Genomic DNA, 47675 nt, shown 5'->3' with positions numbered 1-47675 from the left:
GTTTAGTACCAACATTCAGATTCAATATCTGATCTGCAGTACAACCGTCGTTATTTACGGTGTATGTTCCCGAAGTGCTATACGTTTGAGAGTTTACAGGCCATACAAAAGAATCCCCAAAACAGATATTTTTTGTTGTGGTTACTGTTGCAGGTTTAGTACCAACATTCAGATTCAATATCTGATCTGCAGTACAACCGTCGTTATTTACGGTGTATGTTCCCGAAGTGTTATAAGCCTGTCCGTTTACAGTCCATATAAAAGATTCACCAAAACAGATGTTTACTGTTGTGGTTATTGTTGCAGGTTTTGTGCCTACCGTCAGATTCAACACCTGATCAGCGGTACAACCGTCATTATTTACGGTGTAAGTTCCGGATGCAGTATAAGTCTGTCTGTTTACAGGCCATACAAAAGAATCCCCAAAACAGATATTTTTAGTTGTGGTTACTGTTGCAGGTTTTGCAGCTACCGTCAGGTTCAATACTTGATCAGCGGTACAACCGTCATTATTTATGGTGTATGTTCCCGAAGTGCTATACGTTTGAGAGTTTACGGGCCATGTAAAAGATTGACCAAAACAGATGTTTTCTGTTGTGGTTATTGTTGCAGGCTTATGATTCAGAGTAACTGTAACAGCCTTTCGATCCTCTGGATTATTTTCGCAGTAATTTGTTCCACTGACCGCAACATAATAGGTTTTAGATGTTGTTAACGTTCCTGTTGAATAAGATGGACTATTACTTAAAAGGGTTGCACTATTTGTTGGGCCATCATACCAATAGAAATTTGTTCCTGCACTAGATGTTGGTGTCAATGTTATTTGAGACCCTTCACAAACTGGATAATTTGATGATAATATTATATCTTCAGCTTTGGCTCGAGGAGTAACTTGCAGTTCGATTTCTTTAATGCCAGAACATCCTAAATTATTATTATTCGTAATGTCAATTCCTATTGGTGCATAGCGTATTCTGTATTTCTTATTTTGTAATAATGATGGAGTTACATATTCTGTTGAAATAGCTCCAGAAATATCACTCCAAATGGTTCCGTTTAGTTCTTGCCACTGATAATGGTAAATTGTTGAGGTTGTATTTTGAAGAGTTGTTCGAATTGTATTATTTTCACCAGCACATATTTTTTCAGTAACAGTTGAAAGTGTTAATACTGGAACGCAAATACTAAATGAAACATCATCAAAAGCTACATCATTACCATTTGTGTTTGTGTCAACCTGAGCATTACTTACTCTTAATATTACTTCATTTATTCCTTGTGGAATTGTAAATAATAAACTAAGTTCGTTCCAGAGAAGCTGGTTTTTTTGACTTAATTGCAATTCGTTAGAAGTCATTGATTTTAAAATTGTACCATTAGTTGGATTGATTAAATCAATTTTAACCATTGGCTTAACAGATGGATAAGCATAAGTTGTTGGTAATAAATTTGCAGCGTAAATTGAGAATTTACACAAACTGCCTGAGCAAAGATTAGTGTATTTTTTCTCGTAAAAAACACTTCCTAAAGTAGTGTTAGCATCAAAAACCAACATGTATCCGTCTCCGCCCTTTCCAGTATTATAATCTCCTCCTGATGACCATTCGCTATTAGCTAGTTGAGGATTTTTTATTAAAGTATATCCATTTGACATAACAGCACCAGATGGTGAAAAACTATAGGTAGTAGTAAAATCTGACGTAGAAGGTCGTGGGCCATAATCTGAAATTCCAGAACCAAAATCATCTTTTACAATTGTATTCATTTCTCCTTCACATATTGGTGCATTGACAGTGAATCTTTGTGTTGTAGAAGTACAGTTGTCTAATTTAGCGCTTATTGTATAGTCTCCTTCTGAAGCGGTTACTCGGTTACCGTTTTGACTAACTCCAGTTGAGGGATTGAACACATAAGCATATCTTGAATCATAATTAAGAATAGTAAAACTTCCTTCTGTTGTTGAAGTTGGTTGTGTAATTGCACTTAAAGTTGGCTGTGCTGGTGTTATAGGCTGTGCATTAATAGAAGTGAATACTGGTGACGATTCGCAATTTCCCAATTTGGCCGTGACAGTATAATTTCCTGCCGGCGCAGTAATTGTTTCTGCGTTTTGAATAACCCCTATTGATGGTGATATCATATAAGTATATCTCTCATCATAATTAGTTATAGTAAAACTTCCATTTGAATTATTACAAGTAGGTTGGTTTACAGTGCTCAAACTAGGAGTAGCAATTGATGTATTTACGACAACCGATACGACATTACTAATCGTACTGCAAGATTCAGAGGTTGCTACTCTTCTGTAGTAGGTAGTAACATTTGTGCTAGGTGGTGAATAGTTTTTACCAGTAGCACCAGATATAGTTTGAAAAGTTATATTGTTTAAACTTCGTTCCCATTTAAAAGTAAAGTCAAGATTTCCTCCAACAGGATTGGTTCCTTCAAGAAGAACATCATTTCCTGTATTTATACAATACTCGGGTGACAATGTTCGAATGATGTTGTTGCTAATTGGAGTGTAAATATTGTACGTTAAAGTGGTAACGTTGGAAGTTTTTCCATAAGAATCATTAAATGTATAATTTATAGAAACAGGACCAATAACGGTATTGTCTATAGGAGTAAATGTAACTTTCCCAGTTAAATAATCATATGCAAAGGTTCCTTTTCCGGCTACTGTTTTAGTAGTTTGAATTCCATCAACAGAAGGGTCAAGATCAATACTCTCTTTATTTATTGTACCTAATCTATTTACTGTACCATTATCATTGGCAGTTATATCTTCTGAAGTAGCAGATAGACCAACACATCCTGAAAATTGATCAGCAACAGCTATTGGAGTAAGTAATGTTGATAAATCGACATTGATTTCTAAATCACGAATTTCATGAAAATTAGTAACACTTCCTGTTGAAGAAGCAATAGCTATTTTTAGATTATCAGGAGATAGAGTTGTATATTCATAATTATTAATTATTAAGGTTTTTGTGCTTCCATGAGTTATATAAACATCAATAAAAAAACCACCGGCAGAACGTGGTTTTAAACTAATATCGATTTTTCTAAATTGAGGATTAGAAGCATTTGTTGCATTTCTGTCATAACCTGAAACATTAAAACCATAAGGTGAGGTTGCTGCTGTAGTCAAGTGATTATACCCACTGTTTTCATCTCCTCTTAAGGTTATATTACTGGGTGTTTGAGAAACGCCACCAGTTTCCAATCATTGTCTGATGCAAAATTACCGTATTCATCAATTCCAATTCCCAAGTACCCTTTGGAAAAACCATTTTCCCACATAGATTGAGCATATCCTAAAGAACCTCCATATGCGCCTGCACTAACAAAAGGAGCTGTAGCATCAAACAAAATGAAAGATATACCGTCTGCACCACTACCCCCAAAATTGTAATATTCAAATGAAATATTCATTCCGTAGGCAGATGGAAACGAATAATTATCCCACCATACCAATCCTTTTTGATTGTTTTGATTATTTGTTAATCGTAAATAGCCATTTCCTTCGGGATCATTATAGCCGTTTTTTTCACCGGCACCTCCAGTAAGAAAGGCTGTTGGAGATCCTCCAAATATCATTCCCGGAGCTGTTGAGTTTTTAAAGCTTTCCGAAAATGGAAATTGTGCTCTAATAGAGATTGAAACAAAGGATAATAAGATGAAAAGAACATACTTAAAAGAATTAAGCTTAATTGTAGTAATGATTTGCATAGACAAAAAAGTAAAGGTTCAGAATATATGTAAGTGCTTATTTATTTGATATTTAAAATGGATATGCGAGAAAGTGAGTGTGTCTTTTTGTTCTCAAAAGCAAAATATATTTTGGTGATATTTTCTTGAAAAAAGTTGCAAAGGTCATGTCTTTATAAGGCAAAAAATACCAGTAAAAGTTAAAAAGGTTACAGAATAAGCCTAAATTTTTAAGGTAAAATAGCAGACTGTTTTTGGACTTATTTTTTAATAAAGTCTTACGAATAATGCTTTAAATACAAACTAAAAAAAATACTATCTTTACCGATCAAACGTTTATGAACTTAAGTTGCTTTTATGCAACACTACATATATAATTATGGCATGTACAAGTTGTTCAACCTCAGATGGTGGCGCACCAAAAGGTTGTAAAAATAATGGGACTTGCGGCACCGATAGCTGCAATAAATTGACGGTTTTTGACTGGCTTTCGAACATGAGCCCGTCTAATGGAGAGGCTATTTTTGATTGCGTTGAGGTTCGTTTTAAAAACGGACGCAAGGAATTTTTTAGAAATACAGAGAAATTAACTTTAAGTATTGGTGATATTGTAGCAACTGTTGCATCGCCAGGACATGATATTGGAATTGTGACTTTGACAGGAGAATTGGTAAAAATTCAAATGAAGAAAAAGGGTGTAAACCACGAAAGCAACGAAGTTCCAAAAATTTACAGAAAAGCATCTCAAAAAGATATTGATATTTGGTCTGTAGCACGTGATCGCGAGGAACCAATGAAGGTTCGTGCGCGTGAATTAGCGATTCAGCATAAATTAGAAATGAAAATTTCTGATATTGAATTTCAAGGTGACGGATCAAAAGCTACGTTTTATTACACTGCAAATGACAGGGTCGATTTTAGACTTTTGATTAAAGATTTTGCTAAAGAATTCAGCACAAGAGTCGAAATGAAACAAGTTGGTTTCCGTCAGGAAGCGGCACGTTTAGGCGGAATCGGTTCTTGTGGACGTGAACTTTGCTGTTCAACTTGGTTGACTGATTTTAGAAGTGTAAATACTTCAGCGGCACGTTACCAACAGCTTTCACTGAATCCTCAAAAATTAGCAGGACAATGCGGAAAACTAAAGTGTTGCTTAAATTACGAGCTTGACACTTATATGGATGCGCTGAAAGACTTCCCTGATTATGACACTAAATTAGTGACTGAAAAAGGAGATGCGGTTTGTCAAAAACAAGATATTTTTAAAGGATTAATGTGGTTTGCTTACACGAATAATTTCGCAAACTGGCATGTTTTAAAAATTGATCAGGTAAAAGAGATTATTGCCGAAAATAAACAGAAAAACAAAGTTTCTTCTTTAGAAGATTTTGCGATCGAAATTCTTTCAGAGCCTGAAAAAGACTTTAATAATGCAATGGGTCAGGAGAGTTTAACTCGTTTTGATCAGCCAAAGAAAAAGAAAAAACCAAATCGCAAACGTAAACCAAATGCGGAAGGTGCGGTTGTAGCGGCTCCGGCACAAAATAAACCTCAACAGGGAAATAATAATAACAATAATAAACCAGCTGGCGGAAATCTGAATAAATCAAATAAACCGCACAACAAGCAAAATCAGTCGAATAAGCCAAATAATTCGAACGATAATAAGCCCGCTGAGCCAAGAAAACCTATAATTATTACTAAAAATGAGAATAAAAAATAGCGGAATTCTTCTTTTGGCAGCAATACTTCTTTTTTCTTGTGATAAAAAAAGAGTGTTTGATGAGTACAAATCTGTTGGAAGTGCCTGGCATAAAGACAGTGTTGTTACTTTTGATTTGCCAGTTTTAGATTCTACCAAAAGATACAATTTATTTGTAAATTTGAGAGACAATAACAATTATCCGTTCAATAATTTGTTTCTAATTGTAGCTCTTGAGATGCCAAATGGTTTCACAAAAGTGGATACATTAGAATATCAAATGGCAAATCCGGACGGAACGCTGTTAGGAAACGGTTTTACAGACATTAAAGAAAGTAAATTGTTTTACAAAGAAAACGTTAAGTTTAGAGGAAAATACAAAGTACATATCAAACAAGCTGTTAGAGAATCTGGAAAAATACCAGGTGTTCAGGAGTTAGAGGGTGTTACAGACATAGGTTTTAGAATAGAACAAAAAGATTAGAAATATAGTTATGGCTGCTAAAAAAAACAATCAATCAAATAGCGTTAAAGATATTAATTACTATAAAAAGAAGTTCTGGCGAGTTTTTGCTTATACTTTACTTGGAATTTTAGCTTTCTTTTTATTTGCCTCTTGGGGATTATTCGGTTCAATGCCGTCTTTTGAAGATTTGGAAAATCCGGATTCTAATTTGGCTACCGAGATCATTTCTTCTGATGGAGTAGTTCTTGGTAAATATTTTAAAACGAACAGATCTCAACTTAAATATTCTGATTTACCAAAGAGCTTAGTTGAAGCTTTAGTAGCTACCGAAGATGCTCGTTTTTACGAACATTCAGGAATTGACGGGCGCGGAACTTTAAGAGCCGTTTTTAGCTTGGGAACAAATGGTGGAGCAAGTACATTGACACAACAATTAGCAAAACAATTGTTCCATGGTGAAGGATCTAAATTTCTTCCTTTCCGAATTGTACAAAAAATAAAAGAATGGATTATTGCCATTCGTTTGGAAAGACAATATACTAAAAACGAGATCTTAGCAATGTATTGTAACGTTTATGATTTCGGAAATTATTCGGTTGGAGTAAGTTCTGCTGCACAGACTTATTTTTCTAAAGATCCAAAAGATTTAACAATGGACGAGTCGGCTATTTTAGTCGGAATGTTCAAGAATTCAGGTTTATACAATCCAGTTCGTAATCCAGAAGGTGTAAAGAATCGTCGAAATGTGGTACTTGGTCAAATGGAAAAAGCAAAAATGATTTCTACTGCTGAAAAGCTGAGATTACAGGCTTTACCAATTACTCTAAAATTCAAACTAGAAAGTCACCGCGAAGGAACTGCAACTTATTTCAGAGAATATCTTCGTGATTATATGAAAAAATGGGTAGCTGAAAATAAAAAACCAGATGGTTCTGACTACGATATCTATAAAGATGGATTGAAAATTTACACAACCATCGATTCAAGAATGCAATCCTATGCAGAAGAAGCGGTTTCTGAACATATGAAAAATCTTCAACAGCAATTTTTTATTGAAATGAAAACCAATAAAAATGCGCCGTTCGTAAATATCACACAAGCAGAAACAGAAAGAATCATGATGCAGGCGATGAAAAATTCTGATCGCTGGGCTCAGATGAAAGAAGCAGATAAAAGAGAGGATGATATTATTGCTTCATTTAAGATAAAAACAAAAATGCGTGTATTTACCTGGAAAGGTGAGCGTGATACGACTATGACTCCATTAGATTCTATTCGTTATTACAAACACTTTTTGCAATCTGGTTTAATGGCAATGGAGCCTCAAACCGGGAATATTAAAGCTTGGGTTGGTGGAATCAATTACAAATATTTTCAATACGATCACGTTGGACAAGGTGCAAGACAAGTAGGTTCTACTTTCAAACCTTTCGTATACGCAACTGCAATCGAACAATTGAACATGTCTCCTTGTGATTCTATTTTGGATGGTCCTTTTATGATTCACAAAGGGCGTCACCACGTTACAGAAGATTGGGAACCAAGAAACTCTGACAACAGATATCGCGGAATGGTTACTTTGAAACAAGGTTTAGCAAACTCTATTAATACGGTTTCGGCTAAATTGATTGACAGAACTGGTCCTGAAGCTGTTGTTGAGCTAACACAAAAATTAGGAGTTAAAACTGAAATTCCAGTACAACCTTCAATCGCTCTTGGAGCTGTTGATATTACGGTTGAAGATATGGTTGCTGCTTACAGTACATTTGCTAATCAGGGAGTGTATGTAAAACCTCAGTTTTTAAGCCGAATCGAAAATAAAAGCGGTGAGGTTATTTATGAGCCGATTCCGGAATCTCATGACGTATTAAATAAAGACATTGCTTTTGCAGTAATCAAATTATTAGAAGGAGTTACTGAAACCGGTTCTGGTGCACGTTTACGCACAGAAGGCGGAGGAAGCGGAGATAACCGTTGGACAGGCTATCCATATATGTTCAGAAACCCAATTGCAGGTAAAACCGGAACAACGCAAAATCAATCTGATGGTTGGTTTATGGGAATGGTTCCGAATTTAGTTACCGGAGTTTGGGTTGGATGTGAAGACCGTTCAGCACGTTTCAAAAGTTTGACTTATGGTCAGGGAGCTACTGCAGCATTGCCAGTTTGGGCTTATTTTATGAAACTATGCTATAAAGATGAAGCACTTCAAATTTCTAAATCAGAATTTGAGCGTCCGGCAAATCTTTCTATAAAAGTAGATTGTTACAGCAGGCCTGCAGTTGTAAAAGATACTACTCAAACAGAACAAAATACAGACGAATTCGAACTGTAGTTTACGTTCTCTTTTAAAATAAAAAACATCCTTTTGTGGCTTCTGAAATTCAGAAGGATACAAAAGGATATTTTTTTGAATTGTGTTGACTTTATTTTTTACGAAATCGTTATAAATTAATCTAAAAATCTTATTTTTATCAAAATTATACGGTAATAAAGACAGTTTGTTATGATAACAAAAAAAGTAAATAATGTTCAGGAAGCAATCGAAGGAATTGAAAGCAGCATGACCATCATGTTTGGAGGTTTCGGATTATGCGGAATTCCTGAAAATACGATTGCAGCTTTAGTAAACACAACAATTTCAGATTTAACTTGTATTTCAAACAATGCAGGAGTTGATGATTTTGGTCTTGGATTGCTTTTGCAGAAGAAACAAATCAAAAAAATGATTTCGTCTTATGTTGGCGAAAATGCTGAGTTCGAACGTCAGATGCTTTCGGGAGAATTAGAAGTAGAATTAACTCCGCAAGGTACATTGGCAGAACGTTGTCGTGCAGCACAAGCCGGGATTCCGGCATTCTTTACACCGGCAGGTTATGGAACCGAAGTTGCCGAAGGAAAAGAAGTTCGTGAATTCAAAGGAAAAATGCATATTATGGAAAAAGCTTTTGAAGCTGATTTTGCGATTGTAAAAGCCTGGAAAGGTGATGAAGCCGGAAATCTTATTTTTAAAGGAACTGCCAGAAACTTCAACGCTTGTATGGCCGGAGCAGGAAAAATTACCATTGCTGAAGTCGAAGAATTAGTACCAGTTGGAACATTAGATCCAAATCAAATTCATATTCCGGGAATTATGGTGCAACGCATCTTTCAGGGAGAAAAATTTGAAAAGAGAATTGAGCAAAGAACCGTAAGACAAAGAACATAATTAGATAATTAAGATAATTTGTCAATTAGATAATTCCCAAATTGGGTAAAGCAACAATTTTCTAATTATCAAATTTTCTAATTGCCAAATTTAAAATAACAATAAAAAATGAATCGAATTGCTGTAATTCTAATTTCCTTTCTCTCGTTTCAGGCTTTTTCGCAGACTACAAATGAACTGCGACAACAATTAAATCAGATTATTGTAACTAAAAATGCAACGGTTGGAATTTCTATTAAAAGCATAGAAGATAAAGATACGTTAAGCATTAATGGAAATTTGAAAGCACCAATGATGAGTGTTTTTAAATTGCATATCGCTTTAACCGTTTTAAATCAGGTTGATGAAGGAAAGCTTTCATTGGACCAAAAAATCTTCATTAAAAAGAATGATTTGCACGAGAATACCTGGAGCCCAATGAAGGAAGATTATCCTGAAGGAAACATGTATTTAACGTTGGACAAATTATTGCGATATACGGTTTCTCATAGTGATAATAATGGATGTGATTTATTGATCAATTTAGTTGGAGGAACAAAAGTCATTCAGAAATTTATAAATAAACAAGGAATTAAGGATTTCGTGATTAAGGTTAATGAAAAGCAGATGGAATCCTGGAAAAAACTTTATGTGAATACAACAACGCCATTGGCAACAACAGAATTATTGGAGAAATTCTATAAAGGAGAAATTCTAAAAGATACTACCACAAAGTATTTATACCAAATAATGGTAGAAACTTCAAGAGGAATTACCTGGATGAAAGCCGGACTTCCTGAGGGAACTGAATTGGCGCACAGAACCGGAATATCCGGAACAAACGATAATAATTTGAGAGTTGCTATGAATGATGTTGGAATTGTAAAACTTCCAAACGGAAAACATTTTATTCTTTCCGTTTATTTAAAAGAGATTACAGAAAGCCAACAAGATACTGAGAAAATAATCGCAGACATTGCAAGAGCAACCTGGGATTATTTTACGAGAAAAAATTAGATAATTGAGAAAATTAGATAATTTGAAAATTAATATAAGCGCCAGAGAGCATTATCTAATTATCAAATTGACTAATTGGCACATTAACGAATTGACACATTGAACCTATGTTAACAAAAGAAGATATTGCAAAACGTATTGCAAAAGAAGTAAAAGACAGATATTTCGTTAATCTTGGAATCGGAATTCCGACTTTGGTAGCGAATTATGTTCGTGAAGATATCGCAGTTGAATTTCAAAGTGAAAACGGAGTTCTGGGAATGGGACCTTTCCCTTTTGCAGGAGAAGAAGATGCAGATATAATTAATGCAGGAAAACAAACAATTACAACACTTCCGGGAGCGAGTTTCTTTGATTCTGCTTTCAGTTTCGGAATGATTCGTAGTCAAAAAGTTGATTTAACTATTTTGGGAGCCATGGAAGTTTCAGAAAATGGAGATATTGCCAACTGGAAAATTCCGGATAAAATGGTAAAAGGAATGGGAGGCGCAATGGATTTAGTGGCTTCCGCCGAAAATATCATCGTTGCCATGATGCACGTGAATAAAGCAGGCGAATCTAAAATACTAAAGAAATGTACTTTGCCATTAACAGGCGTAGGTTGCGTTAAAAAGGTTGTAACAGAACTTGCAGTTCTCGAAGTGACAGAAAAAGGTTTTAAACTCTTAGAACGTGCTCCTGGAGTTTCTGTTGAGCACATTATAGCATCAACCGAAGCAGATTTAATTATTGAAGGAGAAATTCCGGAAATGAGTATTTAGTTATTCTTTTTAATTGAGTAAAAATATAAGGTTAGCTTTTAAAGGCTAGCCTTTTTTTGTTTAATGAATTTGCTGTCAGATGTCGGTTTTTCAATCATAATAGGATTTGTAAGTGGTAAATGTGTGTAAAATGATGTCAATCAGTGTTATAATTACTTTTTGAGTCTGTTTATTGTAGGATTCTTACAAAATGTTAAATAAAAGTGAATTTAGAATAAAAAGTGTTGCATTTTATCGATTAAAGGTAAAATTCATCGACTATATAACAAATTTAAAATACTTTTATTCAAAAATAAAGTATTTACTTACGTTAAATATTTTATTTGTAATCCATTTAACCAAACTTTAACCAATTTATTATGGAAAGAAAATTACCTAAAATTTTAGCATTAACTACTGTTTTTCTTACGTTTTCGCTGACCGTTTCAGCACAGCAAACAGACAAAAGAGTCAGCAAAAAAGATTTATCTGAAAATGGTTTACCCAGTTCCATTACTTTTAGCGATAAATCAACCTATAAAGGATCAGATTCCCAACAGGTTTTTAAAGAACAATTAGGCTTAAAAGACACTCAGTCTTTTTCAAAAATTAGAGTAGAATCTGATAAAGAAGGTTTTACTCATGAAAAATTTCAATTGTACGAGCAAGGAGTTAAAGTAGAGTTTGCTAATTATACTTTACATTCTAAAGGCGGAAAATTAGTTTCGATGAATGGGGAGTATTACGATTTTCAAAATGTAAGCACAACTCCAAAATTATCAAACCAGGAAGCTTTCGAAAAAGCTGTTGCTCACACGGGCGCAAAAGAATATTTATGGGAAAAACCACAAGATGCGGCTGCAATGGATTATGAAAAACCTCAAGGCGAGTTGGTTTTATTGCCGTCTATGGAAGATCAGGGGCAATTGAGGAAAACCGATAAAGTACGATTAGCCTATAAATTTGATATTTATGCAACAAATCCTTTAAGCCGTGGTGATCTTTATATCGATGCTCAGACCGGAAAAGCATTGTTTTATAATGCGACAATTAAACATCTAGGTGAATATAGTCATGGCAGATCAAATGCCTTGGGAACTAAAGATCAGAATAATAAATCTTCAAAAATTGCCGTTGTTGCGGCCAACGCAGCAACTCGCTACAGTGGTACTCAAACTATTCAAACAAGTTTAAGTGGCTCTTCCTATATTTTATCAGATGTTACGCGTGGAAATGGAGTTCAAACGTACAATTCTGCAAGAACAGCTACATATCCAACAACAAATTTTACCGATGCTGATAACAATTGGACAGCCGCTGAATATAATAATACAAATAAAGACAATGGTGCACTTGATGCACATTGGGGTGCAGAAATGACTTATGATTATTGGTCAGCGGTTCATGGCAGAAACAGCTATGATAATGCAGGAGCGAAAATTAAAAGTTATGTGCACTATAATTTAGTTGCAGCCGGATATCCAAATAATAATAATGCATTTTGGAACGGAAGTGTTATGACTTACGGTGACGGAACCGGAACTGGAGGTTTTGACATTTTAACGGCAATGGATGTTGCGGGACATGAAATAGGTCACGCGGTATGTACTTATACAGCAAATTTAGCGTACCAAAAAGAATCAGGAGCGATGAATGAAGCTTTCTCAGATATTTGGGGAGCTTGTATCGAATATCGCGCGGCGCCTACAAAATCAACCTGGTTAGTGGGTGAAGATATTGAAAGAAGAAGTGGTCATCTTGCTTTACGTTCCATGAGTGATCCAAATTCTGAAGGTCAGCCAGATACTTATGGAGGAACGTATTGGGTAAACGTAAATTGTACACCAACAAATAATAATGATCAATGCGGAGTTCACACAAACTCAGGGGTTTTGAATCATTGGTTTTATATTCTTTCGGTTGGTAAATCGGGAACAAACGACATCGGAAGCGTGTATAATGTAACCGGAATTACAATCGATAAAGCAGCAAGAATTGCTTACCGTTTAGAGAGCGTTTATTTAACAGCGAATTCTACTTATGCAAATGCCAGAACTTCGGGCATACAATCGGCAATTGATTTATATGGCGCTGGTTCTGCAGAAGTTATAGCTACAACAAATGCATTTTATGCTGTTGGTGTAGGAGCAGCTTATTCGGGATCTACAGACACAGTTGCGCCATCAGCTCCAACAGCTCTTGCAGCTTCTGGAACGACAGGAACAACGACAAATTTATCATGGACTGCTTCTACAGATAATGTCGCAGTAACTGGCTACGACATTTACCAGGGAACAACTCTAAAAGGTTCGTCTACAACAACGACTTATACAGTTACCGGATTAACTGCTTCAACGGCCTATACTTTTACTGTAAAAGCTAAAGATGCAGCAGGAAATGTTTCAGCAGCGAGTAATGCTGTAAATGTTACAACTACTGCAACTACATTAACATATTGTACGTCTAAAGGAAATAGCTCGGCAGACGAAAGAATTGGTAAAGTAGTTTTTGGTACAATCAATAATACTTCTACAGGAACAACGGGTTATGAAAATTATACTGCTATTGCTACAAATGCAACAAGAGGAACGGCCTATACAATTACAATTACGCCAAGCTGGACTTCTTCTGTTTATAGTGAAGGATATGCTGTTTTCATAGATTATAACCAGGATGGTGATTTTGCAGATTCTGGAGAAACAGCCTGGACAAAAGCGACATCAACAACAACTCCTGTAACGGGTTCAATTACAATTCCGTCAACGGCAACTCTTGGAACAACGAGAGTAAGAGTTTCTATGAAGTATAACGGAATTCCAACATCTTGTGAATCTTTTTCATATGGACAAGTAGAGGATTATTCGATAAACATAACAGCTTCTGGTGCGGTTGCTGTGGAGGAAATTACAGCAGGATTAGTTGAAACTATTGAAACTACAAGTTTTGCCTTTTATCCAAATCCAGTTGAAAATGAATTAAATGTTTCTTTTTCAAACAGCAACGGATATTCTTATAAAATTTCAAATACAATAGGCCAACAAGTTATTTCAGGAGAAATTTCTGGAAATCCTATTGATGTCAGCAAATTAAATACAGGATTGTATATTATAGAATTAAACGGCGGTGACAAAAAAATCGTTAAGAAATTTATTAAGAAGTAAAAATTGTAATTTTAAAAATGAAAAACCCCGCAATTGCGGGGTTTTTTTATGAAAATCTATAAAATTTTATAAATTAAAAGAAGCTCCTAAACTAAAAGTAGCCTGATTGTTTAAATGATCAAAAACATCATTATTATCACTGTATTTTGCAATTGGAAATCCAATTTCTGTGAAAACACCAAATCCTTCAGTAAAGAAATAACGACCACCTACGTGACCTCCAAAATTGTGTAATCCTAAACTTAAACCAGGATAAACGTCTAATTGCTCAACACCAATAACACTACTTAAATTAGCATTAATTCTTGCTTTAGCATCAAAACGATCCTGAAATTCTGGCTTTTTGTCAACGTATGGCTCTGGATGTCCAGGATATGGACCATTAAAATTATTTACTCCTAAAAGGTAAGTTGAAACAAATCCAAAAGAGAAATTTTCTCCTAAACCAAAATCTACCGAACCTTGAATTCCTGAACCGCCATCCTGAAGATTGGCACCAACGTTAACTTTGATGTCGCCTTTTCCTTTGAAAGCCTGTTGCGCTTGCGTTAATCCGAATACTGCTAAAAATAAAAATGTAAAAACTTTTTTCATAAACTTAAATATTAATTATTTTGGGAATGCAAATTTAGTTTTTTACACATCAATTCCTACCTTTTTCATTAAAATACAACTCATTTAATGGATCGCTTTGCCAGAATTCTTTTGTATCGACATTCATAATGGTTAAGGGGCCTTTAAAAGCGGCTCCTGTATCAACATTCCAAACACACGCCTTATTAACCGGAACTGTTTGTCCAATTCGGGTAACAGGTGTATGGCCAATAAATATTTCTTTATATATCGTAAAACGCTTAGGGTAATAGAGATCATCTGGTTTTAGATTCGGATCTAATGAAAGAGCGCTTTCCCAAAGAGTTCTGTCCCAATAAAATAATTTTGGAAAGTATTCCCAGATTACACCATTTAAATTGGTAAAACCTGCATGTACAAATAATCGGTTTTGATCGTCATGATAGTAATCCTGTAAAGATTCTAAAAAAACAATATGTTCTTTTTTTCTTTCTTCCGAAAGCTTGGCGTAGCCTTCAACAGTGGCTTTACCGCCATGTTTGTACCACATTTCTTCATCAAATTCTTCGTGTCTGTTTTCGAGCCAATCTAATGCAAGCTGATCGTGATTTCCTCTAATGCAAATACAGTTTTGTTTGCTTTTCAGGTCAATCAAATATTCAATTACTTCTGCTGACTGACTCCATCCATCAACATAATCACCTAAAAATATCAGAGTATCTTCTGTAGTAACCCCGGCTTTTTTCATCACTTGCTCAAGTGCGAGTAATCCTCCGTGTATGTCGCCTATAACAAATGTTCGCATTTTATTAAATTTCGTGTAGTATACAAAAATAAAGAAAATGATTTGTTTGCGATCATTTAGTTGATAATCTTTAAATGACTTTAATTTTATGCTTTTTTACATCTCATTTTCAAGCATTACTATTTAAATTTGTAACATGTCTGAAACACCTACATATCGTAAAATTATCCATATTGATATGGATGCTTTTTATGCGTCTGTAGAGCAAATGGATAATCCTGCTTTGCGCGGAAAACCTGTTGCTGTTGGTGGTTCAGAGAATAGAGGAGTAGTTTCGGCGGCAAGTTACGAAGCTCGTAAATTTGGTGTACGAAGTGCCATAAGCGGAGTTTTAGCTAAAAAATATTGTCCGGAAATTATCTTTGTTCGCCCGAGATTTGATCGGTACAAAGAAATTTCAGGTAAAATTCATAAAATCTTTCATGAATATACAGATCTGGTAGAGCCGCTTTCACTCGATGAAGCTTATCTTGACGTAACCCAGAATAAAAAAGGAAACCCAAGTGCGAGTTTATTAGCGCAGGAAATTCGACAGAGAATTCTCAATGAAGTTGGATTAACCGCTTCGGCAGGAATTTCAGTTAATAAATTCGTAGCCAAAATTGCCAGCGATATCAATAAACCAAACGGACAGAAAACAGTAAATCCGGATGAAATTTTATCTTTTCTGGAAGAATTACCTATTCGGAAGTTTTATGGTGTCGGAAAAGTGACCACAGAGAAAATGTATCAATTGGGAATTTTTACAGGAGCTGATTTAAAAACAAAATCAGAAGAGTTTTTGGAAAAGCATTTCGGAAAATCAGGCTCTTTCTATTATAAAGTCGTTCGCGGAATCCATAACAGCGAAGTGAAATCATATCGTGTAACAAAATCGGTAGCAGCTGAACATACTTTTGATGTGAATTTATCTTCGGAAATATTTATGTTAGAGCAGCTGGAAAGAATTGCAACTTCATTGGAAAAGCGATTAAAAAAGCACAATATTTCAGGAAAAACGGTTACACTGAAAATCAAATACAGTGATTTTACACAACAAACAAGAAGTAAAACACTGCCTTATTTTATTTCTGATAAAAGTTTAATTCTTGAAACTGTAGAAGAATTATTGTATCAGGAAAAAATGAAAGATTCTGTTCGATTGCTCGGAATTTCTTTGAACAATTTAAATACTGAAGAGAAAAAAGCCGTTGTGGTTCAGTTAAAATTTGCTTTTTAGCAAAAGAGTTCTTCAAACTATAGAAATATATTTTTTATGATGAATTTTCGCTCTATCTTTACTTTACAAAGTTTTTCAATTATCATTTCCGATGAAAAATACCAAAACAGATGAGATTCCATATAATACAGTTCCACTTTTGGCCTGGGATTTTCATTTTGAATATATAAAGGAACTAAAAGCAATTTTTGCTGATTTGAAAAAAGTAAATAAGATTTCAAATCGGTTTAAATGGAATGATAAAAACCTGGAAATTAAAAACCGTATTTTAGACGAAGTAATTCTGGTCACAGACGTAAATTTGAAAATCGTTTTTGCCTCCAATGGAATCAAGAAAATGACGGGCTATACAGAAAGCGAAATCCTTGGGAAAACCCCAAAGATGTTTCAGGGGCCAAAAACCTCTGAAATTGCCTTAAAAGAGATCAGAACCGCTATTCAATCACAAGTTCCGTTTGAAAAAACTCTTGAGAACTATAAAAAAGATGGTAAAATCTATAAATGCAAAATTAATAGCGTGCCCATTTTTAATTTAAAAGGAGAGTTGTCCCATTTTATTGCTTTTGAAAGCGAAGACAAAAGTGCTTGAGAGTATTTGCCACAAAGGCACTAAGACACTAAGAAAATTATTTCCTTATCATAAAGCAAAAACCGCCTTTTGGGCGGTTTTTCAATATAAAAATTTGTGTCTTAGTGTCTTTGTGGCAAATCCTTACAGATTCTCAAAGAAATCATTTCCTTTATCATCCGTAATAATAAAGGCAGGGAAATCTTTAACGGTGATTTTACGAACAGCTTCCATTCCTAACTCTTCAAAGTCAACAATTTCAACTTTTAAAATATTATCCTGAGCCAAAATCGCCGCCGGACCTCCAATAGAACCTAAATAGAATCCGCCGTATTTATGACAGGCATCAGTAACTTGTTTGGTACGGTTTCCTTTTGCCAGCATAATCATACTTCCGCCATGTTTCTGGAATTCATCCACATAAACGTCCATACGTCCTGCCGTTGTTGGTCCAAAACTTCCTGAAGCCATTCCTTCCGGAGTTTTTGCCGGACCGGCGTAATAAACAGGATGATTTTTAAAGTATTCTGGCATTGGTTGACCCGCTTCCAGCATTTCCATAATTTTTGCGTGAGCAATATCACGGGCAACAATTACAGTTCCGTTTAATTTTAAACGCGTTTTGATTGGATATTGAGATAATTTTGCCAGCATATCAGCCATTGGCATATTCAAATCAATTTCAACCGGAGCTTCCAAATGTGGCGCTGTTTCTGGTAAAAATTGTTTTGGATTTACTTCTAATTGTTCAACGTAAATTCCATCTTTTGTGATTTTTCCTTTGATATTTCTATCAGCAGAACAGGAAACTCCCAATCCAACCGGACAAGAAGCAGCATGACGAGGCAAACGAATTACGCGAACATCATGTGTGAAATATTTTCCTCCAAATTGAGCACCAATTGCACTTTCCTGACAAATTTGCTGCACTTTTTGTTCCCACTCATGATCACGAAAAGCCTGACCAGCCATATTTCCTGTAGTTGGCAAATTGTCGTAATAACCAGCTGATGCTTTTTTAACAGCACTTAAGTTTGCTTCAGCAGAAGTTCCGCCAATAACTAAAGCCAAGTGATAAGGAGGACAAGCCGAAGTTCCTAAATCCTTAATTTTGGTACGAATAAAGGCATCTAAAGATTTTTCGTTTAAAAGTGATTTGGTCTGTTGATATAAATACGTTTTATTAGCAGATCCGCCACCTTTTGCCATGAATAAAAATTCGTATGAATTTCCTTTTTTAGCATAAATATCAATTTGCGCCGGAAGATTCGAGCCTGAATTTTTTTCTTCAAACATCGAAATCGGAACAATTTGAGAATAACGTAAGTTACGTTTTTGGTAGGTATTGAAAATTCCACGGCTCAACCATTCTGCATCATCAACACCAGTAAAAATGCTTTCTCCTTTTTTTGCCATTACAATTGCTGTTCCGGTATCCTGACAACTTGGTAATTGCCCTTCGGCAGCAACTGAAGCATTTTGAAGTAAATTGTAAGCTACAAAACGATCATTATCTGTAGCTTCAGGATCGTCAAGAATTTTTCTTAATTTTTGGAGGTGGCTCGTTCTCAACATAAACGAAACATCTGTTAAAGCTTCTTCAGCCAATAATTCTAATCCTTTTGGATCAACAGTTAGAACTTCACGTTCTCCAAATTTTTCAACTTTTACAAAATCAGAAGTAATTTTGCGGTATTGTGTATCATCCTTTAAAATAGGATAAGGGTCCTGGTATATAAAATCAATCATTTCTTTGTTTTTGACAAAGTTAAAAATTATTTACCTAAGAAAGAATTTGAATAAGAACACTTTTTTTGAAATTAATCCTGTTTGTAAAACTCATTAAGACTCATTTTCTTTTCAAAATAAGGTTTGTCTTTTGGCGAAAGCAATTTCTTTTTCCAACGATTTGCTGATAGTGAAAATGAAGTAGAATCAGAATATGTTAAAATTCCGGAATCTTCTGAGTCATCATCTGCGGGTTCAAATGACACGTTTTTGCAATAAAAAATGTTAAGATCATTCTTTGATTCAAGACTTAAAAATTCTGTCCAGTTTCCCCAACCACTGTCCGACATGGACTGCCATTGATGAACAAGCTGTAAATCGTCGTTTTTTAAATAATAAAGATAATTTTCAAATGTATAGCCACAGGCAGGATATCCGAAGTCAATTTTTATAAAAGACGAGTTGTTTTGAGATGAATTTGGAAAACCGTAGGAGCCACTCCATTCTGATCCTTTTTCATATCCCTTAATGACTATTTTTTCAGAGATTATTTTCTTATTATTTTGATAAAAATCAAGTCTGAATTTTGACTCAATTATACTGTCCTTATCTGGTTTTTGTTCTATAAGATGAATGAGAATATGAGTGATTTCTGCATTTTTATCTTTAGAGAGAATAATCGTATCTGTTCGCAAAGCATTTTCTTTTACAGAGACTGTTCCTGTTTTAATTTTTGAGGATATACTTGCGATTTGCGGCGCAGGTTGTGGTTTTTGGCAACTAATTAAAACAAATAAGATAAAAAAGGCAGGTATTTTCATGGCTATAAATTGATATGTCTATTGTACTGATATAACCGATAGTTTGTTTTTCTTATAAAGTTCTGATAATGAGATTTTTTCTCCATTGAAATAAAAAAGCCCATTTTCAAATTTAATTTCTGGGTTAATCAGAAAAAAGTAATTATCACGATCATTTAAAACGCTCAGATTTTCGAAATTTAATTCTATAATTTCAACATATTTTATAATGTTGAGTTTTAAGGCTTCTTCAATGTTTATTGGATTTTCATCGTATCTTAAACAATATTTATCGCCGCCGCCCGGCATTCCAAACCAGGGTATTGCTTTTGCAGAAACTAATTCAATATAATCAGGAAATTGATCAAAAATAAAGTACTTCTTTTCATAACTTTCAAAAAATTCAGGTAAAGATTTCTTTTCAAAAGGCTCGTCGTCCAACCAAAAAAATACGCCTTGATTCTGCCATGAAGGATCATATTGATCTTTTTTTGTATTGATATCTGAATAATGCATGTACAAGTCGCGCGGCAAAAAAGTCAGGATTGAGTCGTTGATGAGCCAATCGATTTTATTCGTATCGAATTCTTTTGCTACAGGTTCTTCCAGCGGCTCCTCAACAAGTTTTTCTTCTTCGACAAGTTGAATTTTATCTTCAGAAACAACCTCTGCTATAATTTCAGTTTCCTTTTTTTTGGTAAAAAATCTTTTGAACATATTATTTTAGTCTGTTTTATGTAATTATAATCTCTCAATTCTTATTTTTAAAAAAACCAGCTAGCTACAAAAATTGCTGTAATTACGCAAATTACATCAACTAAAAGCATAGTTCCTAAAGCATAACGGGTGTTTTTTATATTAACCGAACCAAAGTACACTGCAATTACATAAAAAGTACTTTCCGCACTGCATTGAAAAATACTACTCAATCTTCCGGTTAAAGAATCGGCGCCAAAAGTATTCATCGAATCAATCAAAAATCCTCTTGACCCGGCAGAACTAAATGGTCTAAGCATCGCAACTGGCAACGCGTCTGTGATTTGTTTGTTAACTCCCAAATTCGAGAAAATAAAGGCAATTCCATCACTGATAATTTCAAATAAACCACTGTTTCTAAATAACGATATAGCGACTAACATTCCTAAAACATAAGGAAAAATAGTAACTCCCGTTTTAACGCCATTATTTGCTCCTACTACGAACGATTCAAAAACGGTAGTATTTGCGTCGGTGAACTTCTTTTCATTTATGAAGGAGAAAATCAAAGTAGCAAGAACTATCACCATTAAAATCAATGCAGACAGATTCGTTGTAAAATAATTTTTCCCTATCAAATCTAAATGGTTTACATACATCAATAAGCCAACAATAGCAGCTATTAATACCATCAAACCAATAACAAGAGAAGCACTTTTGAAATTGATTTTTTGTTTGATTCCGACAATTAAGAAAGCGGCAATTGTACCAATAAACGAAGTAATAATACAAGGAAGCATAACATCTGCAGGATTGCTTGCACCTGCAGCCGCTCGATAACCAATAATAGAAGTTGCTATTAAAGTCAAGCCTGAAGCATGCAGACACATAAACATGATCTGAGCATCACTCGCTCTGTCCTTGTCTGGATTTATTTCTTGTAAACTTTCCATTGCTTTAAGACCAAACGGAGTCGCAGCCGAATCTAATCCTAAGAAATTGGCAGCAAAATTTAAAGTCATATAAGAAATCGAAGGGTGATTTTTTGGAATACTCGGAAACACTTTTACAAAAACCGGGCTCAATACTTTAGCTAATTTTCCGGATACTCCTGAAATGATTAAAAGCTCCATCAATCCGCAGAAAAATGCCAAATAGGCCATTAATGGCAAAATTAAATCAAGCAAAGTAGTTTTACAGGTTGGTAATAAGCCATCAGATTTTTGAACACCGCTGAAAATTTTTACCGTTTTATTTTTATAAACGTAAGTTGTGTCAGCATTAAGTGTGTCACGATTGATGATCATAGTTTGATCCGGCGCTTTTTTGATACTGTCTTTGATAAAGGCAGGAAGTTGTTCAGCGTATTTTTCTGATATAAGAATAGGGTCGTCTTTTTTACCATTCAATACGTAATCAATGGTATAAGTGTTTGCAGTAAACAAACTGAATATAACAAAGATAATCGACGAAATAAAAATAGTTAACCAAAATCTACTTAATACCATAGCGCTGTTTTTTTTGTAAATGTAATTATTTAGCAATAAAACGCACAAAGATTTTAGTATTGAAATGGGAAGAATTTATTGGAAATGATATTCTTTTAGTGAAAATTCAATTTATTCAATAACAATTTTCGTCTGCAGATAATTTTCAAAAGCCTTAATACCTTCAAACAGAATGCCTTTTTTATGACTTTCGGTTTCATTAAAAAATTGCGTTTCTATTTTGGCGTGATCTTTTGCAAAGGTTCTTTTCCAGGTTCCAATGACTTTACTGTTCTCAAGAATAATGGGTTTAAAAATTCCGTTGTTAGTAAAAGTTTTGGATTGATGTTCTGGCAAAATAGAAGCTTCTCTTGTTTTATATGAAATTAAAATTTCATCAAAAGCCGGAAGAAAATGTACGCTTTCGCGGAAGTTGTTTCCATCAGAAGTATCAGTTTTAAACCAATATATTTGATCATTAATTTCAACAGAATTTAATTGCAACTTAATTGCATTAAATGCATTTTTACAAATTGTTGGCGGAAAACCAGACCACCACGAAAAGTCAATAAGTGTAGCAGGGCCGTGACTTTCCAGATATCTGAGAGCTAATTTAGCAAGCGCTTCTTCTTTGGTAAATTTTGATTTTGGTTTGGTAACGCGCTCTTGGAGTAAAGCATAAGTGATTTGTTTTCCTTTCATTCTTCCATTGCAAACCAAACCATCCAATTCGGCATTCATCATAATCGCCGCACTTAAAAAATCATCAGAAGAAGTCTTTTTGATGTCGAGTTCGCGCATAATTTCTTCACGCGTTAAATGATTATTTCCCGCTAATAATTTTTCGATTTTGGAATTGGTCTGATCCAATTTTTTCGCATCATACCCATATTTTTTGCCAGCCGATGCTGTAAATCTTTTTACTTGCGGAGCTGAAACATCCAACATCCAATAAATATCATCTGGGGAAACAAAATGCCAGGTTGGTCGAAGAATATGAGTTCGGATGATTTGTGCCGAATTTATAGCTTCTTCTATTTCTTTTTCGGTAGCATCACATCGGGAACCAATCGCCCATTTAGCCATTGAATAATCCTGAGCCTGCATGGCGCCTAAATGTTTTACAATTTCCTGAGGAGTAATTTGACTTGTTTTGTATAACTTTTGTGAAACAAGACGATGATGTGAAATTTCCTGATATGTCATTTTTCTAAACCATTTAAATTCGAAGAGATGAAAACTTTGAACCTTTGAGCCTTTGCCACTTTGTACCTCGATTAAACATGAATAATTTCATCATCAATCAACAAATCTTCCCTACGCAAGCGAAGGAAAATCTGTGCAACCGCAATCGTATCTTTTTCGCAATACGTTATAATTCGGTCAATATCTTTCTCGACATAAAAAACGTGGGCAACCTGACTTCCGTCGATATCGCCTTTTGGAGAAGGAACTCCCAGGATTTTAGTCAATAATTTTAAAGACGTGAAATGTTTATAATCGCCAAACTTCCATAATTCTAAAGTATCTAAATGCGGAATTTCCCAAGGCTTTTTTCCGAAAAGATTCAGTTTATCCGGAATGGCAATTTGATTGATTATCATTCGTCTGGCAATAAACGGAATATCGAATTCCTTAGCATTATGTCCGCATAAAAGATGATAGGGCTGATTAAAATGATTGTTCAACAGATTATTGAAATCCTTCAAAATCTTCTTTTCATCTCCAAAAAAAGAAGTAACCCTAAAATTCCGAACATCGCCTTTGATCGTAAAGTATCCAACCGAAATACAGATGATTTTTCCGAATTCTGCCCAAATTCCGGCGCGATCGTAAAATTCTTCCGGAGTAAAATCGTCTTTACGCTGATATTGTGTTTTATGATCCCAAAGCGATTGCATTTCCGCATCGAGCGAATTGAAATTCTCTTCTTCCGGAACAGTTTCTATATCGAGAAATAAAATGTTGTTGAGGTTTATTTTTTCAATCATTATTTTGGGACTACTTAGATATTAGATTATAAGACTTCTTAGATTTATAAAAGTACAAAAATCGACATATACATAAGAATTAACTTATGTTTTTAAAACAAACTCTGCTGTGTACTTGGATTTTCATGTTCCAAAAGCCACTTTTTTCGTGACAAACCTCCGGCGTAACCCGTTAAAGATCCATTTGTGCCAATAACGCGATGACAGGGAACTACAATCCAAAGCGGATTTTTGCCATTGGCCGATGCAACCGCACGAATTGCTTTTATATCGCCCAATTTTTTGGTTTGATCCATGTAACTTATGGTTTTTCCGTACGGAATTTCTAATAAAGCTTTCCAAACTTTTTGCTGAAACTCGGTTCCTTTCGGATTTAGTTTCAAATCAAAATCAGTTCTTTTTCCTTCGAAATATTCTCCAAGTTGTAAAACAGCCTCTTTTAAAACCTCCGGAATTTCTTTTGAAACTTCGTTTGTGCCAACATCCGAAACGGAGATTACAGCAATACCGTTTTCATCTCCAATGATTTTGGTGATTCCTAAAGGCGAATTGATATAAGCTGTTTCCATAATTTTTTTTAACCGCAAAGACGCTAGGGTTTACGCAAAGTTCGCAATTTTTTATGATTATGTCGCAAAGCTTCATGAAGTTGATTAAATGAACTTATATCATTTAATATTCGTCCAATTTGAATTGGTATTTTAAAATTCTTTCAATTTTTTCGCTTGAAATAATCTTTTTAATATTCGATTTTTCTGAGCTGAATTTAGGTAAAATCAGGTTTTGCTCTTCTGCTTTTTGAGTGTAGTAATTTTCTCTTGATGGATGAAAGGGCGCTACGGCATTGAAAACTTCATTCCATTTTGATTGAAGAATTATTTCTTCGATGATTTCGATACAATCCTTTTGATGAATTACATTCACGGGCGCGTCCGGGTTTTCGAGATTTTCTTTTCCGGCTAAAAATTTAACGGGATGACGATCTTCACCAATTAATCCGCCAAAACGTAGAATTGTAGTTTCGAAATTTTGGTTTTTTTGGAGAATTGCTTCGGCTAAAAGCAATTGTTTGCCACTTTCCGTTTCCGGATTTGGTTTCGTTTCTTCTGTAATCAAATCATTTTGATCTCCATAAACAGAAGTTGAACTCACAAAAAGTACTTTTTTGATCGTTGATTGCGCTATAAACGGAATTAAGGTCTCGATTTTATTGACAAAAATTTTGCGTGAAGAATCCGTATTTGCTCGTAATTTGGGTGGAATATCAATAATAAGAATTTCGCTTTCGGCTAAAAAATCAATTATAGCTTCTGAAACACTTTCGCTTTCAAGCGTAACTAAAAACGGATTTACTCCGGCGTCCTTCAGAATAGAAAGTTTGTTTTCAGAAGTTGTAGATCCGTTGACCGAATTCCCTTTTTCGATTAATTTTTTCGCCAAAGGCAAACCCAGCCAGCCACAGCCTAGAATACTTATTTTTTGCATTGTTTTTTATAGGTTCAGAGTTTCAGAGAGGCAAAGGTACAAAGGTTAAAAGAAAACTTATGAAATCTTTTTCTTTGCGACTCTGCGACTTTGCGCGATTAAATCCAACGTATTACAAATCCAGAAAAAAGCAAATTTTGTCTTTTCCTTTTGCGCCCATCCGATGGTAGAATTTTATAGCTCTTTCATTGAATTGAGGCGTTCGCCATTGCATGTTAACGCAGTTTTTAGCTTTTCCTATCTCTTTTAATTTATTAATTAGCACTTCTCCGATACCGAAATTTCTGGCTTCTTCTTCTAAAAACAGACAATCCATATAAATGAAATCTCCGGCACTCCAGGTGGAATAAGTGAAATTATAAGAGGCATAACCTACAATGTCATTATTAGTTGCAACAACTAAGCAAAATAATTTAGGGTTTTCACTAAATAAAGCTTCTTTTAAACCTTCTTGTTTTCCTTTCGGATCATAATCGGCTTTTTCAAATTCAGTATGTTTTTGACATAAAATGACCAATTTTGGCAAATCGGCTATTTCGCAATTTCTTATTGTATATTCCATTGCAGGTTGATTTCGGTTTGTAAAAAGGTTATAAAATGATGAAAATAGGCTGGATATTCCTGATTGTCCCGAATGGCTATAAAATGCTTTCTTTTTAAGCCATTTTTTCCAATTTTGATAGCTTTTATCGGATTGTTTTTTAAATGAGGTAACAACGCCCATTTTGCCATCGACATAACGCCCATATCAGCTTTAACCATTTCAAGAGAAGCTTCCGTCAATGGTAAAGCGGTAATTTTTTTTGGAGTTACTTTGGCTGGAGCCAAAATGAACTGATGAATCGTAACGGTTTCCATCGGAAGGGAATGAATCAAAAGATGTTCGTTGACAAAATCTTCGGCAACAACGTATTTTTTATTCGCCCAGGCGTGATTTTCAGAAACAGCCATTACAACTTCATCCTGAAAAAGCTCCAGATATTTGATGTTATTATCATTTATCTGATCGCTGATAATCGCGATATCAATCGTATTATCCAGCAATTTTTGAAGCGGAATATGAGTCGCTTCAGTAACAATTTTCAATTCAACATTTGGATAAAGCAAATGAAATTGTTTCATTACGGATGGAAGCCAGTGATAACTCGAGAAACATTCGGTACTAATTCTAATTTCACCATATTCACCAAAAACCATTTGTTTGATCTGAGTTTGGGTTTGCGAAAGTTTATCAAGAATTTCATTAGCAAGCTCGTAGATTTTCTCTCCGGCTTTGGTCAAAACTAACTTTTTGTTTGTTCTCAGAAAAATGGCAGTTCCCAATTGATATTCAGCTTCTTTGAGTTGATGGCTCAAAGCCGATTGTGTCAGATGAAGTTTATCGATCGCTTTGGTGATGCTTCCTTCTTCGACAATTGCTTTTATCAATCGTAAGTGACGTATTTCCATTTTTTTGAGAATTTATACAAAGAAACAAAATTTTAGAACGGCTTTTTCATGAAAAAAAGTAATCAATTGGATGAATTCTTTTCGTTTTTATGCCATAGAATGTTGGACTACTTTTGAAAACAAAATCATAAAAACTGAAAAAATGGAAGCACAAATTAAACATTATGAAAACAAACTAGCGTTCGAAATGGACTCTTCTGATTTGTTTGATGCCTTGAATAACGGCGAAAAAGTAGTTGCTATCGACGCCCGAAAAGCATTTGGTTTTGAAGCTGAACATATTCCGACAGCAATTAATATTCCACATCGTGAAATGACGGCTGAAAGTACCCAACATTTAGATAAAGCCATTTTGTATGTAACATATTGTGACGGAATTGGCTGTAATGCTTCGACAAAAGGCGCATTGAATATGACAAAGCTTGGTTTTAAAGTAAAAGAATTAATTGGAGGAATAGAGTGGTGGAAGTTTGACGGATATGCCACCGAAGGGACAAACGGAGTAAAGGCTGGATTGAAAATCGAATGTGCCTGTTGATTTTCTAGGTACAAAGGTTTTTTAATAAAGGAACAAAGGTTCAGAGTTGCAAAGGTTCAAAGGCTTCCAATATTTTCTAAAAAATAAAAAGCACTATGAAAACAGTGCTTTTTTAACCTTTGTATCTTTGTACCTCTGTATCTTTGAACCTGATTTTAAGATTCAATCAAAGCTTTTAATGCTTGAAGAATTGGATTTTCTTCGCCTTGTGGCTCTTCTTGTATAGCGCCCGGACGATTATCTTCCTGAATAATTTCAAGTTTAGTTTTCTGATTTTCTTCAGATAAAATATAACTCATAATGAAATAATTCTCTGGTTTATCTTCTAATTCCGGTCTCGGAAAAAAGAGAGAATACTTGATTTTCTGATTTGGAACAATTTCTAAAACGGTTCCCCATTGTTCAAAAACCTGGCCTTCCCATTCATTTCTGAATCTGATTTCATTACCAACTTTCCAGTCTGTAATTAAATCACTCCCATATTGCCATTGTTTGACTAATTCGGGTTGTGTTAAGGTATTCCATACTTTATCGACTGGGGCATTAAGTATTATTGTAGAAATATTTGTTGCCATTTTTATTCAATTTTAACGTTGTTTTTCTCTGCAATTTTTTTGAATAAATCTTCTTTGTTTTCGGATTTCATTTTTTGATAAATGGCTCCAAGAAGCTGTTCGGAATCTTTTACATATTCTGATTTTTCATTGGTGTAGATGATGTGCGCCATGAAAATGTTGTCGAGCGCCTTTTCGTCATCATTCAGCACAAAATAATTTTTTCCGGCACCAAAGTAACCTTCAGCATTATTTGGCTGGAATTTGATTAATTTCTCATAATATTCAATAGCTGTTTTAAAATCAGATTTTAAAGTATAAATAACTCCAATATTCATTAATGCCAAATCACCTTCAGGAAAAATATCAAGCGATTTTTTATAATATTTTATCGCATTGTCAAAATCATTCAATTGTCTGTAACAAACAGCGATGTCATCAAGGGCGAGTACAAAATTAGGATCTTCTTTCAGCGAAAGCTGTAAACCTTCAATAGCCAGTTTATAATTGCTAGCTTTCATGAAATCTTTTGCAATGATATAAGAGTTCTGCGCTTTTTCATTCTTTGAATCTGCGTAAAAAATAGCGGTTTTGTCCTCAGGTTCCTGAGGTAATAATTTCGGACATTTTTTAATGACAGCATCACTTACCTTTTGAATCATGCTTTTAATTCCATCAACTGTATTAATCGATTCCCTAACTTTTGGGTCTTTATCTGTCAATATAGTTTCAGACATTGTACTGGTTAGACAATCTCTAAAAATAGTTTCTGTAATTCCTGAACTTTTACTTAAACAATCACACGCTTTTATAGCTATTTTTTCTTCTATAGCTTGTGCATAAATAGTCGGAAAGCTTGCAAATGCTATAAAAATCAGGATTTTATTCTTCATATGAATGTTTAATTTTATAAACTATTATTTTGTTGCGGCTTAACGACTGGTTTTAAACTGTCTTTCGCAACAGTCAAACTATCCTGGATTGGTGCAGCTTCGATTGTTGGTACTGGCGCCGTATATCTTTTTATTTTTTGTTGAATTAAAACTGCATCGTTTAAAACAAAAGGTGTCGGCATCATCCAGTCCTCTCTGGGCTTTACTTTGAATAGCGGATTCGTCATCAAATCAAAAGAGCTTTCAATTAAATCCATATCAAAAATAGATGATTTATTGATGTAGAATTCCATTACAAGAGGTTCATTACGTACAACATAATAACATAAAATCTTCATACCCTCTCTTTCTAAGCGATTCCCTTTTTGGTCAGAAGTTGAAACTCCATTGGCTTTAAAATTAAAGAAAGTCATTTTAGGATGGGCAAAAATATCGTAACGATTTACTTTTCGATTAGGTGTAATTTGAATTTTGATATAGCGATTGTTGCCCACAACACTGTCTTTTAAGAAAGAGATAGTTGGTTTAGGAACATCAACAACTGGTGCAATGGCACTATAGGTAAATCCTGAATTGTATTTGCTGGTAAGTGGCAGTGCATTTAAACCAACTGCTTTTTGATTTTTCTCTCCCAAATACGTTTTTGTCCAATCATCCAGGTTTACATCGTAAGTTGTCCAAACAGCCGAATTTGTATTGGCATTGTAAACATATAATAAACTGTTAGATTTTGCTTTTCCATGTTCGTAACCAGAATTGTAACCTGCGTAAACAAAAAAGCCAATCGAAACAAGAAAAAAGAATGCGGCCCATGCCCCTTTTCTAATAAAATCTCCGAAAATTGGAAGTAATAGTCCGAAAAGTAAAACAGTAAGTACGGCACTTCCAAAAAGAATTTTCAAACCTAAACCAATAGGAAACATTACAATAAATGGTGCAACAATTATTAAGGCAGGAAGTGTAAAAATTAAATTTAAACCTAAGCTGTAATGTTGTGTAATAACAAAAATTCCAAATAAGAAGATTCCAAAATAAACCGGAATAATTAAAAATCCTGCGCCAGTTAAACTATTGGCTAAAAATAAATTGATAACAATCCATAGCAGCAATGGTGCTACAAAATGATTCATCGTGATTTTAGTTTCTGAGAAATGGTTGTAAAAAGCGAAGCAAATTGAGATGCTCAAAGTAACAAATGCTCCAATATAGGCGTGACCATTGTAGGTAAAGCCGTTAAGTAAATCGGAATACTGCGGATAGATCTGCAAAACAATTTTCCATCCTAAAAATGTTACCAAGCCAGCAATGATCAAAGCACCCAAAAACGGAACAAAACCTTTGAAAATCTCTCTGAACGAGATTAATCGTTTTGCTTTTCCAATAAAAATAAAAATAATTAGTAAACCTAAAGCAATTATTGTCATTGGGAAAACCCAGGTAAACGGATAGCTTATAAAAGAGAATGGAACGCTAAAATAAACATCGTCTGCAGTTGAATTTGTAGCATTTAAGTCAATGTTTGAAAAGTATTTTAACAAAGGCATCAAATAAGTTCCCTGATGTGCCAGTGTCATTTTGTTTAAATGATAAATATCGTCTTGTTGAGTATGATAATTATAGTGCCCGTCTATAAAGGCAAAATTAAATCCCTGAATGTTTCCTTGTTCTCTAAAAACAGTTAAATCAGTGTCATTTGGAAGCATTTTGTAAATGCTGTACATCAATGAATTTGAAACCGGATATTTGGTTTTTGCATTCGAAAATTCTTTTACAAGAGCTTCATTCCCTTTGTTGGTTTCCATCAGCATATAACTTGGTCCGGAAGATCCTCTGGCTTCAAAATTAATAACCAGACCAACATCTTTAGCCCATGGATGTTTGTTCACAAATAACGCAGCACCGTTTAATCCTAATTCTTCAGCATCTGAAAAAAGAATTATAATATCGTTTTTTTGTGGTTGTTTAGAGTACATAAAAGCACGAATTCCTTCCAGAATGGTGGCTACTCCCGAAGCATCATCACTTGCTCCTTTTGAAAATGAATGTGGCGCGCTGTCATAGTGGGATAGCAATAAAAGTGCTTTGGAGTTATTGGTCCCTTTTATACGGGCCAGAATGTTTTTAGATTTTACTAAAAGCCCCTTATCGTTTAGTGTAAATCCTTCCTGAACAGAAGTTTCTAAACCAATTCGGTTTAATTCAAGTTTAAGATAGTTTGCTACTAATTCGTGATTAGTTGATCCCACATAATGTGGTTTTTGAGCAATAATTTCGACTTGGTTCAATGCCCTTTCGGTCGAAAATTCAGCTAGAGCTTCCTCTTCTTTCGAAATCCATTGGGGCATCATGGTAGCGTAGATTATACCAAGAATTGCTAAAATGCAGACTACGGCAAGAATTGAGGTGGGGTTTTTTTTCATGATGAATACTACTAAATTTCTTTTTTAACAAGCATAAAATAATCATTGTCCAGAGATCTGTATCCCTGATCATACAGGAAATAGTAGGTATTGCCTGTTTTGGTGTGCAAGATATTGGTAAAGAAATCAAAATCAAAACCTTTATTAATCATTTTATCCCTCGTTGCTTTTGATTTTCCTTCCGTATTTAGCTCGACCAAAATACGGTAATTTTTTCGTAATTTGTTGTTTACATTTCGCATGAAATTAGTGCTGTCTTTATTTATTTTGTTGTTGTAGGCATTTCTGCAGCTATCTGAACAAAACTTTTTGTCTTCGCGCCCAACAATTTTTTCAGAGCATTCGAGGCAGGTTTTCATTGTTCAATTTTTTTAATTTCGTATAAATCGTGTCGTCTGTCTTTTAATATTCGTACGCTCCCATGTTCATGAAGCTGTTTTAACAGGTTCAAATCAACATCAACAATAAGTGTCATTTCTGTATTTGGAGTTGCTTCGGCTTTAATTCCATTACTCGGAAAAGCAAAATCAGAAGGCGTAAAAACAGATGCCTGAGCGTACTGAATATCCATATTGTTTACTTTTGGTAGATTACCAACACAACCGGCAATAGCAACATAACATTCGTTTTCTATTGCACGTGCCTGCGAACAATGTTTTACACGAGTGTATGCGTTTTGAGTATCGGTTAAAAAAGGAACAAATAATATATTCATGCCTTCGTTGGCCATAATTCTTGAAAGCTCAGGGAATTCAACATCGTAACAAATCAAAATTCCAATTTTTCCACAATCGGTATCGAAGGTTTGAAAATGGGATCCGCCTTTCATTCCCCAATGCTGTACTTCATTTGGCGTTACGTGAATTTTGGTATACATCTCTGAAGTTCCGTCTCTTTTGCATAAAAAACCAACATTATACAAGTTCCCATTGTCTAAATAAGGCATACTTCCGGTAATGATATTGATGTTATATGAAATGGCAAATTCCTGAAAGCGTTTTCTAATTGGGTCAGAATAGCGCGCAAGCTCCCGAATGGCTTCGGCCTCAGATAAATGATTGTAATCTGCCATCAGGGGAGCGATGAAGAGTTCAGGAAATAAGGCAAAATCGGCGCCATAACCAGAAACGACATCTATAAAAAATTCTGATTGCTCGAAAAACTCTTCTATATTGTTCAATTGACGCATTTGCCACTGAATTAGTCCAAGTCGAATAACACTTTTTTCAAGATTGATCAGTTTTGGACTTTCATCGTAATAAACATTATTCCATTCTAAAAGAACCGCAAATTCTTTTGATTCTTCGTCACCTTCCAAATAATTTTTGATGATTCTTAAAACGTGAAAGTCATTGCTTAATTGAAAAGAGAGAACAGGATCATGTAATTCTTTATGCTTTACCTTGTCAATATACGTTTTAGGAGTCAGCTTTTTAGAATGCTGTGCGTAATTAGGAATTCTTCCTGCAAAAACTATGGCTTTTAAATTTAATTGTTCGCAAAGCTCTTTACGGGCATCATATAAACGACGCCCTAAACGCAAGCCACGATAATGAGGGTGTATAAAAACGTCAATACCATATAAAATTTCGCCATTTGGATTATGGGTTGAAAAAGTATAGTCTCCTATGATTTGTTTGTAGTTATGTCTTTTGTCAACTAGTTTTTCATCAAGAATTAGCGATAATGCAGATCCTACAACAATTCCGTCTACTAAGATAACCAATTGACCTTCAGGAAATATGGAAAGTAACTTTTTAATATCTTTTGATTCCCAGTATGAATTTGCCATTTCCGGATACGATTCAACCATCGAATTTTTCAATTGCTTGTAATCATCTAATTCCAGATTTCGTAGTTCTACTTTGTTGATTTTTGCCTGCATATAAGTAAGATTTATCTCAAATGTAGTGAAATATTTCCATTTACAAACGCTTACAAATAGTTACAACCGAAAGTAAATAGTTGCTAACCGATTAATTTTTGAAAGCTGTCTCATCTTTGCACTGTTGAATTTGATAAGCGAATTCAATTTTATAAGAACATTTAAATAGTATAAGCCATGAATGCAATGAAAAACAGAGTACAATTAATTGGTAACGTAGGGAACGACCCTGAAATTAAAACATTAGAAAACGGAAAAAAATTAGCGCAATTAACGATCGCAACACATGATTATTATAAAAATGACAAAGGTGAAAAAATAGAACAAACAGATTGGCATCGTGTTACAGCCTGGGGTAAAGTCGCAGAAATTATTGAAAAATTTGTAGTAAAAGGAAAAGAAGTCGCTATTGAAGGAAAGTTAACCCACAGAAGTTATGACGACAAAAACGGGGAGAAGAAGTATATAACCGAAGTTGTTGTAAATGAAATATTGCTGCTAAGTAAGTAAACGTTTTATAAGTTTAACTTAACCCGATTGCTTTGTATAAGGTAATCGGGTTTTTATTTAGTACAATTTTTATAAAACAGAAGCTCCATTTATATCCGTTGTTAGTATTTCGCTCATATAGTCAAAAAAAGGTCTCATGTTTTTGAAGGTTTCTAAAGCTTGTTCTAAAAAATTTGGACTTAAAACTTCATCATCAGTAAAACGTTTAATAACTAGAAACTGTTTGTAACGAAGCAAATCAATAGCTTCATGATTTACATCAAAACCTTTCGGTGCTGTTTTAAGTTGTTCGCCTTGTAAAGTCCCAAAAGTGTTGACAAAAGATTTTGAATTCAATATTTTTTTCATCGATTCAGGATCATGTCCAAATTCGCTTCTTATGCGTTTTAAATCTGCGGCATTAGGTCCCCAAAATCCACCAGCAAGAAAACTGTTTCCTTTTTCTAAATGAAAATAATAACCGCCGCGTCTTGCTGCTGTTGCTCTGGTGTAACTTCCTCCCCAAAAAGTTTTAAAAGGAGTTTTATCTTTAGAAAAACGAATATCACGATAAATTCGATAAACACTTTTTTTCCCCGAAGCTGTTTCGAGAACATCGGTTTTGGAAAGCTCCTGAAGCAAACCTCCTGCAAAATTTTCAATATGGTTTAGCTCGTTTAAATAAGCGGACTTATTTTCTTCAAACCAGGGTTTATTATTATTGCTTTTAAGTTGAAACAAAAAATCAAGACTGGACTTAGGTATCGTAATTTGGTTTTCCATAAATTAAATATTGAGACTTTTTAAATTAAAGCCGACTGCAATTTAAACAAAAAACCCACCAAATTTCTCGGTGGGTTTTGAATATATTTTTTAAGCCGTCTTTTTGAATAAATCAAACATAGGACAACGCGAACAGCGTTTCTTTTCGCTCTTTTTGTATTTTTCACAACAAGAAGATTTACAGTTTTCTAACTTCTTAATGTTCTCAAGGATAGCTTTATTCTTCTTTTTCTTTTTATCCTTTTTTTTGTCCTTGTCTTTTTCTTTCTTGCTCAATTTTCCTCTGTATTATAAAACAGAGGCAAATATAAAAGAAATTTGTTATTTTTAAATATTCTAAATAAACTTTAACTTTTTTATTTTGGATTGATTGCAATTGAGCTGGTAACTGTTAACTGTTGAATATCACGATCAAACAAGTAAAGTCCGCCTTTGTCATCACCAATTAAGTTAATTTTATCTAAGATTGATTTAGCTGTAGCTTCTTCTTCGATTTGTTCAGATACATACCATTGTAAGAAATTATGTGTTGCATAATCTTTTTCTTCAAAAGTAATGTGAACCAATTCGTTAATAGATTCTGAAACAAAAATTTCATGGCTATAAAGCGCTTCAAACATTTCTTTAAATGTAGAATAACTTGTTTTTGGTGCTTTTAGATCTGTAATTGTTGCATGTCCGCCACGCTCGTTAACATATTTAACCAGTTTTAGCATGTGCGCGCGCTCTTCGTCTGACTGTGTGTACATAAATTGAGCAATTCCCTCTAATCCGTGTACTTCAGCCCAACAAGCCATAGAAAGGTAGGTTTGCGAAGATTCTGCCTCTATGCGTATTTGCTTGTTCAAAGCTGATTCAATATTTTTCTTTAGCATAATATGTGTCTTTTTTGTAAAGTTAAAAAAAATAATCCATTCCGGTTTTTCGAAAGTATGAAACGAAAGACATTTGGATTAATTCTCAATAAATTTAAGGCCTTTTCTGAAAAGGTTTTTTGAAAGACGACGGAGTATTTAACTGATCTAGAAATGGATCATCTGCATTAAATCCATCTTTGAATTTACGCATTATAAATTGCTTTGAATCCGTATCATAATAGCTGAGAATATAAAAATCTTTATATTTTAAAATGTTATCCAGAGCTATCTGTTTATTCAGACTCATAAAATAATATATATTATCAATGGCTAAAGGTTCGAGTTGTTGTTGTTTTAAAACGGCGTAATTAGAATCTAACGCACTTTCAAAATAGACAGTTTCTGTATGAATGTAGCCTGAAAATGAATAAGGATCATAGTAGGATTGTATTATGCCATCTGCATCAAAAGCAAAATTGTTATAAGGATCATAGCTGGAAAAAAGTAAACGGTTATTTTGGTTTTGTATAGTAGGAGTTCCTCCCAATGTGATCAAAGTATTTAGGTTATTTTTAAAAACAGATAAACCTATATCCAGATAAGAAAGATGATTCAGGAATTTTTTTGTTGTTTTGAGCTCTTTAGCTTTTTCGTCATCTCGCTGTATTAATAATGGAGATGTTTTAAAATCAATAGTGTCATTCTTTGAAATATGAAAGCTTTTTAGCGTTTCATTGGAGTTATAATCCTTGATATCAAGGAAAAATTCTTCATCACTAGCGATGGTTTGATACAATTTATTATCCTGAAAAAACGAATTACTTCTTTTTTTGGGTTTCTGAATAGAAGATTGAGGAAAGTTTTTTTCTTTAATCTCTTCCGTTTCAAGATTGATATCAAATACCTGAGTTTTTTTTGGATTATGATCCAGAGTTAAAACAAAGCGGTTTGGAAAGATGTATAATTTACTTTTTGCAGTGCTTTTAAATAAAGGATTATATTCATCTGTATCAATTTGTTCAATTTTATTTTCCCTGATGATGTGATTGAAAGTTAGAAGTTTTGTGTTTTTATCCTGAAATGTGAAAGCTGAAAAATCAAATATTTTTTGTTTTACGGTGCCATTTTCAAAAGTATAAAGAACAAGCGTTTGATCTTCTAAATCTTTAACAAGCAAATTAAATGAATTTTCTAACTGAAATTGCGATACAATATATTGCTTCTCTGAAGTAAATACGAAGTTTACGCTTTTGGAGGTTTTGTTTCCAAAAAAATATTTAATAGCTATTATATTTCCATAATTTTTTGTTGACCAATAGAGCGTAGGCAATCCGTCTGCACTAAAACTATATCCAACCAAAGACTTATCGTCCATGTCTTTGAGAGGTCCTTTATATTGATCTGCCAGGAATAGAGAACTGTTGTATTTTAAAATAGATATATTCTCACTATCGTTGGCAAAAACAAAAACTTCGTGAGTTTGCTTGTTTTCGGCAGTCAAAATCTGCTCTGCTCCGTATGATTTTTTTAAATCTAACGAATAGGAATTCATTATTGTTTGACTGAACAAGAATGAGTTAGAGAATAGAAGAAATAAGAGTACAATTTTTTTCACATTTTTTAAATCACAAATATTATTCCAATTTTCTAAATCGGAATTTTTTGAATAATGAAAAGTACAAATTATTCTCGATAGATTTTAAGTCTTCAAAAGGATAAAATAAAAAAGCCCTAAAGTAAAATTTAGGGCTTAATTAATTTCAAAAAGAACAGATTAGTTTACTTTGAAAGTAACTCTTCTTGCTAATCTTCTTGCTTCTTCAGAATCTTTTTGGATTGATGTATCTGCACCTTTAGGTACAACATTTAATCTTGAAGATGAAATACCAGCTTTTTCGAAAATGGTTTTCACATTGTTGGCTCTTATATTTGATAATTTTTCATTATACTCTGAAGTACCAACCTGATCTGCATAACCAATAATATCAAGAGAGGCAGAAGGGTTTTTTCTTAAATAAGTTAAAACAACATCAATAGCAGCAGTTGAATTTTCAATTGGAGTTGATTTGTTGAAATCAAAATACACACTATAATATTTGTCGTTGATCATTTCTTTGACAACATCTTTGTCATTTACAACTGTATTGGTAACTGGTTTCTCAACAATTACTTGTTTTTCGGGTATTTTATTTATTTGAGCCTCAAGATTGGCAACTTTGTTTTCTAGTGCTGCAACATCAGCATTTCCTGAGATTACAGTCCAGTCAGCATGTTTGGTATTTTTACCTAAATAGATGTTTAAACCAGCAGTTCCGGTAAACAATAATCCACTAAATCCTCTTGAGTTTGTAGCAGCAGCACCATCAAAAGTATTATCCTGAAAGGCATTTAAAATAGTCGAAACATCTCCTGTTAAAGCAAAACGATCTGATAATCTGATTTGACCAGTAAAACCAGCAATTAAATTAGCTACATTGTCTTTTACATGTAAATCTTTATTTTCTAAACGTCCTACTCCAAAACCAGCATGTCCAAGTAGGCCAAAAGTGTTTGTCCAGGTTTCAAAATTCATAATTCTTCCTAAGTTAGCTACACCTTGCAGGTCAATTCTGTAGTATTTTGAATCAAAATCAATTGAACTATTATTTTGGCCGGTGAAACTATTGTAGCCAACATCAGCTTTTAAACCAAATTTGTTGTTCAGCATGTATCTTACACCTAAATCAACAGTGTAAGGATTGATTTTTGAAGTATAATAATTTTCTGAAGTAAATGGACGCTGAGGTTTGTTAAAACCACCATCTAATTCTACAGACCACTTGTTATAAGTAGTCGTATTATTGTTTTCTGTTTGTGCTTTTGCATGAATTAAACTTAAAGCAAACGCCAGAGTCATTACAATTTTTTTCATTGTATTTGAGATTTTAAATTTTTCTCAAACCAACAATTATTTGTAAGAATTATTTTCTGTTAAAAGTCCAAAACATAATAAAATAGGGTTTATTATATAACATAAACACTAAGAGTTCATTAGTTCCTGAAAAGTATCAACGAACTGGCCTACATGTAAACCATCCATTAAACCATGATGCACATGAACTGACATTGTAATGGTTCTTTTTCCAGATTCTGAAGTCATCATTTTTCCAAATGAAATCTTTGGACAACTGTCTGGAAAAGTATAACTTCTTGCATGAGAAATGGATGTAAAATTTAACCACGGAATAGCCGAAAAATGAATTACATTGTCGTCATCAAAAGATCTGGTGAATAGTCCAGTTGTGTTTTGAATTCGTTCTATTTCTGCTAAAGTATTTTGTTTGAAGATTTCAAAATCTGAATTATATTCAATTAATGAGAATCCGAAAGTGCCATCTTCACGACCTATTGTTGCAGAAGCATCAACGCGATCGTTAATGTAGATTTTACCTTCTGAAATTCGGTACCTGAAATTTTCAATTGCATTTACGGCAACTAAAGTTTTATGCAAATAATAGATAAAAAATGAACTGTTCAAACTTTTGGCTGTTTGATAGGCTTTTGTACAATCAATCTCAACGGTTACACCAAAAAAAGGTTCTTCCATTCGGCTAAAATGTGCAAAATGCTCTTTTCTGTTCCAGTTTTCTAGGTCTAAAAGTGTTTTCATTATAATAAATTATGGAGCACTTCAGAAATTTTTTCGAAAGAACTAAAATGTTCGTGCTCTACTTTATGATTAATTTTTTCGTGTTCCCAGGTAGTATGAAACGGAATATGTACGGCATAACCGCCAATTTCTAAAACCGGTAATACATCTGATTTTAATGAATTTCCAATCATTAAAAATTCATTGGATTGGATATCTAAACGACCAATTAATTTTTCGTAATCAATAGTTTGTTTGTCTGACATTACTTCGATATGGTGAAAATAATGTCCTAAACCAGATCGGTGCAATTTGCTGTGTTGGTCTTTTAAATCGCCCTTTGTAGCGACAACCAGTTTGTATTTTCCGTGTAATGCCTGCAAAGTTTCTTCGATTCCGTCTAGCAATTCGATTGGTTTTTCAAGCAATTCTTTTCCGTACTGAATGATTTTTTCAATTACTTCAACTGGAATAGTATTATTCGAAATATTCATCGCAGCTTCAATCATCGAAAGAATATATCCTTTTATTCCGTAGCCATACAAGGGCAAATTTGCAATTTCGATTTTGAATAATTCCTGCGAAATGCCCTGATGCGAAAGATAATCTTCCATCAAAGCACAAAATTTATGTTCGGTTTCCTGAAAATAAGGTTCGTTTACAAACAAAGTATCATCTGCATCGAATGCGATTACTTTTAAATTAGGTATTTTGCTTTTATGTAACATAGATTTTTGTTTTTTTAGTTTCAGGTTTTCTTTGTTTCAGGTTTTGTTGCCACTAATTGCACTAATTTTCCCGAATTTTTTTGCCACAGATTAAAATGATTTTAAAGATCTGCACCGATCTGCTTAAATCAGCAAAATCTGCGTGAAACTTTTTTCGGCACTAATTAAATAAATCAATGAAAATCTGTGTTATCCGTGTGCCATTTCTTAATCTTTAGAGAACAGTCTTTTTAATGAAATTGTCTTGTCATAAAAAGTGATTCTGATTCCGAAAAGCAAAATGATTCCGCCGAAAACCATTTGTAAAGTTATTTGTTCTTCTAAAAACAACCAAGCTAATATAGAAGTTATTACAGCCTGACTCAATAAACTTAGTGAAACTCTGGTTGCGCGCATGTGTTGTGTGGCATAACTAATCGAAAGCCAGGCGCACAATTGGCAAATTACAGCTTGCAAAACCAGAACAAACCAACCGGTATTTGTAAATCCTGTAAAAGGCTGATCTAGTGAATAACAAAGAATTCCCAAATAAACACTCGATGCCAATAAACTGATGGTCATAAACGATAAAACATCAACTTCTGAGAGTACATTTTTACTGACCAAAAGATAAATCGAATATAGAATTCCGGATAAAACAGCGAACAAAAATGCCTTATCGAAATTCAATTCCATAAAAAAGCTGAAACCAACCAAAGTCACCATTCCAAATAAAGAGACAACCGTTCCGATCCAAAAGTTGGTTGCTGGTTTTGATTTTAAAAATAAAAAAGACCCAATTCCAACCCAAAGCGGAGACAAATTCGTCAGCAACGAAGCCTGAGTTGCACTAGAATCCTGAATCGCAATATTCCAAACCGCAACATCTGAAGAAAATAAAACACCACAAAGCATGGCCAAAAGCAAGAATTTGGTCTTTGGAAGTTTAAAGCTTTTCGTTATAATGACATAAGGCAAAAGCAAAAGAACAGCAAAAAACATGCGGTAAAAAGCGGAGATTAATCCTGGTGCTAATTTGAGTTTAACCAATATCGGGAAAATCGAAATACAAAGTATTCCGCAGATTAAGGCTAATCTTGGTTTGGTGAGTTTCATTATTTATTATGTTTTTTAAAATCAAAAAGCGTGAATCAATTAAAGTTCTTAATCGATTCACGCCATTTTATAGTATTATAAAACTTTAGTTTACCGTTTCGCCATTAGGAGCGTCAGCATCCGGATTGATAAAAACCAATTTTCCTTCTGCATTTGTAGTCATCAAAATCATTCCCTGACTTTCAACACCACGCAACGCTCTTGGCGCTAAATTTGCCAAAACAGAAACACGTTTACCAATGATTTCTTCCGGAGAAAAGCTTTCGGCAATTCCAGAAACGATTGTACGAACGTCAATTCCGGTATCTACTTTAAGAACTAACAGTTTGTTAGCTTTTGGCATTTTTTCTGCTTCCAGAATTGTTCCAACACGAATATCCATTTTAGCGAAATCCTCAAACTGAATCAAATCTTTTTGTGGTTCCGGTTGTTTGCTTTCTGCAAGATTAGCTGTTTTTGTAGCTTCCAATTTATCTATTTGTTTTTGTATTTCTTCATCTTCAATTTTAGCGAAAAGCAATTCAGCTTCGCCAATTTTGTGTCCTGCCGGAATTAAATCTGAATTTTCAGCAATATCATTCCAACCTAATGTTTTATCAATAATGATGTCTTTTGCATCACGATTTTTCTCTTTAAGAAACTTACTAAATCCTTCAAAATGCTCTTTAAGATCACTTAAATTAAGGATTTTTGAAAGTTTTTTTGATGTAAAAGGTAAAAACGGTTCAGCTAAAACGCTTAATGCAGCAGCAATTTGCAATGCCACATACATTTGAGTTTTAACACGCTCCGGATTGTCTTTCATTACTTTCCAAGGTTCTTCGTCAGCAAGGTATTTGTTTCCTAAACGGGCAACATTCATCAATTCACCTAAAGCTTCACGGAATCTGTAACGCTCAACCGAACTTGAAATCACAGCCGGATAGGCTTTTAATTCGGCTAAAGTTTGTTCATCAACTTCTGAAAATTCATTTGGTGTCGGAATAACTCCTTCGTAATATTTGTTGGTTAAAACCACAACACGATTAATGAAATTTCCGAAAATAGCAACTAATTCATTGTTGTTTCTCGCTTGGAAATCTTTCCAGGTAAAATCATTATCCTTAGTTTCTGGAGCATTTGAAGTCAATGCATAGCGCAAAACATCTTGTTTCTCCGGAAATTCTTCTAAATATTCATGCAACCAAACCGCCCAGTTTTTAGAAGTCGAAAGTTTGTTTCCTTCCAAATTCAAAAACTCATTTGCAGGCACATTATCCGGTAAAATATAACTTCCTTCTGCTTTAAGCATTGCCGGGAAAATGATACAGTGAAAAACAATATTGTCTTTTCCGATAAAGTGAACCAGTTTCGTTTCTTCATCTTTCCAATACGGTTCCCAATCTTTTCCTTCGCGCGCTGCCCATTCTTTCGTAGACGAAATATATCCGATAGGCGCATCAAACCAAACATATAATTTTTTTCCTTCCGCACCTTCAACCGGAACGTCAATACCCCAATCAAGATCACGCGTTACGGCACGAGGTTCCAATCCGCCGTCGATCCAGGATTTTACTTGTCCGTAAACATTCGGTTTCCAGTCGTTTTTATGCCCTTCTAAAATCCATTTGGTTAAGAAATCAGAATAACGGTCTAAAGGTAAAAACCAGTGTTTTGTAGCTTTTAAAATTGGAGTTTCTCCGGTAATAGTCGATTTCGGGTTAATCAAATCCGTAGCATTCAAAGTCGATCCGCAGTTTTCACATTGATCTCCATAAGCTCCTTCATTACCGCATCTTGGGCAAGTTCCAACTACAAAACGGTCTGCTAAAAACTGATTTGCTTTTGCATCATACAATTGCTCTGTAACTTCTTCAATAAAATCACCTTTATCATACAAAGTTCTAAAGAATTCCGAAGCCGTATCATGATGAACTTTTGCCGAAGTTCTTGAATAATTGTTAAAAGAGATTCCGAAATCTGAGAAAGATTTGCGGATAATTCCATCATATTTATCAATAACTTCTTGTGGTGTAATTCCTTCTTTTTTTGCTTTCATCGAAATTGCAACACCATGTTCATCGCTTCCACAAATAAACGCAACGTCTTTTCCTTGCAAACGCAAATATCTCGAATATATATCTGCAGGCACGTAAACCCCCGCCAAATGCCCAATATGAATAGGTCCGTTGGTGTAAGGCAATGCTGCCGTAATAGTATATCTTTTTGGATTCTGTATCATAACTCAATTTTATTGAGTGCAAAAATAAGCAATAGAATTGAGATTTTGTTATTACGCTGAGATTCGCTGCGGTTTTCGTTGAGTTTTTAATCTCGCAAAGTCGCAGAGACGCAAAGTTTTTTAATTAAAGATTAATTGCCTCCAGCTTTAGCTGGAGATTATGTTAGGCAAATTATAAGGCTTTAGCCAAAAATATGCATTTGGGCTAAAGCCGATTAAAAATAATCATAATTCCATCCAGCTAAAGCTGGACGCTATTCAATAAAAACTTTGCGTCTCTGCGACTTTGCGAGATTATTTCACTCCAACAAAAAAACTTTGTGGATCTCTGCGAAAAAACTCCGCGCATCTCTGTGGTAAAACCACATAAAATAGAACCAGTTTAAACTAGCAACACAACTAAAATCTTCAGAATATATTTCGCAATCTTTGCATTCGAAAAAAACAAGTTTATGAGCAAGACAAAATTAATTATCAATAAAAACGGATCAATCAAAATCGAAGGTGATTTTGAAATAATGGATTCAGAAGGAACAGTTTACGGACTTCAGGGAAGATCTGCTTTAGGACTTTGCCGTTGCGGATTATCTGCAAACAAACCATTTTGCGATGGTGGACACAGAAACAATTTCGAGCACGACTCAGTTGCGTTTGATTTGCCTCCAATGAAAACAAATTAAGAAATTCTATTTCTGATCATAGTAAAAGCTGCATTTATTGCAGCTTTTTTTATCTCTTTATTTGAAGGAATTTTCAAGTAAATAATTATTTCTACTCTTAAAAAAACAGTATATATTTACAAAAAATTGTTAAAATATAAAAAATGAAAAGATTTATAATACTGTTCCTGTTTTTGAGTTTAGTGTCGGGAAAGGCTCAAACACAAAAAGTTATTTCCAGCCAATGGATGGCTTTTAGTCAAGCAATAGATATTAAAACTCCGGTAAAGAAAAAATTTAGAGTAATTGCTTCAGCAAAAGTAGAGTCGAGTGATCCAAATGCTTGGGCCGGAATTTTTGGAAGAGTTTTTAATTCAAATAATGAAGAAGGTTTTGCTGATAATATGCATGACAGACCAATCAAATCAAAAGAATGGCAATCGTATACTGTCGAAGGAACAATTGATGAGAATAGTGAAAGATTAGTTTTTGGAGGCGTTTGCGAGTTAAACGGAAAATTTTATTTTGATAAATTTCAATTATTTATCGAAAATGCAAAAGGTGTTTTTGAACCTGTAACCATTTTAAATTCAAGTTTTGAAACATTGGCAACCAATACAGATATTCCTAAATGGAATTTGGGGAATGCTAAACAGAAAAATGTTAAGGTTAAGGAATTTACTATTTCTTCAGATAAATCAAGCGCAGACGGAAAATATTCATTATTACTTGACGGAAGTGGTATGATAGTAAAAGAATCAGGAAAAATAGGAAATGTTGAAGGTGCTTCACCAAAAATTGGAGACATGATTTCGATGCTGGAAGATCTTAAAGACCGTGTTGAATACGCGGTTAAAAATATGGATCAATACGAAATTGATTACTTGCATGATGAAAATGCAAACCGAATTGGAGCACTTGTAATGCATTTGGCCGCCGCCGAAAAATATTATCAAGTCTTTACTTTCGAAAATAGAGAATTTAACGAAGAAGAAAAGAAAAAATGGGAAACCGCTCTAAATCTTGGGAAAGAGGCGCGAGATGAATTTAAAGGTCATGATATTCAATATTATCTTGATATTTATAATGAAGTAAGAGCCAAAACCATTTCGGAATTAAAGAAAAGAGATGATGCATGGTTTTCCACGATTCAAATGAAATATGACATTAGTAATCAGTATTGCTGGTTTCATGTTATGGAACATCAGTCAAGCCATTTGGGACAAATTTTATTTTTGCAAAAGAGAATTCCGCCTCAACAAGAGCCATTAAAACCAATTAAACAAGAGATTAAGAATTAAAATTTTGATATAAAAAAAGCTGCATTTTAATGCAGCTTTTTTTATAGATATAATTCTCCGCGCATCGTAATAATAGACGATCCACCAACCAAAATATCCTCTTCGCGATTCATAACTTCAATCATTGAAGCTTGTTTTAATTTGACACCTTGCAGAATTTTATATTCTTTCTCAGATTTAGTGAATTTCTTTTGAGTTAAAAAGCCAATTAAAGGACCGGCCGCTGTTCCGGTTGCCGGATCTTCATTTATTCCGATTATGGGGTTGAAAAATCGCGTTTCAACTATGTGGTCCTGATTTTCATCGGCAATGGTGAAACAATAGAATCCTTCAAAATGATATTCTTTTGAGATTTCAATTAAGAGTTGGTTATCGGGCACAATGCTATTAAGTACCTGACTGTTTTTTATGGGCACCATCGTATGGGCAACTTCTGTTTTTACAATTGTTGGCACAAAGGCATTCACATCGAGATCTTCAATTTTTAATCCCAATGCCACTGCAATTCTATAAGTTGGAATTTCTTGTTTGATAACTGCCCATTTTTGATGCATTTGCACGACAGGATATTGTGTAACCGAATCAAAACTTACCGTTAAGGGTATTGGAGAATGTTTCATGATAACAAAACGTTCACTTTCATTCTGTTCCTCAAAAATGGGCATGTTTTTTAATAAGGCACCACAAACCGCACCGAGTAAATTATGACCAGCGCCATCTATTTCGATTCCGGTTGGCGTAAACGACCGAACCTTTAACGCTTTTCGCTTTGTGGAATAATATACAAACGATGTTTCAGAATAGCCAAATTCTTTTGATATATTCTGATAGGTTTCTAATTCTAAATCACCATTTGTAAAAACAACCGACAATGGGTTTCCTTTGTAACTTTTATTCGAGAATACATCTAAAACGTAGTATTGTAAGGTGGTTCTGTTTTCCATTGTTTATCTTTTTTAAGAATATACGATTTAGTTAATTTCTTTTGAGGTTAGTAATAGAATAACGAAGAAAGTTACCAGAATTGTACCTAAAATTATGCGACGAATTTTAAAACCTCTTTCGTTCGACATCCAGGCAGATGCAAAAGAAGTAATACCAGTCACCAAAAGGATGCAGCAAATAATAAAATTGCTTAATTCCCCAATTCCTTCAGTTTCCATACTATAGCGTTAATTATGAATTTTCGAATAATTATAAATTTAATATTACGCTAAATATTGCATAAAAGTACTATAAAGAATATAAAGAAAAATGAAGCGTTAATTACTTTTTTGTTTTATTTTTTTGATAATCCAGAACGGAATATACAATTACAAGATAAACGAAATAAAAAGGATAGATCATAAAAGCCTTCAATGGCCAACCAATTCCCATAATACTTGTTCTTAATTTTTTTACTCTGTCTAAGTTTTCAGGCGCAACATTCTGGAGTCTTTCAATGTTATTCAGATCGTCAAAATCATACCCGTAATGCGACAGAAGTAGTTGCTTTGAAAAATTGGACCACCAAGCAAAGGTTAAGACTAAAAGAAAAGTAATGACAAGACAAATAATAAAATATAGAATAATGGTATTTTTTGTTTTTCGTTTATATAATTGATTTAGAATAAATATTGGGAAAACGATTAGAGAGATAATTAAAGTGAATGATATTAGTTTGATTAAAATCTCCATAATATTGATTTAGTTTTTTTAATTCTTTATAACATTCGTCTCTGTTCCTCGCTAATTTTTATTGTTTTTTCCAATCTCGAAATTCGGGTTTTTTCTTGTTTGGCACTCATAATCCAATGAATCATGACTTTTTTGTAGGACGGTGCTTGTTGATTAAAATAATCCCAGGCCTTTTTATTGGCTTTGAATTGTTTTTCAAAATCAGGAGTTAGAAAAGAAGGTTCTTTTTCGTGCGAATAAATTCGGGAACGTTCTTCTGATCTTAATTCGAAAGCTTTTTGGCCTTCGGGTTTCATGAATCCGGCTTTGGTGAGTTCTTCGACTTTTTTAATGTTGATGGCACTCCAAATACTGGTTTTCTTTCTCGGTGTAAACCGAATAGTATAACTTTCTTCGTCGATTGATTTGCGAACGCCGTCGATCCATCCAAAACAAAGTGCCTGATCTACAGATTCTGACCAGGACATAGAAGGTTTTTTGCTGTTCACTTTATAGAAACCAACTAATAATTCGGTTTCTGTTTGGTGATGCTTTTCTAACCATGCTCTGAATTTTTTCTGCGTTGCGAAGAAGGTTGGTTCCATTTTGAATCGATTGTTGAAACTATTTTTTCTTTCTGTTTGTAGTCACAATTAAAACTCCGGCTTCGGCAAAAGAGCCATAAATTTTAATACCTTTTTCTCTATCCAAAGGTAGAATATCTATAATTTCTTTTTTTGATAAAGGAAGTTGCTCTTTCTCTAAATCCTGAAAACGATACGGAACGCCGTCAATTACAACAATGGGTTTACTTGTAATGATTTTACGATCGGTCATTTCGGTAATAAAATTTGAAAGATAAAGTTTTTCTGCGCCTTCATCCTGTAATTCGTAACGATTTTGGGAATACATCGAGAAAGATAAAAGTGAAATAAGGATGATTATGAGGTTTTTCATGGATTTGGGTTTTTATTCAATTTATGCGTACTAAATTTCAAGGTAATGAATATCGCAGCAAGATACAAAGTGATTTTTAGATAGAGTTTTAAATCATAATTGGAAATACCTTTCATGCCAGGAGTGATACTTCCTTTTATTAAAAAGAAAATTACAATGAAGGTTAAAAGCAACCAACTGAAACCGATTAATTTTGCGATAAAATTTAAAAGACTTTTCATTTAGT

45 protein-coding genes are annotated in these 47675 nt (G+C 34.1%); 13 read left to right on the top strand and 32 right to left on the bottom strand.

What is annotated here, in order from left to right; genetic code table 11:
• Positions 1 to 3226: DUF8696 domain-containing protein (locus tag AC1RRN_RS18405; protein WP_492968709.1), on the bottom strand; the 3226-nt coding region annotated here is incomplete at its 3' end.
• On the bottom strand, positions 3187 to 3732 hold the full coding sequence (locus AC1RRN_RS18400) for an L-type lectin family protein (RefSeq protein ID WP_492968708.1): 546 nt from the start codon (positions 3730 to 3732) through the stop codon (positions 3187 to 3189). The genes AC1RRN_RS18405 and AC1RRN_RS18400, both read right to left, overlap by 40 nt.
• Before the next feature lie 358 nt (positions 3733 to 4090).
• On the opposite strand from AC1RRN_RS18400, the gene AC1RRN_RS18395 reads away from it, so the two are divergent.
• From AC1RRN_RS18395 to AC1RRN_RS18365, 7 genes are all read left to right on the top strand, one after another.
• Positions 4091 to 5434, top strand: a complete 1344-nt coding sequence (locus tag AC1RRN_RS18395) for a PSP1 domain-containing protein (protein ID WP_492968707.1) — start codon at positions 4091 to 4093, stop codon at positions 5432 to 5434.
• Complete coding sequence (locus AC1RRN_RS18390; protein ID WP_492968706.1) at positions 5418 to 5897, top strand: gliding motility lipoprotein GldH; 480 nt, start codon at positions 5418 to 5420, stop codon at positions 5895 to 5897. Before AC1RRN_RS18395 ends, AC1RRN_RS18390 begins: the two co-directional genes overlap by 17 nt.
• Before the next feature lie 10 nt (positions 5898 to 5907).
• Positions 5908 to 8214 (top strand): penicillin-binding protein 1A, encoded by a 2307-nt coding sequence (locus AC1RRN_RS18385; RefSeq protein ID WP_492968705.1) that lies wholly within the window; start codon positions 5908 to 5910, stop codon positions 8212 to 8214.
• Positions 8215 to 8385: 171 nt separating this feature from the next.
• Positions 8386 to 9087, top strand: a complete 702-nt coding sequence (locus AC1RRN_RS18380) for a CoA transferase subunit A (RefSeq protein WP_492968704.1) — start codon at positions 8386 to 8388, stop codon at positions 9085 to 9087.
• 108 nt (positions 9088 to 9195) lie between these two features.
• Positions 9196 to 10083: a class A beta-lactamase, subclass A2 gene (gene bla / locus AC1RRN_RS18375; RefSeq protein ID WP_492968703.1), complete on the top strand. Its 888-nt coding sequence runs from the start codon at positions 9196 to 9198 to the stop codon at positions 10081 to 10083.
• Between the two features lie 107 nt (positions 10084 to 10190).
• Positions 10191 to 10844, top strand: a complete 654-nt coding sequence (locus tag AC1RRN_RS18370) for a 3-oxoacid CoA-transferase subunit B (protein ID WP_492968702.1) — start codon at positions 10191 to 10193, stop codon at positions 10842 to 10844.
• A 359-nt stretch (positions 10845 to 11203) separates the two neighbouring features.
• Positions 11204 to 13984 (top strand): M4 family metallopeptidase, encoded by a 2781-nt coding sequence (locus AC1RRN_RS18365; protein WP_492968701.1) that lies wholly within the window; start codon positions 11204 to 11206, stop codon positions 13982 to 13984.
• A gap of 66 nt (positions 13985 to 14050) precedes the next feature.
• Here AC1RRN_RS18365 and AC1RRN_RS18360 read toward each other — a convergent pair whose 3' ends face one another.
• Positions 14051 to 14578, bottom strand: a complete 528-nt coding sequence (locus AC1RRN_RS18360; protein WP_492968700.1) for a DUF6646 family protein — start codon at positions 14576 to 14578, stop codon at positions 14051 to 14053.
• A 49-nt stretch (positions 14579 to 14627) separates the two neighbouring features.
• On the bottom strand, positions 14628 to 15362 hold the full coding sequence (locus AC1RRN_RS18355; RefSeq protein WP_492968699.1) for a metallophosphoesterase family protein: 735 nt from the start codon (positions 15360 to 15362) through the stop codon (positions 14628 to 14630).
• 136 nt (positions 15363 to 15498) lie between these two features.
• Here AC1RRN_RS18355 and dinB point away from each other — a divergent pair, with 136 nt between their 5' ends.
• A complete protein-coding gene (gene dinB / locus AC1RRN_RS18350) occupies positions 15499 to 16581 on the top strand; it encodes a DNA polymerase IV (RefSeq protein ID WP_492968698.1) in 1083 nt (360 codons plus the stop codon).
• Positions 16582 to 16672: 91 nt separating this feature from the next.
• A complete protein-coding gene (locus AC1RRN_RS18345; RefSeq protein WP_492968697.1) occupies positions 16673 to 17170 on the top strand; it encodes a PAS domain-containing protein in 498 nt (165 codons plus the stop codon).
• Positions 17171 to 17293: 123 nt separating this feature from the next.
• Here AC1RRN_RS18345 and AC1RRN_RS18340 read toward each other — a convergent pair whose 3' ends face one another.
• The 10 genes from AC1RRN_RS18340 to AC1RRN_RS18295 all read right to left on the bottom strand — a co-directional run bounded on the left by AC1RRN_RS18340 (position 17294) and on the right by AC1RRN_RS18295 (position 26785).
• A complete protein-coding gene (locus AC1RRN_RS18340; protein ID WP_492968696.1) occupies positions 17294 to 18898 on the bottom strand; it encodes a fumarate hydratase in 1605 nt (534 codons plus the stop codon).
• Positions 18899 to 18969: 71 nt separating this feature from the next.
• A complete protein-coding gene (locus AC1RRN_RS18335) occupies positions 18970 to 19698 on the bottom strand; it encodes a hypothetical protein (RefSeq protein WP_492968695.1) in 729 nt (242 codons plus the stop codon).
• Between the two features lie 18 nt (positions 19699 to 19716).
• On the bottom strand, positions 19717 to 20394 hold the full coding sequence (locus tag AC1RRN_RS18330) for a glycohydrolase toxin TNT-related protein (RefSeq protein WP_492968694.1): 678 nt from the start codon (positions 20392 to 20394) through the stop codon (positions 19717 to 19719).
• Between the two features lie 47 nt (positions 20395 to 20441).
• Positions 20442 to 21881 (bottom strand): nucleoside recognition domain-containing protein, encoded by a 1440-nt coding sequence (locus AC1RRN_RS18325; RefSeq protein ID WP_492968693.1) that lies wholly within the window; start codon positions 21879 to 21881, stop codon positions 20442 to 20444.
• Positions 21882 to 21992: 111 nt separating this feature from the next.
• The gene (locus AC1RRN_RS18320) at positions 21993 to 23066 is read right to left on the bottom strand and encodes a winged helix DNA-binding domain-containing protein (protein WP_492968692.1); all 1074 of its coding nucleotides are present in this window, start codon (positions 23064 to 23066) and stop codon (positions 21993 to 21995) included.
• A 71-nt stretch (positions 23067 to 23137) separates the two neighbouring features.
• Positions 23138 to 23851 carry a 3'-5' exonuclease gene (locus AC1RRN_RS18315; protein WP_492968691.1) on the bottom strand — a complete coding sequence of 238 codons (714 nt, stop codon included), beginning with the start codon at positions 23849 to 23851 and terminating at the stop codon, positions 23138 to 23140.
• A 92-nt stretch (positions 23852 to 23943) separates the two neighbouring features.
• Positions 23944 to 24420 carry a methylated-DNA--[protein]-cysteine S-methyltransferase gene (locus tag AC1RRN_RS18310; RefSeq protein WP_492968690.1) on the bottom strand — a complete coding sequence of 159 codons (477 nt, stop codon included), beginning with the start codon at positions 24418 to 24420 and terminating at the stop codon, positions 23944 to 23946.
• Between the two features lie 103 nt (positions 24421 to 24523).
• Positions 24524 to 25336 carry an NAD-dependent epimerase/dehydratase family protein gene (locus AC1RRN_RS18305; RefSeq protein ID WP_492968689.1) on the bottom strand — a complete coding sequence of 271 codons (813 nt, stop codon included), beginning with the start codon at positions 25334 to 25336 and terminating at the stop codon, positions 24524 to 24526.
• A gap of 112 nt (positions 25337 to 25448) precedes the next feature.
• A complete protein-coding gene (locus AC1RRN_RS18300) occupies positions 25449 to 25898 on the bottom strand; it encodes a GNAT family N-acetyltransferase (RefSeq protein WP_492968688.1) in 450 nt (149 codons plus the stop codon).
• Complete coding sequence (locus tag AC1RRN_RS18295) at positions 25883 to 26785, bottom strand: LysR family transcriptional regulator (protein ID WP_492968687.1); 903 nt, start codon at positions 26783 to 26785, stop codon at positions 25883 to 25885. Before AC1RRN_RS18295 ends, AC1RRN_RS18300 begins: the two co-directional genes overlap by 16 nt.
• A 142-nt stretch (positions 26786 to 26927) precedes the next feature.
• Here AC1RRN_RS18295 and AC1RRN_RS18290 point away from each other — a divergent pair, with 142 nt between their 5' ends.
• Positions 26928 to 27323 (top strand): rhodanese-like domain-containing protein, encoded by a 396-nt coding sequence (locus AC1RRN_RS18290; RefSeq protein ID WP_492968686.1) that lies wholly within the window; start codon positions 26928 to 26930, stop codon positions 27321 to 27323.
• 155 nt (positions 27324 to 27478) lie between these two features.
• On the opposite strand, the gene AC1RRN_RS18285 is transcribed toward AC1RRN_RS18290, so the two are convergent.
• The 5 genes from AC1RRN_RS18285 to AC1RRN_RS18265 are packed head-to-tail and all read right to left on the bottom strand — an operon-like array spanning position 27479 to position 33075.
• The gene (locus AC1RRN_RS18285; RefSeq protein ID WP_492968685.1) at positions 27479 to 27898 is read right to left on the bottom strand and encodes an SRPBCC family protein; all 420 of its coding nucleotides are present in this window, start codon (positions 27896 to 27898) and stop codon (positions 27479 to 27481) included.
• A gap of 2 nt (positions 27899 to 27900) precedes the next feature.
• Entirely contained in the window at positions 27901 to 28770 is an 870-nt protein-coding gene (locus AC1RRN_RS18280) for a tetratricopeptide repeat protein (protein WP_492968684.1), read from the bottom strand.
• A 14-nt stretch (positions 28771 to 28784) separates the two neighbouring features.
• Entirely contained in the window at positions 28785 to 31190 is a 2406-nt protein-coding gene (locus AC1RRN_RS18275; protein WP_492968682.1) for a M28 family peptidase, read from the bottom strand.
• An 11-nt stretch (positions 31191 to 31201) separates the two neighbouring features.
• Positions 31202 to 31549, bottom strand: a complete 348-nt coding sequence (locus AC1RRN_RS18270) for a hypothetical protein (RefSeq protein WP_492968680.1) — start codon at positions 31547 to 31549, stop codon at positions 31202 to 31204.
• The gene (locus tag AC1RRN_RS18265) at positions 31546 to 33075 is read right to left on the bottom strand and encodes a GNAT family N-acetyltransferase (RefSeq protein ID WP_492968679.1); all 1530 of its coding nucleotides are present in this window, start codon (positions 33073 to 33075) and stop codon (positions 31546 to 31548) included. Before AC1RRN_RS18265 ends, AC1RRN_RS18270 begins: the two co-directional genes overlap by 4 nt.
• 177 nt (positions 33076 to 33252) lie before the next feature.
• Here AC1RRN_RS18265 and AC1RRN_RS18260 point away from each other — a divergent pair, with 177 nt between their 5' ends.
• Positions 33253 to 33585, top strand: coding sequence for a single-stranded DNA-binding protein (locus AC1RRN_RS18260; RefSeq protein ID WP_192186644.1), 333 nt, complete (start codon positions 33253 to 33255; stop codon positions 33583 to 33585).
• A gap of 69 nt (positions 33586 to 33654) precedes the next feature.
• Here the strand turns inward: AC1RRN_RS18260 and AC1RRN_RS18255 are convergent, their stop codons facing one another.
• From AC1RRN_RS18255 to metG, 9 genes are all read right to left on the bottom strand, one after another.
• Positions 33655 to 34347, bottom strand: coding sequence for a DUF2461 domain-containing protein (locus tag AC1RRN_RS18255; RefSeq protein ID WP_492968678.1), 693 nt, complete (start codon positions 34345 to 34347; stop codon positions 33655 to 33657).
• A gap of 90 nt (positions 34348 to 34437) precedes the next feature.
• Entirely contained in the window at positions 34438 to 34623 is a 186-nt protein-coding gene (locus tag AC1RRN_RS18250) for a hypothetical protein (RefSeq protein ID WP_026984196.1), read from the bottom strand.
• 80 nt (positions 34624 to 34703) lie between these two features.
• Positions 34704 to 35222 carry a ferritin gene (locus AC1RRN_RS18245; RefSeq protein ID WP_026984195.1) on the bottom strand — a complete coding sequence of 173 codons (519 nt, stop codon included), beginning with the start codon at positions 35220 to 35222 and terminating at the stop codon, positions 34704 to 34706.
• A 94-nt stretch (positions 35223 to 35316) separates the two neighbouring features.
• On the bottom strand, positions 35317 to 36756 hold the full coding sequence (locus tag AC1RRN_RS18240; protein WP_492968677.1) for a hypothetical protein: 1440 nt from the start codon (positions 36754 to 36756) through the stop codon (positions 35317 to 35319).
• Between the two features lie 222 nt (positions 36757 to 36978).
• Positions 36979 to 38115 carry an OmpA family protein gene (locus tag AC1RRN_RS18235; RefSeq protein ID WP_492968676.1) on the bottom strand — a complete coding sequence of 379 codons (1137 nt, stop codon included), beginning with the start codon at positions 38113 to 38115 and terminating at the stop codon, positions 36979 to 36981.
• Between the two features lie 108 nt (positions 38116 to 38223).
• Entirely contained in the window at positions 38224 to 38853 is a 630-nt protein-coding gene (locus tag AC1RRN_RS18230) for a CatA-like O-acetyltransferase (protein WP_492968675.1), read from the bottom strand.
• Positions 38853 to 39560, bottom strand: coding sequence for an HAD family hydrolase (locus AC1RRN_RS18225; protein WP_492968674.1), 708 nt, complete (start codon positions 39558 to 39560; stop codon positions 38853 to 38855). The genes AC1RRN_RS18230 and AC1RRN_RS18225 overlap by 1 nt, the downstream gene beginning before the upstream one ends.
• A gap of 207 nt (positions 39561 to 39767) precedes the next feature.
• Positions 39768 to 40655: a DMT family transporter gene (locus AC1RRN_RS18220; protein ID WP_492968673.1), complete on the bottom strand. Its 888-nt coding sequence runs from the start codon at positions 40653 to 40655 to the stop codon at positions 39768 to 39770.
• An 85-nt stretch (positions 40656 to 40740) separates the two neighbouring features.
• Entirely contained in the window at positions 40741 to 42876 is a 2136-nt protein-coding gene (gene metG, locus AC1RRN_RS18215) for a methionine--tRNA ligase (RefSeq protein WP_492968672.1), read from the bottom strand.
• Positions 42877 to 43328: 452 nt separating this feature from the next.
• On the opposite strand from metG, the gene AC1RRN_RS18210 reads away from it, so the two are divergent.
• Positions 43329 to 43556 (top strand): CDGSH iron-sulfur domain-containing protein, encoded by a 228-nt coding sequence (locus AC1RRN_RS18210; RefSeq protein ID WP_026984188.1) that lies wholly within the window; start codon positions 43329 to 43331, stop codon positions 43554 to 43556.
• A gap of 143 nt (positions 43557 to 43699) precedes the next feature.
• On the top strand, positions 43700 to 44836 hold the full coding sequence (locus AC1RRN_RS18205; protein WP_492968671.1) for a mycothiol transferase: 1137 nt from the start codon (positions 43700 to 43702) through the stop codon (positions 44834 to 44836).
• 41 nt (positions 44837 to 44877) lie between these two features.
• On the opposite strand, the gene AC1RRN_RS18200 is transcribed toward AC1RRN_RS18205, so the two are convergent.
• The 4 genes from AC1RRN_RS18200 to AC1RRN_RS18185 form a co-directional block, all read right to left on the bottom strand.
• Positions 44878 to 45780, bottom strand: coding sequence for a PhzF family phenazine biosynthesis protein (locus AC1RRN_RS18200; protein WP_492968670.1), 903 nt, complete (start codon positions 45778 to 45780; stop codon positions 44878 to 44880).
• Between the two features lie 27 nt (positions 45781 to 45807).
• Positions 45808 to 45999, bottom strand: a complete 192-nt coding sequence (locus AC1RRN_RS18195; protein WP_492968669.1) for a hypothetical protein — start codon at positions 45997 to 45999, stop codon at positions 45808 to 45810.
• Between the two features lie 540 nt (positions 46000 to 46539).
• The gene (locus AC1RRN_RS18190; protein WP_492968668.1) at positions 46540 to 47097 is read right to left on the bottom strand and encodes a YdeI/OmpD-associated family protein; all 558 of its coding nucleotides are present in this window, start codon (positions 47095 to 47097) and stop codon (positions 46540 to 46542) included.
• Positions 47098 to 47116: 19 nt separating this feature from the next.
• Positions 47117 to 47449, bottom strand: coding sequence for a hypothetical protein (locus tag AC1RRN_RS18185; RefSeq protein ID WP_492968667.1), 333 nt, complete (start codon positions 47447 to 47449; stop codon positions 47117 to 47119).
• Between the last annotated feature and the right edge of the window lie 226 nt (positions 47450 to 47675).

The organism is Flavobacterium sp. GW821-FHT11G01, assembly GCF_058808175.1.
This window is presented reverse-complemented; position numbering and strand designations above follow the sequence as displayed.

Bases quoted from the DNA above. Each gene is read 5' to 3' on its own strand.
- AC1RRN_RS18225 (WP_492968674.1), bottom strand. From the start codon at position 39,560: ATGTTACATAAAAGCAAAATACCTAATTTAAAAGTAATCGCATTCGAT.
- AC1RRN_RS18385 (WP_492968705.1), top strand. From the start codon at position 5,908: ATGGCTGCTAAAAAAAACAATCAATCAAATAGCGTTAAAGATATTAAT.
- AC1RRN_RS18365 (WP_492968701.1), top strand. From the start codon at position 11,204: ATGGAAAGAAAATTACCTAAAATTTTAGCATTAACTACTGTTTTTCTT.
- dinB (WP_492968698.1), top strand. From the start codon at position 15,499: ATGTCTGAAACACCTACATATCGTAAAATTATCCATATTGATATGGAT.
- bla (WP_492968703.1), top strand. From the start codon at position 9,196: ATGAATCGAATTGCTGTAATTCTAATTTCCTTTCTCTCGTTTCAGGCT.
- AC1RRN_RS18270 (WP_492968680.1), bottom strand. From the start codon at position 31,549: ATGAAAACCTGCCTCGAATGCTCTGAAAAAATTGTTGGGCGCGAAGAC.
- AC1RRN_RS18235 (WP_492968676.1), bottom strand. From the start codon at position 38,115: ATGAAAAAAATTGTAATGACTCTGGCGTTTGCTTTAAGTTTAATTCAT.
- AC1RRN_RS18300 (WP_492968688.1), bottom strand. From the start codon at position 25,898: ATGGAATATACAATAAGAAATTGCGAAATAGCCGATTTGCCAAAATTG.
- AC1RRN_RS18305 (WP_492968689.1), bottom strand. From the start codon at position 25,336: ATGCAAAAAATAAGTATTCTAGGCTGTGGCTGGCTGGGTTTGCCTTTG.
- AC1RRN_RS18230 (WP_492968675.1), bottom strand. From the start codon at position 38,853: ATGAAAACACTTTTAGACCTAGAAAACTGGAACAGAAAAGAGCATTTT.
- AC1RRN_RS18295 (WP_492968687.1), bottom strand. From the start codon at position 26,785: ATGGAAATACGTCACTTACGATTGATAAAAGCAATTGTCGAAGAAGGA.
- AC1RRN_RS18315 (WP_492968691.1), bottom strand. From the start codon at position 23,851: ATGATTGAAAAAATAAACCTCAACAACATTTTATTTCTCGATATAGAA.
- AC1RRN_RS18265 (WP_492968679.1), bottom strand. From the start codon at position 33,075: ATGCAGGCAAAAATCAACAAAGTAGAACTACGAAATCTGGAATTAGAT.
- AC1RRN_RS18335 (WP_492968695.1), bottom strand. From the start codon at position 19,698: ATGAAAATACCTGCCTTTTTTATCTTATTTGTTTTAATTAGTTGCCAA.
- AC1RRN_RS18345 (WP_492968697.1), top strand. From the start codon at position 16,673: ATGAAAAATACCAAAACAGATGAGATTCCATATAATACAGTTCCACTT.
- AC1RRN_RS18310 (WP_492968690.1), bottom strand. From the start codon at position 24,420: ATGGAAACAGCTTATATCAATTCGCCTTTAGGAATCACCAAAATCATT.
- metG (WP_492968672.1), bottom strand. From the start codon at position 42,876: ATGATACAGAATCCAAAAAGATATACTATTACGGCAGCATTGCCTTAC.
- AC1RRN_RS18245 (WP_026984195.1), bottom strand. From the start codon at position 35,222: ATGCTAAAGAAAAATATTGAATCAGCTTTGAACAAGCAAATACGCATA.
- AC1RRN_RS18390 (WP_492968706.1), top strand. From the start codon at position 5,418: ATGAGAATAAAAAATAGCGGAATTCTTCTTTTGGCAGCAATACTTCTT.
- AC1RRN_RS18330 (WP_492968694.1), bottom strand. From the start codon at position 20,394: ATGTTCAAAAGATTTTTTACCAAAAAAAAGGAAACTGAAATTATAGCA.
- AC1RRN_RS18190 (WP_492968668.1), bottom strand. From the start codon at position 47,097: ATGGAACCAACCTTCTTCGCAACGCAGAAAAAATTCAGAGCATGGTTA.
- AC1RRN_RS18240 (WP_492968677.1), bottom strand. From the start codon at position 36,756: ATGAATTCCTATTCGTTAGATTTAAAAAAATCATACGGAGCAGAGCAG.
- AC1RRN_RS18260 (WP_192186644.1), top strand. From the start codon at position 33,253: ATGAATGCAATGAAAAACAGAGTACAATTAATTGGTAACGTAGGGAAC.
- AC1RRN_RS18185 (WP_492968667.1), bottom strand. From the start codon at position 47,449: ATGAAAAACCTCATAATCATCCTTATTTCACTTTTATCTTTCTCGATG.
- AC1RRN_RS18195 (WP_492968669.1), bottom strand. From the start codon at position 45,999: ATGGAAACTGAAGGAATTGGGGAATTAAGCAATTTTATTATTTGCTGC.
- AC1RRN_RS18320 (WP_492968692.1), bottom strand. From the start codon at position 23,066: ATGACATATCAGGAAATTTCACATCATCGTCTTGTTTCACAAAAGTTA.
- AC1RRN_RS18340 (WP_492968696.1), bottom strand. From the start codon at position 18,898: ATGATTGATTTTATATACCAGGACCCTTATCCTATTTTAAAGGATGAT.
- AC1RRN_RS18370 (WP_492968702.1), top strand. From the start codon at position 10,191: ATGTTAACAAAAGAAGATATTGCAAAACGTATTGCAAAAGAAGTAAAA.
- AC1RRN_RS18355 (WP_492968699.1), bottom strand. From the start codon at position 15,362: ATGCGAACATTTGTTATAGGCGACATACACGGAGGATTACTCGCACTT.
- AC1RRN_RS18200 (WP_492968670.1), bottom strand. From the start codon at position 45,780: ATGGAAAACAGAACCACCTTACAATACTACGTTTTAGATGTATTCTCG.
- AC1RRN_RS18325 (WP_492968693.1), bottom strand. From the start codon at position 21,881: ATGGTATTAAGTAGATTTTGGTTAACTATTTTTATTTCGTCGATTATC.
- AC1RRN_RS18220 (WP_492968673.1), bottom strand. From the start codon at position 40,655: ATGAAACTCACCAAACCAAGATTAGCCTTAATCTGCGGAATACTTTGT.
- AC1RRN_RS18275 (WP_492968682.1), bottom strand. From the start codon at position 31,190: ATGAAAAAAAACCCCACCTCAATTCTTGCCGTAGTCTGCATTTTAGCA.
- AC1RRN_RS18205 (WP_492968671.1), top strand. From the start codon at position 43,700: ATGAAAAGATTTATAATACTGTTCCTGTTTTTGAGTTTAGTGTCGGGA.
- AC1RRN_RS18400 (WP_492968708.1), bottom strand. From the start codon at position 3,732: ATGCAAATCATTACTACAATTAAGCTTAATTCTTTTAAGTATGTTCTT.
- AC1RRN_RS18380 (WP_492968704.1), top strand. From the start codon at position 8,386: ATGATAACAAAAAAAGTAAATAATGTTCAGGAAGCAATCGAAGGAATT.
- AC1RRN_RS18280 (WP_492968684.1), bottom strand. From the start codon at position 28,770: ATGAAGAATAAAATCCTGATTTTTATAGCATTTGCAAGCTTTCCGACT.
- AC1RRN_RS18210 (WP_026984188.1), top strand. From the start codon at position 43,329: ATGAGCAAGACAAAATTAATTATCAATAAAAACGGATCAATCAAAATC.
- AC1RRN_RS18360 (WP_492968700.1), bottom strand. From the start codon at position 14,578: ATGAAAAAAGTTTTTACATTTTTATTTTTAGCAGTATTCGGATTAACG.
- AC1RRN_RS18285 (WP_492968685.1), bottom strand. From the start codon at position 27,898: ATGGCAACAAATATTTCTACAATAATACTTAATGCCCCAGTCGATAAA.
- AC1RRN_RS18395 (WP_492968707.1), top strand. From the start codon at position 4,091: ATGGCATGTACAAGTTGTTCAACCTCAGATGGTGGCGCACCAAAAGGT.
- AC1RRN_RS18255 (WP_492968678.1), bottom strand. From the start codon at position 34,347: ATGGAAAACCAAATTACGATACCTAAGTCCAGTCTTGATTTTTTGTTT.
- AC1RRN_RS18290 (WP_492968686.1), top strand. From the start codon at position 26,928: ATGGAAGCACAAATTAAACATTATGAAAACAAACTAGCGTTCGAAATG.